General features: G+C 68.2%; 49 protein-coding genes, 1 other RNA gene and 1 pseudogene (1 of these 51 cut by a window edge). 23 read left to right on the forward strand and 28 right to left on the reverse strand.

What is annotated here, in order from left to right; translation table 11 throughout:
• Positions 1-704 precede the first annotated feature (704 nt).
• From rho to VL129_RS09085, 4 genes are all read left to right on the forward strand, one after another.
• Positions 705-1,967: a transcription termination factor Rho gene (gene rho / locus VL129_RS09070; protein WP_325412385.1), complete on the forward strand. Its 1,263-nt coding sequence runs from the start codon at positions 705-707 to the stop codon at positions 1,965-1,967.
• 123 nt (positions 1,968-2,090) lie between these two features.
• Entirely contained in the window at positions 2,091-3,557 is a 1,467-nt protein-coding gene (ubiD, locus tag VL129_RS09075; RefSeq protein WP_325412274.1) for a 4-hydroxy-3-polyprenylbenzoate decarboxylase, read from the forward strand.
• 92 nt (positions 3,558-3,649) lie between these two features.
• Entirely contained in the window at positions 3,650-4,621 is a 972-nt protein-coding gene (locus tag VL129_RS09080) for a CDP-6-deoxy-delta-3,4-glucoseen reductase (RefSeq protein ID WP_325412275.1), read from the forward strand.
• 239 nt (positions 4,622-4,860) lie between these two features.
• Positions 4,861-5,262 carry a flagellar basal body-associated FliL family protein gene (locus VL129_RS09085; RefSeq protein ID WP_325412277.1) on the forward strand — a complete coding sequence of 134 codons (402 nt, stop codon included), beginning with the start codon at positions 4,861-4,863 and terminating at the stop codon, positions 5,260-5,262.
• A gap of 115 nt (positions 5,263-5,377) precedes the next feature.
• Here VL129_RS09085 and VL129_RS09090 read toward each other — a convergent pair whose 3' ends face one another.
• Genes VL129_RS09090 through VL129_RS09110 form a run of 5 tightly spaced genes read right to left on the reverse strand, consistent with a single transcriptional unit; the run spans position 5,378 to position 12,669 of the window.
• Complete coding sequence (locus tag VL129_RS09090) at positions 5,378-6,499, reverse strand: ABC-2 transporter permease (protein ID WP_325412279.1); 1,122 nt, start codon at positions 6,497-6,499, stop codon at positions 5,378-5,380.
• Between the two features lies 1 nt (position 6,500).
• Positions 6,501-9,215 carry a ribosome-associated ATPase/putative transporter RbbA gene (rbbA, locus tag VL129_RS09095; protein WP_325412281.1) on the reverse strand — a complete coding sequence of 905 codons (2,715 nt, stop codon included), beginning with the start codon at positions 9,213-9,215 and terminating at the stop codon, positions 6,501-6,503.
• On the reverse strand, positions 9,212-10,285 hold the full coding sequence (locus tag VL129_RS09100) for an HlyD family secretion protein (protein ID WP_325412283.1): 1,074 nt from the start codon (positions 10,283-10,285) through the stop codon (positions 9,212-9,214). The genes rbbA and VL129_RS09100 overlap by 4 nt, the downstream gene beginning before the upstream one ends.
• A 42-nt stretch (positions 10,286-10,327) precedes the next feature.
• A complete protein-coding gene (locus VL129_RS09105; RefSeq protein ID WP_325412285.1) occupies positions 10,328-12,181 on the reverse strand; it encodes a sensor domain-containing diguanylate cyclase in 1,854 nt (617 codons plus the stop codon).
• Between the two features lie 38 nt (positions 12,182-12,219).
• On the reverse strand, positions 12,220-12,669 hold the full coding sequence (locus VL129_RS09110) for an EVE domain-containing protein (protein ID WP_325412287.1): 450 nt from the start codon (positions 12,667-12,669) through the stop codon (positions 12,220-12,222).
• On the opposite strand from VL129_RS09110, the gene VL129_RS09115 reads away from it, so the two are divergent.
• A complete protein-coding gene (locus VL129_RS09115; RefSeq protein ID WP_325412389.1) occupies positions 12,668-12,937 on the forward strand; it encodes a hypothetical protein in 270 nt (89 codons plus the stop codon). The genes VL129_RS09110 and VL129_RS09115 overlap by 2 nt on opposite strands.
• Here the strand turns inward: VL129_RS09115 and VL129_RS09120 are convergent.
• From VL129_RS09120 to VL129_RS09135, 4 genes are all read right to left on the reverse strand, one after another.
• Complete coding sequence (locus VL129_RS09120) at positions 12,934-13,575, reverse strand: 5-formyltetrahydrofolate cyclo-ligase (protein WP_325412289.1); 642 nt, start codon at positions 13,573-13,575, stop codon at positions 12,934-12,936. The genes VL129_RS09115 and VL129_RS09120 overlap by 4 nt on opposite strands.
• A 66-nt stretch (positions 13,576-13,641) precedes the next feature.
• A non-coding RNA gene (ssrS, locus tag VL129_RS09125) (6S RNA) lies at positions 13,642-13,819 on the reverse strand.
• 51 nt (positions 13,820-13,870) lie between these two features.
• Positions 13,871-14,167, reverse strand: a complete 297-nt coding sequence (locus VL129_RS09130) for a cell division protein ZapA (protein ID WP_325412291.1) — start codon at positions 14,165-14,167, stop codon at positions 13,871-13,873.
• A complete protein-coding gene (locus VL129_RS09135; RefSeq protein WP_325412293.1) occupies positions 14,164-14,373 on the reverse strand; it encodes a TIGR02449 family protein in 210 nt (69 codons plus the stop codon). The genes VL129_RS09130 and VL129_RS09135 overlap by 4 nt, the downstream gene beginning before the upstream one ends.
• Positions 14,374-14,518: 145 nt before the next feature.
• Between VL129_RS09135 and VL129_RS09140 the strand changes: the two genes are divergently transcribed.
• From VL129_RS09140 to VL129_RS09155, 4 genes are read left to right on the forward strand one after another with little or no spacing between them, the layout of a single operon-like run.
• Positions 14,519-15,061: a UPF0149 family protein gene (locus VL129_RS09140; protein WP_325412295.1), complete on the forward strand. Its 543-nt coding sequence runs from the start codon at positions 14,519-14,521 to the stop codon at positions 15,059-15,061.
• Between the two features lie 13 nt (positions 15,062-15,074).
• Positions 15,075-16,406, forward strand: a complete 1,332-nt coding sequence (gene pepP, locus VL129_RS09145) for a Xaa-Pro aminopeptidase (RefSeq protein WP_325412297.1) — start codon at positions 15,075-15,077, stop codon at positions 16,404-16,406.
• Entirely contained in the window at positions 16,406-17,590 is a 1,185-nt protein-coding gene (gene ubiH / locus VL129_RS09150; protein ID WP_325412299.1) for a 2-octaprenyl-6-methoxyphenyl hydroxylase, read from the forward strand. Before pepP ends, ubiH begins: the two co-directional genes overlap by 1 nt.
• Positions 17,591-17,604: 14 nt before the next feature.
• The gene (locus VL129_RS09155) at positions 17,605-18,822 is read left to right on the forward strand and encodes a 2-octaprenyl-3-methyl-6-methoxy-1,4-benzoquinol hydroxylase (RefSeq protein ID WP_325412301.1); all 1,218 of its coding nucleotides are present in this window, start codon (positions 17,605-17,607) and stop codon (positions 18,820-18,822) included.
• Positions 18,823-18,826: 4 nt separating this feature from the next.
• Here the strand turns inward: VL129_RS09155 and VL129_RS09160 are convergent, their stop codons facing one another.
• Positions 18,827-19,312: a sn-glycerol-3-phosphate transporter gene (locus VL129_RS09160; protein ID WP_325412303.1), complete on the reverse strand. Its 486-nt coding sequence runs from the start codon at positions 19,310-19,312 to the stop codon at positions 18,827-18,829.
• Between the two features lie 205 nt (positions 19,313-19,517).
• On the opposite strand from VL129_RS09160, the gene VL129_RS09165 reads away from it, so the two are divergent.
• From VL129_RS09165 to gcvH, 4 genes are all read left to right on the forward strand, one after another.
• Entirely contained in the window at positions 19,518-20,519 is a 1,002-nt protein-coding gene (locus tag VL129_RS09165; RefSeq protein ID WP_325412305.1) for an extracellular solute-binding protein, read from the forward strand.
• A gap of 104 nt (positions 20,520-20,623) precedes the next feature.
• Positions 20,624-22,234: an ABC transporter permease gene (locus tag VL129_RS09170; RefSeq protein ID WP_325412308.1), complete on the forward strand. Its 1,611-nt coding sequence runs from the start codon at positions 20,624-20,626 to the stop codon at positions 22,232-22,234.
• Positions 22,235-22,386: 152 nt separating this feature from the next.
• Positions 22,387-23,466 carry a glycine cleavage system aminomethyltransferase GcvT gene (gene gcvT / locus VL129_RS09175; RefSeq protein ID WP_325412309.1) on the forward strand — a complete coding sequence of 360 codons (1,080 nt, stop codon included), beginning with the start codon at positions 22,387-22,389 and terminating at the stop codon, positions 23,464-23,466.
• A 35-nt stretch (positions 23,467-23,501) separates the two neighbouring features.
• The gene (gcvH, locus tag VL129_RS09180; protein ID WP_325412311.1) at positions 23,502-23,885 is read left to right on the forward strand and encodes a glycine cleavage system protein GcvH; all 384 of its coding nucleotides are present in this window, start codon (positions 23,502-23,504) and stop codon (positions 23,883-23,885) included.
• A gap of 154 nt (positions 23,886-24,039) precedes the next feature.
• Here the strand turns inward: gcvH and VL129_RS09185 are convergent, their stop codons facing one another.
• Together VL129_RS09185 and VL129_RS09190 are read right to left on the reverse strand one after the other, a co-directional pair.
• Entirely contained in the window at positions 24,040-24,339 is a 300-nt protein-coding gene (locus VL129_RS09185) for a DUF2388 domain-containing protein (RefSeq protein ID WP_325412313.1), read from the reverse strand.
• A gap of 46 nt (positions 24,340-24,385) precedes the next feature.
• Positions 24,386-25,960, reverse strand: a complete 1,575-nt coding sequence (locus VL129_RS09190; protein WP_325412315.1) for a L,D-transpeptidase family protein — start codon at positions 25,958-25,960, stop codon at positions 24,386-24,388.
• Between the two features lie 179 nt (positions 25,961-26,139).
• Here VL129_RS09190 and VL129_RS09195 point away from each other — a divergent pair, with 179 nt between their 5' ends.
• Positions 26,140-26,853, forward strand: a complete 714-nt coding sequence (locus tag VL129_RS09195; RefSeq protein ID WP_325412317.1) for a murein L,D-transpeptidase catalytic domain family protein — start codon at positions 26,140-26,142, stop codon at positions 26,851-26,853.
• A 117-nt stretch (positions 26,854-26,970) separates the two neighbouring features.
• On the opposite strand, the gene tfpB is transcribed toward VL129_RS09195, so the two are convergent.
• Together tfpB and VL129_RS09205 are read right to left on the reverse strand one after the other, a co-directional pair.
• Positions 26,971-28,737: a type IV pilus assembly ATPase TfpB gene (tfpB, locus tag VL129_RS09200; protein ID WP_325412319.1), complete on the reverse strand. Its 1,767-nt coding sequence runs from the start codon at positions 28,735-28,737 to the stop codon at positions 26,971-26,973.
• A 183-nt stretch (positions 28,738-28,920) separates the two neighbouring features.
• A complete protein-coding gene (locus VL129_RS09205; protein ID WP_325412321.1) occupies positions 28,921-30,291 on the reverse strand; it encodes a CYTH domain-containing protein in 1,371 nt (456 codons plus the stop codon).
• Positions 30,292-30,441: 150 nt separating this feature from the next.
• Between VL129_RS09205 and VL129_RS09210 the strand changes: the two genes are divergently transcribed.
• The 5 genes from VL129_RS09210 to VL129_RS09230 all read left to right on the forward strand — a co-directional run bounded on the left by VL129_RS09210 (position 30,442) and on the right by VL129_RS09230 (position 36,642).
• Complete coding sequence (locus VL129_RS09210) at positions 30,442-31,119, forward strand: TIGR00153 family protein (protein WP_325412323.1); 678 nt, start codon at positions 30,442-30,444, stop codon at positions 31,117-31,119.
• A gap of 39 nt (positions 31,120-31,158) precedes the next feature.
• The gene (locus tag VL129_RS09215) at positions 31,159-32,424 is read left to right on the forward strand and encodes an inorganic phosphate transporter (RefSeq protein ID WP_325412325.1); all 1,266 of its coding nucleotides are present in this window, start codon (positions 31,159-31,161) and stop codon (positions 32,422-32,424) included.
• An 86-nt stretch (positions 32,425-32,510) separates the two neighbouring features.
• Complete coding sequence (argE, locus tag VL129_RS09220) at positions 32,511-33,662, forward strand: acetylornithine deacetylase (RefSeq protein WP_325412327.1); 1,152 nt, start codon at positions 32,511-32,513, stop codon at positions 33,660-33,662.
• A gap of 26 nt (positions 33,663-33,688) precedes the next feature.
• A complete protein-coding gene (argA, locus tag VL129_RS09225) occupies positions 33,689-34,993 on the forward strand; it encodes an amino-acid N-acetyltransferase (RefSeq protein WP_325412329.1) in 1,305 nt (434 codons plus the stop codon).
• Positions 34,994-35,097: 104 nt separating this feature from the next.
• Positions 35,098-36,642: a methyl-accepting chemotaxis protein gene (locus VL129_RS09230; RefSeq protein ID WP_325412331.1), complete on the forward strand. Its 1,545-nt coding sequence runs from the start codon at positions 35,098-35,100 to the stop codon at positions 36,640-36,642.
• Between the two features lie 18 nt (positions 36,643-36,660).
• Here VL129_RS09230 and gshA read toward each other — a convergent pair whose 3' ends face one another.
• The 3 genes and pseudogenes from gshA to VL129_RS09245 form a co-directional block, all read right to left on the reverse strand.
• Positions 36,661-38,244: a glutamate--cysteine ligase gene (gene gshA, locus VL129_RS09235; RefSeq protein WP_325412333.1), complete on the reverse strand. Its 1,584-nt coding sequence runs from the start codon at positions 38,242-38,244 to the stop codon at positions 36,661-36,663.
• A gap of 111 nt (positions 38,245-38,355) precedes the next feature.
• Entirely contained in the window at positions 38,356-38,745 is a 390-nt protein-coding gene (locus tag VL129_RS09240) for a PaaI family thioesterase (protein ID WP_325412335.1), read from the reverse strand.
• 1 nt (position 38,746) lies between these two features.
• Positions 38,747-41,070, reverse strand: a pseudogene (locus VL129_RS09245) (Tex family protein).
• A gap of 188 nt (positions 41,071-41,258) precedes the next feature.
• Here VL129_RS09245 and ompR point away from each other — a divergent pair.
• The gene (ompR, locus tag VL129_RS09250; protein WP_325412337.1) at positions 41,259-41,993 is read left to right on the forward strand and encodes an osmolarity response regulator transcription factor OmpR; all 735 of its coding nucleotides are present in this window, start codon (positions 41,259-41,261) and stop codon (positions 41,991-41,993) included.
• Positions 41,994-42,009: 16 nt separating this feature from the next.
• A complete protein-coding gene (locus VL129_RS09255; protein WP_325412339.1) occupies positions 42,010-43,326 on the forward strand; it encodes an ATP-binding protein in 1,317 nt (438 codons plus the stop codon).
• Positions 43,327-43,446: 120 nt separating this feature from the next.
• Here VL129_RS09255 and rimK read toward each other — a convergent pair whose 3' ends face one another.
• Together rimK and rimB are read right to left on the reverse strand one after the other, a co-directional pair.
• On the reverse strand, positions 43,447-44,352 hold the full coding sequence (gene rimK / locus VL129_RS09260; RefSeq protein ID WP_325412342.1) for a 30S ribosomal protein S6--L-glutamate ligase: 906 nt from the start codon (positions 44,350-44,352) through the stop codon (positions 43,447-43,449).
• Positions 44,349-44,816 carry a retropepsin-like aspartic endopeptidase RimB gene (gene rimB / locus VL129_RS09265; RefSeq protein WP_325412344.1) on the reverse strand — a complete coding sequence of 156 codons (468 nt, stop codon included), beginning with the start codon at positions 44,814-44,816 and terminating at the stop codon, positions 44,349-44,351. Before rimB ends, rimK begins: the two co-directional genes overlap by 4 nt.
• Positions 44,817-44,916: 100 nt before the next feature.
• Between rimB and VL129_RS09270 the strand changes: the two genes are divergently transcribed.
• Complete coding sequence (locus VL129_RS09270) at positions 44,917-45,306, forward strand: RNA-binding S4 domain-containing protein (RefSeq protein ID WP_325412346.1); 390 nt, start codon at positions 44,917-44,919, stop codon at positions 45,304-45,306.
• Here the strand turns inward: VL129_RS09270 and VL129_RS09275 are convergent.
• A complete protein-coding gene (locus VL129_RS09275; RefSeq protein ID WP_325412348.1) occupies positions 45,300-46,061 on the reverse strand; it encodes a ChbG/HpnK family deacetylase in 762 nt (253 codons plus the stop codon). The genes VL129_RS09270 and VL129_RS09275 overlap by 7 nt on opposite strands.
• On the reverse strand, positions 46,058-47,179 hold the full coding sequence (locus VL129_RS09280) for a GNAT family N-acetyltransferase (protein ID WP_325412350.1): 1,122 nt from the start codon (positions 47,177-47,179) through the stop codon (positions 46,058-46,060). Before VL129_RS09280 ends, VL129_RS09275 begins: the two co-directional genes overlap by 4 nt.
• Positions 47,180-47,440: 261 nt before the next feature.
• On the opposite strand from VL129_RS09280, the gene VL129_RS09285 reads away from it, so the two are divergent.
• Positions 47,441-48,616 carry a GNAT family N-acetyltransferase gene (locus VL129_RS09285; RefSeq protein WP_325412352.1) on the forward strand — a complete coding sequence of 392 codons (1,176 nt, stop codon included), beginning with the start codon at positions 47,441-47,443 and terminating at the stop codon, positions 48,614-48,616.
• Between the two features lie 13 nt (positions 48,617-48,629).
• Here the strand turns inward: VL129_RS09285 and VL129_RS09290 are convergent, their stop codons facing one another.
• The 7 genes in view from VL129_RS09290 to VL129_RS09320 are tightly spaced (at most 9 nt apart) and all read right to left on the reverse strand, a layout consistent with a single transcriptional unit that may run on beyond the window.
• Positions 48,630-49,316, reverse strand: coding sequence for a GNAT family N-acetyltransferase (locus tag VL129_RS09290; protein ID WP_325412354.1), 687 nt, complete (start codon positions 49,314-49,316; stop codon positions 48,630-48,632).
• Entirely contained in the window at positions 49,313-51,232 is a 1,920-nt protein-coding gene (locus tag VL129_RS09295) for a hypothetical protein (protein ID WP_325412356.1), read from the reverse strand. The genes VL129_RS09290 and VL129_RS09295 overlap by 4 nt, the downstream gene beginning before the upstream one ends.
• Entirely contained in the window at positions 51,211-52,533 is a 1,323-nt protein-coding gene (locus VL129_RS09300) for a lipopolysaccharide biosynthesis protein (protein WP_325412358.1), read from the reverse strand. The genes VL129_RS09295 and VL129_RS09300 overlap by 22 nt, the downstream gene beginning before the upstream one ends.
• Positions 52,530-53,534, reverse strand: coding sequence for a polysaccharide deacetylase family protein (locus tag VL129_RS09305; RefSeq protein WP_325412359.1), 1,005 nt, complete (start codon positions 53,532-53,534; stop codon positions 52,530-52,532). The genes VL129_RS09300 and VL129_RS09305 overlap by 4 nt, the downstream gene beginning before the upstream one ends.
• Before the next feature lie 9 nt (positions 53,535-53,543).
• The gene (locus tag VL129_RS09310) at positions 53,544-54,680 is read right to left on the reverse strand and encodes a glycosyltransferase family 2 protein (RefSeq protein WP_325412361.1); all 1,137 of its coding nucleotides are present in this window, start codon (positions 54,678-54,680) and stop codon (positions 53,544-53,546) included.
• Positions 54,673-55,641 (reverse strand): glycosyltransferase family 2 protein, encoded by a 969-nt coding sequence (locus VL129_RS09315; RefSeq protein WP_325412365.1) that lies wholly within the window; start codon positions 55,639-55,641, stop codon positions 54,673-54,675. The genes VL129_RS09310 and VL129_RS09315 overlap by 8 nt, the downstream gene beginning before the upstream one ends.
• Positions 55,638-56,677, reverse strand: the 3' portion of a protein-coding gene (locus VL129_RS09320; protein ID WP_325412367.1) for an O-antigen ligase family protein. It continues 343 nt past the right edge of the window; 1,040 of the gene's 1,383 nt are visible here — the last part of the coding sequence; its start codon lies beyond the right edge, outside the window; its stop codon occupies positions 55,638-55,640. Before VL129_RS09320 ends, VL129_RS09315 begins: the two co-directional genes overlap by 4 nt.

Consider the following 56,677-nt stretch of genomic DNA (forward strand, 5'->3'; position numbering starts at 1 on the left):
TGCTAGATTCATCGCGTCCGTCGGGACAGTCCTGTCCCCCAGCGCCCTCCGCGCGACGCACATCCTCCCTCCTGTAATTCAACGGCGCCCCGCGAGGATTGCCCGTGTCCGATACCGAAAACCACACCCCGAACGACGCCGTTGGCGCCGACGCCAGACCTGTTGCCGAAGGCAAGCCCGAGCCGCGCCCGCGCGCGCCGCGCCGCACGGCAGCAGCCATAGCGGCGGCAAATGCCGAAAAAGCCGCCAAGTCATCCGCGGCGGAAAAACCGGCCGCCGAGACCGCCGATCGGCCAGCCCCCGCACCAGCCCCGGCGCCGTACGCCCCCGTGCAGGGCAACCTGCCCGTCGCCGCACCGGCCGCCGCCTCATCCAGCGAGGCGCCCCTACGCGCACCGCAGGAACCACGCGAAGCAGCCCCGGCCGGCAACGCCAACCCCCAACAGAACCAGGGCCAGGCGCCGAACCCGAACCAGGGGCAGAACCCGTCGTCCAGCCAGGGCCAGAATCAGGGCCAGGGGCAGAACCAGAACAACGGCAACGGCGGCCGCGAGGGGCGCGACGGCCGCGGCCGGCGCCGCCGCAACGAGCGCAACCCGCAGCAGCAACCGCCGCGCGGACAGAACAACAACCCGCGCCACAACAATCCGAACGGCTTGCCGGTGGACGACGACAACGCCGATCCGGGCAGCAACGACCGCGTCATCAATCTCACCGAACTGAAGCGCAAGAACGCGCCGCAGCTGCTGGAATTCGCCGAATCGCTGGGCATCCACGAAGGCATCGCCCGCGCGCGCAAGCAGGACGTGATCTTCAACGTGCTCAAGGCGCACGCCCGCTCCGGTGGCGGCATCTGGGCCGAAGGCGTGCTGGAAATCCTGCAGGACGGCTTCGGCTTCATGCGTTCGGCCGACGAGTCCTACCTGGCCGGCCCCGACGACATCTACGTGTCGCCCAGCCAGATTCGCCGCTTCAACCTGCGCACCGGCGACTACATCACCGGCCGCGTGCGTCATCCGAAGGAAGGCGAGCGCTACTTCGCCATGCTGCGGGTCGAGACGATCAACGGCGATCCGCCGGAAGCATCCAAGAACAAGATGCTGTTCGAGAACCTCACCCCGCTGTTCCCGCGCAAGGCCTTCAAGCTGGAGCGCGGCAACGGGTCGAGCGAGGACATCACCGGCCGCATCCTTGATCTCATTGCACCGATCGGCAAGGGCCAGCGCGGCCTGATCGTCTCGCAGCCGAAATCCGGCAAGACGATGATGCTGCAGAACATCGCCCAGGCCATCCAGTACAACCACCCCGAAGCGCACCTGATCATGCTGTTGATCGACGAGCGCCCGGAGGAAGTCACCGAGATCGCCCGCACCGTGCGCGCCGAAGTGATCAGCTCGACCTTCGACGAGCCGGCCGTGCGCCACGTGCAGGTCGCCGAGATGGTGATCGAGCGGGCCAAGCGCCTGGTCGAGCACAAGAAGGACGTGATCATCCTGCTCGACTCGATCACCCGCCTGGCCCGCGCCTACAACACCGTGATCCCCAGCTCCGGCAAGGTGCTCACCGGTGGTGTCGACGCCCACGCCCTGGAGAAGCCCAAGCGCTTCTTCGGCGCCGCGCGCAACATCGAGGAAGGCGGCAGCCTGACCATCCTCGCCACCGCGCTGGTGGAAACCGGCTCGAAGATGGATGAAGTCATCTACGAAGAGTTCAAGGGCACCGGCAACCTGGAACTGCAACTGGAACGTCGCATCGCCGAGAAGCGCGTGTTCCCGGCCATCAACATCAACCGCTCCGGCACCCGCCGCGAAGAGTTGCTGACCGCCGAGGACGAGCTGCAGCGCATGTGGATCCTGCGCAAGCTGCTGCACCCGATGGACGAGATCGCCGCCATCGAGTTCCTGCTCGACAAGCTGAAAGACACCAAGACCAACGAAGAATTCTTCATGTCCATGAAGCGCAAGTAGCGTTCGGTTCAGGTAGGCAAAGGCCGGGGCTCGCTCCGGCCTTTTGCTTTTCCGGCGGTTTTGAAACGCCGGGAGCCAACGGTACACTTCGCTCCCCGACCCGCCCCTCAGCGAGGCCCATGCATGCAGTATCGCGATCTGCGCGACTTCATCACCGCCCTGGAACAGCGCGGCGAGCTGAAACGCATTCAGACGCCGGTGTCGCCCGTTCTGGAAATGACCGAGATCTGCGACCGCACCCTGCGCAGGCAGGGTCCGGCGCTGCTGTTCGAGAAGCCCACCGGCTTCGACATGCCGGTGCTTGGCAACCTGTTCGGCACCCCCGGGCGCGTCGCGCTGGGCATGGGCGCGGAGGATGTCTCCGAACTGCGCGAGATCGGCAAGCTGCTGGCCTACCTCAAGGAGCCCGAGCCGCCGAAGGGCTTCAAGGACGCGCTGGGCAAGTTGCCGCTGCTCAAGAAGGTCATCAGCATGGCGCCCAAGGTGCGCAAGGACGCCGCCTGCCAGGAGGTGATCCTCGAGGGTGACGACGTCGACCTGTCGCGCCTGCCCATCCAGCACTGCTGGCCGGGCGATGCTGCGCCGCTGATCACCTGGGGCCTGACCATCACCAAGGGGCCGAACAAGGAACGCCAGAACCTCGGCATCTACCGCCAGCAGGTGATCGGCCGCAACAAGGTGATCATGCGCTGGCTGAGCCACCGTGGCGGCGCGCTGGACTACCGCGAATGGTGCGAGAAGTACCCGGATCGCCCGTACCCGGTGGCGGTGGCGCTGGGCGCCGATCCGGCGACCATTCTCGGCGCGGTGACGCCGGTGCCGGACACCCTCTCCGAGTACGCCTTCGCCGGCCTGCTGCGCGGTTCGCGCACCGAGCTGGTCAAGTGCCTGGGCAGCGAGCTGCAGGTGCCGGCCGGCGCCGAGATCATCCTCGAAGGGCATATCCATCCCGGCGAGATGGCCGATGAAGGTCCCTACGGCGACCACACCGGCTACTACAACGAGGTGGACCGCTTCCCGGTGCTCACCGTCGAGCGCATCACCCACCGCAAGGATCCGATCTACCACAGCACCTATACCGGTCGTCCGCCGGATGAGCCGGCGATCCTCGGTGTGGCGCTCAATGAAGTGTTCGTGCCGATCCTGCAGAAGCAGTTCCCGGAGATCACCGACTTCTATCTGCCGCCGGAAGGCTGCTCCTACCGCATGGCGGTGGTGACCATCAAGAAGCAGTACCCGGGGCATGCCAAGCGGGTGATGCTCGGCGTGTGGAGCTTCCTGCGCCAGTTCATGTACACCAAGTTCGTCATCGTCACCGACGACGACATCAACGCCCGCGACTGGAACGACGTGATCTGGGCGATCACCACGCGCATGGACCCCAAGCGCGACACGGTGATGATCGACAACACACCGATCGATTACCTGGACTTCGCCTCGCCGATTTCCGGCCTGGGCTCGAAGATGGGCCTGGACGCCACCCACAAGTGGCCGGGCGAGACCAGCCGCGAATGGGGCCGCGTCATCACCCGCGACGAGGCCGTGGTGCGGCGCGTCGACGAACTCTGGGCGAGTCTGGGCATCGACTGAGCGGACGCAGAGCCGCCACAGCACAACCTGAACCGGTGTCGCGGTCGGCAACGTCCGCGGCCCCGGTCGTATTTTCCCCGCGAGAAACTGCCTTGAACGTAACTGTCCAACCCTCCGGCGTGGTGCTGGAGGTTCAGCCCGGCGAACGCATCCTGGATGCCGCCCGGCGTCTGGGCCTGGAATGCCCGCAGAGCTGCCGCAACGGCAACTGCCACATCTGCGCCGCCACGCTGCTGCGTGGCCGGATGCGCCAAGGCGACGCGGTACTGACCAGCGGCGAGGTGCTGCCCTGCGTCGCGGTGCCGCTGGAGGACTGCGAACTGCTCTGGCCGCTGCTGCTGGCGCCCGGCCATCTGCCGGTGCGCGAGCTGACCTGCCAGCTGCTCGGCTGCGAACCGCTGGGTGGCGACGTGTACCGCCTGCGTCTGCGCACGCCGGCCGGCAAGCCACCGCGCTACCACGCCGGCCAGTATCTGCTGCTGCAACGCGAGGATGGCGAATGGTCGGCCTATTCGCTGGCGTCGGCGCCGCACCAGGGTCGCGAGCTGGAACTGCACATCCTGGCCCGCGACGAGCAGCCCCGCGCGCTGCTGGCGTTCATCGAGCGCAACGGCATGGTCCGGGCGCAACTGCCGTTTGGCGAGGCCTGCCTTGACCGCCTGCCGGACGGGCCGCTGCTGCTGATCGCCGCCGGCACCGGCATGGCGCAGATGTGCGGGCTGATCGAGCACTGCCGCGCGTCGGGCTTCAGCCATCCGATGCACCTGTATTGGGGGGCGCGCACCCCAGAGGACTTCTACGAATTGCCGCAGTGGGCGGAGTGGGAGCGCATGCCCAACCTGACCCTGCACCGGGTGGTCAGCGATCTGTGCGGCTGGGAAGGGCGTTGTGGGCTGCTGCACGAGGCCGTGCGGGCGGACTTCGCCAGCCTGGCCGGACTGCACGTCTATGCCAGCGGCTCGCCGGCGATGGTCTATGCCACCCTGGATGCGCTGGTGGCGGCCGGCATGGCGGCGGAGCAGATGCGCGCCGACGTGTTCGCCTATGCGCCGCGCCCGGCCTGAGGGCTGTAGGGTGGACAACGGTTTTCTTGTCCACCACCGCGCCGGTACGGCGTGCCTGGCGGCCCGCGTGGTGGGTCGATAACGCGCGATCCACCCTACGGAGTCCCGGGTGCCGTCCGAAAATTGACGCGTGCGGCCGCCGTTGCCGGTTCTGTCCGGCGAAACCTCGCGGAATCCCGCGCCCTGTGAGCTGGCACGCTAATAGCTAGGCTAGCCGTCAACGCCAGAGGAGTTTGCTTGTGAAATCGCTTATCGCCGCGCTGTTGTTGCTGGGTCTGTACATCGGCCCGGCCCAGGCCGCCAAGGAATACGACCCCAGCAAGGTGCTGTATCTCGAGCTGCGGCCCTCGCTGGTCGGCAACTACGGGGACGGCCCGCGTCCGCGCTTCTACAAGGCCGACGTGGCCTTGCGGGTCACCGGCACCTTCGCGATGGCCCGGCTGGAGCACCACCAGCCGCTGATCCGCAACGAGCTGATCATGCTCTTCGCCGCCGTGCCCACCGGCGGCATGGACAGCCTGGAAGCCAAGGAACAGCTGCGCCAGAAGGCGCTCGAGCGCATCCGCGCCGCCATCGAGTACGAGGAAGGCTACCCGCTGGTCGAGGACCTGCTGTTCACCAACCTGATCGCTCAGCCGTAAGGCTGGGGTCTGCACGAACCCTGTAGGAGCGACTTCAGTCGCGAGCTTCTGGCGGCGGCCCGCACCAAAGCATCGCGGCTGAAGCCGCTCCTACAAAAGATGGGTGCAGCAGCCCTCAGGCCATCTGCGCCAGGGTCTTGCGAAAGCGCGCCAGCGCGCCGAGGAAGAACAGCGCGCCAATGCCGAGGATGGCCAGCAACTGCGGCCAGACGATCGCCAGCCCGGCGCCGCGATAGAGGATGGCCTGGGCCAGGCTGACGAAGTGGGTGGTCGGCGCCGCCAGCATGATGAACTGCACCGCCTCGGGCATGCTCTCGCGCGGGGTGGTCCCTCCGGAGAGAATCTGCAGCGGCATCAGCACCAGGATGATCAGCAGTCCGAGCTGCGGCATCGAGCGCGCCACCGTGCCGAAGAAGATGCCCATCGAGGTGGTGGCGAACAGGTGCAGCGCGGCGCCGAGCAGGAACAGCCCCAGCGAACCCCCGATCGGCACCTGCAGCCAGCCCTGCACGACCACCACCAGCGACAGCGCGGTCGCGCCCAGCACCACCAGGCCCATCGCCCAGACCTTGCCGAGCATGATTTCCAGCGGCGTCACCGGCATCACCAGCAGGTGCTCGATGGTGCCATGCTCGCGTTCGCGGATCAGCGCCGCCCCGGTGAGGATGATCGACAGCATGGTGATCTGGTTGATCACCTCCATCACCGAGCCGAACCACGAGCGGGTCAGGTTGGGATTGAAGGCCACGCGCATTTCCAGTTCCACGGTCTGGCTGCTGCCGCCCCGGTGGCGCTGCAGGAATTCGGCAACCTCGCTGGCGGCGATGTTCTGGATGTAGCCGGCGCCGGTGAAGGCCTGACTGATCTGGGTAGCGTCCACGTTGAGCTGCGCCGCCGGCTGGCGCCCGGCCAGCAGGTCACGCTGGAAGTTCGGTGGAATGTTCAGGGTGAAGGTGTAGTGGCCGGCGTCCATGCCCCGGTCCATCTGGTTGAGGTCGATCAGCTGGGGCGTCAGGAAGAACGGCGGCTGGAAGGCGTTGATGATGCGCATCGACAGCGGCGAGCGGTCCTCGTCGACCACCGCCAGGGTGGCCCGGTGCAGGCTTTCCGGCATGCTGCTGGCCGCCGTGTAGATGCCGAAGGTGAAGGCCCAGACGATCAGCAGCAGCAGCGCCGCGTCGCGGTACAGGCTGCGCAGCTCCTTGATGCCCAGGTTGAGTACGTTGCTGCCGCGCATCTCAGGTCTCCTGTTTCTTCAGCAGGGCCGTGCACAGCGCCAGCAGCACTGGCACCGTGATGGCCAGCGGCAGCAGATAGCCGCCCAGGTCGCCAAAGCCCAGCGCCTTGGAAAACACCCCGCGGCTGATGACCAGAAAGTGCGAGGTGGGATACAGCTGACCGATCACGGCACCGAAACCTTCCAGCGAGGACACCGGATAGATCAACCCGGCGAATTGTACGGCGGGCAGCAGGGTGACGATGGCGGTACCGAACACCGCGGCGATCTGGCTGCGCGTGAAGGTGGACATCAGCAGCCCCAGGGCGGTGGCGCAGCCCAGGTACAGCAGGGCGCCGAGCAGCAGGGTCAGCGGGCTGCCCTTGAGCGGCACGTCGAACAGCAGCACCGCCGCGACCAGCAGCAGGGCGAAGTTCAGCAGGCCCAGCGCCAGGTAGGGCAGCTGCTTGCCGAGCAGGAATTCCAGGCGGGTCACCGGGGTGACGTACAGGTTGATGATCGAGCCCAGCTCCTTCTCGCGCACCACGCCCAGGGCGGTGAGCATGGCCGGGATGAGCATCAGCAACAGCGGAATCACCGCCGGCACCATGGCCTTGAGGCTCTCCACGTCCGGGTTGTAGCGAAAGCGCACTTCCAGCGAGGCGGGCAGGCCGACGGCTTGCCCGGCCGCGCGGGCCAGATTCTGCAGGTAGTTGTTGTGGATGCCCTGCACATAGCCCTTGATGGTGTCGGCGCGGGTCGGCATGGCGCCATCCACCCAGGCGGCGATCGCCGGGCTGGCGCCGCGCTTCAGGTCGCGGCCGAAACCGGCGGGAATCTCCACGGCCAGGCTGATTTCGCCGCTGCGCAGGCGCCGGTCGAGGTCGGCGTGGTCGCGCAGCGGCGCCTTCTCGAGGAAATAGCGTGAGCCGGACAGGTTCAGGACGTAGGCCTGGCTGGTGGTGGTCTGGTCATGGTCGAGCACCGCGAAGGACAGGTCCTCGACATCCATGCTGATGCCGTAGCCGATGATGAACAGCAGGATCAGGCTGCCGAGCAGCGCCATGCTGCCGCGAATCGGGTCGCGGCGCAGCTCCAGGGATTCGCGTCGCGCATAGCTGAACAGGCGCAGCAGGCTGAAGCGCTGGCGCGGCACGCGCGCGGCGGGCTCCACGGCGGGCGACGCCGGTGCGGCGGCAGGTGATTGCATGGCGCCAGCGGCCTCTTCGAGGTAGGCGATGAAGGTGGCTTCCAGGGTCGGCAACCCGCGCCGCGCCATCAGCTCCTGCGGAGTGCCGCTGTCCAGCACCTTGCCGGCGTGCATCAGCGAGATGCGGTCGCAGCGCTGCGCCTCGTTCATGAAGTGGGTGGAGATGAAGATGGTCACCCCGTCGCGGCGCGACAGGTCGATCATCAGTTGCCAGAAGCCGTCGCGGGCCACCGGGTCGACCCCGGAGGTGGGCTCGTCGAGGATCAGCAGCTCCGGCTCGTGAATCACCGCCACGGCCAGCGACAGGCGCTGGCGCAGGCCGAGCGGCAGGCGGTCCGGCAACTGGTCCATGACCGGTTGCAGGTCGAAGCGCTCGGCCAGCTCGGCGATGCGTGGCGCGATGCGTTCTTCCGGCATCTGGAACAGCCGGGCATGCAGGTCGAGGTTCTGCTCGACGGTGAGCTCCCGGTACAGCGAGAAGGCCTGCGACATGTAGCCGACCCGCCGGCGGGTCTGCAGGTCGTGGGGATCGACCGGCTGGCCGAACAGGAAGGCCTCGCCCTCGCTGGCCGGCAGCAGCCCGGTGAGCATCTTCATGGTGGTGGACTTGCCGCAGCCGTTGGAACCGAGGAAGCCGAAGATCTCGCCGCGCGGGATGCGCAGGTTGACGTCGCGGACCGCCACGAAGTCGCCGAAGCGCATGGTCAGGCCGTGGGCCTCGATGGCGATTTCGGTTTCACCGGCGACGCGCGGCGGAATCACCAGTTGCCGGTGTTCCCGGCGCTTCTCTTCCGGGAGCAGGGCGACGAAGGCTTCCTCCAGGCTGGCGCTCGCGCTGCGCTGGCGCAGTTCGGCGGGGCTGCCGGTGGCCAGGATCCGCCCGGCGTCCATGGCCACCAGCCAGTCGAAACGCTCGGCTTCCTCCATGTAGGCGGTGGCCACCAGCACGCTCATCTGCGGGCGTTCGGCGCGGATGCGCGCGATCAGTTCCCAGAACTGGTTGCGGGACAGGGGATCGACGCCGGTGGTCGGCTCGTCGAGGATCAGCAGGTCCGGGTCGTGGATCAGCGCGCAGCACAGGCCGAGCTTCTGCTTCATGCCGCCGGACAGCTTGCCGGCCGGGCGCTCGCGGAACGCCGACAGGCCGGTGCTGCGCAGCAGCTCGTCGATGCGCCGTTCGCGCTCGGCCTGGCGCTGGCCGAACAGGCGGGCGAAGAAGTCGAGGTTCTCGACCACCGAAAGGGTCGGATAGAGGTTCTTGCCCAGTCCCTGCGGCATGTAGGCGATGTGTGGGCAGACCCGCCGGCGGTGACGCGGGTCGGCCATGTCGCCGCCCAGCGCTTCGATGTGGCCGTCCTGGAGCTTGCGCGCGCCGGCGATCAGCGCGAGCAGGCTGGACTTGCCGACGCCGTCCGGACCGATCAGGCCGACCATGCGCCGCGCCGGCAGCTCCAGCTCGATGTCGGCCAGCGCCCGGGTCTTGCCGTAGCGCAGGCCGACCCCGCTGAGCCGGGCGACCGGGCTCATTGCGGAACCTTGATCGCCAGGTGCGCGGGCCATTCGGCCGTCGGGTCAAGACGCAGATAAGCCATGCCCGGCACGCCGGTCTTCACATGGGCCAGATACTTGCGCAGCAGTTCGGGGTCGATGCGTGCCTTGACGCGGAACATCAACTTTTCCCGCTCGCTGGCGGTTTCCACGGTCTTGGGCGTGAACTGGGCGACGCTGGCCACGTAGGTGATGCGTGCCGGAATCACGTACTCGGGGGCGGCGTCGATCACCAGGCGCGCCTCGGCACCCAGCGCCACGCGACCGGCCTGGCGCTCGGGCAGGAAGAAGGTCATGTAGACGTCGGAGAGGTCGACCAGGTTGAGCAGCTTGCCGCCGGCGCCGAGCACCTCGCCCGGCTGGCTGATGCGATATTGCACGCGACCGGCGCGCGGCGCCTTGAGCTGGCTGTCGTCGATATCCACCTGCAGGCGGGTGACGCTGGCCTGGGCGGCCTCCACGGCCGATTGCGCCTCGATGACCTGGGACTGGGCGGCGGCGATCCCGGCCTCGGCGGAACTCACCTGCGAACGCGACGCGGCGAGCGCCGCCTGGGCGCTCTGCAGGGCGGCCAGGTCGTCATCCAGTTGCTGGCGCGGCACCGCGTTGCTCTTCACCAGGGTCTGGGTGCGCGTGTGGCGCTTCTGCGCGGCGGACAGCTCGGCCTGGCGCTGGCGCACCACGGCCTCGGCGGTGGTCTTCTCGCTTTCGCGCAGCGCCACCTGGGCGCGCGCGGTGTGGATGGCATTCTCGGCCTGGCGCAACTGCGCCCGGGCCTGGGCGAGCTGGGCCTCAAGCACCTGGGTGTCCATGCGCGCCAGCGCCTGGCCGGCTTCGACGAAGTCACCCTCCTCCACATCGATGGCGGCCACGCGGCCGCCGAGCTTGGTGGCCACATCCACCTCGGTGGCCTCGATGCGTCCATTGCCCCAGGCGAAGCCCTCACCCAGGCCGCTGGGGCGCAGTTCGTACCAGGCCAGGGCGGCGAGGGCGGCGATCACGGCCAGGGGCAGGCCCACACGGGTGATCCAGCGTGTGCGTTGGCTCATCTTCACTCCTTACCGTCCGGGACGCGCTGCAAAAGGCGGATTCTATTCTGTTGACTGCGTCGACGGGGAGTGTTGATGGCCGTCAGGCGGACACCAGACGCAACTGCGATTGCGTCCGCTGTGTTTGGCGCGATACAGGGCCTGGTCGCAATGGGCGATCAGGCGCTGCGGGCTGTCCTGGCATTCCAGGTTGGAGGTGGCGATGCCGATGCTCAGGGTCAGGCTGCCGAGCGGGCTGCCCGGATGCGGCAGGGCCAGTTCGGCGAGGCGCCGGTGGATGCGCGCGGCCAGGTGCTGGGCGCCCTCCAGGCGGGTGTTGGCAAGAATGATGGCGAACTCCTCGCCGCCGTAGCGGCAGGCCACGTCGCCCTCGCGCTGCAGGCATTCATGCAGCAGGCGGCCCACCTGGCGCAGGGCGTCGTCACCAGCCAGGTGGCCGAGGGTGTCGTTGTAATCCTTGAAGTGGTCGATATCCACCAGCAGCAGCGACAGCGGCGTGCCGAGTCGGCGCAGGCGCCGCCATTCGGCCTGTAGCTGCTGGTCGAAAAAGCGGCGGTTGTGCAGGCCGGTCAAGCCGTCCTGCTGGGAAAGGCGCTGCAGGCGCGCTTCCATGCGCAGCCGCTCGGTGTTGTCGCGTGACACGCCAATGAGAAATTCGCGGCCCTCGCGTTCGACCAGTTGGGTGCTGATCTCCGCCGGTTGCAGCGTGCCGTCCTGGCAGCGCAGTTCCCGCTGCAGCAGGCGTGGCGAGCCCTCGCGATGCAGTTGGTGCACTTCGTCCAGCCATTGCGCAAAGCCGGGCATCAGCAGCTCGGGGTCGCGGTTGAACAGTGTGCTGAAGGTTTCCCGGTCGTAGCCCAGGCTCACGTAGATCGCCCGATTCATGTAGAGAAACGCCCGCGCCTGTACGTCAAGGATGAACAGTCCGTCGCGGCTGAAGTCGGTGAGTTCGAGGATCAGTCGTTGCTGCGCGCGGCTCTCGCGCAGCCGGGTGGCGGTGCGCCTGCGCCGTTCCGCCTCGGCGCGCAGGCGCCGGTTGACAGCCAGCAGGGCGGCCGCGCGCCGGTGGTTTTCCAGAGCCAGGTACAGGGCGGCGATCAGTAGCACGCTGATGGACAGGCTGGCTACCAGGACCACATCCGGCCAGGGGGTGTTCAGGCGTTGCACGGCATTCGGAGTGGGCCGGATCAGCAGGCTGAAGGCGGGCTCGCCAGGGAGCTCGAGGGCGATACGCTGGCGCAGGCCGGTGGCGGGCGCCGCCAGCCCCTGGTCATGCAGGACCTGGTCGCCCTCCAGCAGCGTCACACTGGAACGCCACTCCCCTTGGCGCGCCAGCCAGCTGTCCAGCAAATCGGGCAGCCGGAAGGTGCCGCGCAGGTAGCCATCGAACCCGGGGCCGGGGGTGTTGCGGTCATACAGCGGCACATACAGGGCCAGGCCCGGGCTGCCGTCGGCCAGCGGGAAACTGGCGCTGAAGCGCGGCTCGCCCTGATCGCGGGCGTCCAGCGCGCTGTCCGGGCTGGGCAGTTGCAGCGGTTCGCTGCGGCTGGCCGGCACTTGCCAGCGCAGGCGTCGCGCGGCGTCCAGCCATTCGATGGCGTGGTAGCCGTCGCGGCCGGCCAGCAGCAGGCGCGCCTCGCGCTGCCAGTCCGTGCGGCGCAGCCGGCCTTCATTGTTCCAGCGCTCGGCCAGCCGCTGCAGGTTGGCGGCCTGGTCGGTCAGGTAGGTTTCGAACTGGCGGGCCAGATGCTGGGCCTGCAGGTTCAACTGCTCCTGGGCGCGGGCCTGGCGGTCTTGCTCCAGGCGCTGCCAGAGCAGCAGGCTGCCTGCGCACAGGGCGCAGAAAAGCAAGCCGAGCAACAGGTAGACGGCAGGAGGGAGGGCGGCGCGGTTCATGGGGCAATCCTTTGCTGTGCTGTGGGTTTAGCACAGCCTCAACGCAGCGCCAGAATCGCCTCCCATTGTGCGGGTGTCACCGGCATCACCGACAGGCGACTGCCGCGTTGCACCAGGGGCAGCCCGGCAAGGGCTGGAGCGGCCTTCAGGCGGGGCAGTTCGATGACTCGCTCGAAGGTTTCCACATGGCCGACGTCCACGGCGCTCCAGGGATTTCCGTGTGTCAATGCCTTACTGTCAAAATAGTGGCTATCTGCCTGCAGTGCCGTGGGGTCCGGATAGCTGGCGCGCAGGATCTTGCCGATGCTGGCCACCCCGGGTCGGGGGCAGCTGGAGTGGTAAAAGAGGAACAAATCACCCGGTTGCATGGCGCGCAGGAAGTTTCGTGCCTGGTAATTGCGAACTCCGTCCCAGCGTGCGTCGCCAAGGCGTGCTAGGGCGCTGATTGACAGTTCGTCGGGTTCGGATTTCATCAGCCAGTACGGCATGAACTTTGCCTTCCTCTTGTGGTCCGAGTCGCGGGCATTGGAGCCGGCAGGCAGCGACGCTCAGGTCAGCGAGCGTCCCACTAAAAAAACAGCCGCCGGGCATTTCTTGAAGTTGTCTGTAGGGGAAGACAAGGCAATGAGACGGCAAAAACCCGATCTGTTGTGGGTACTGGTTATTGTGTTCAGCCTGGGCATGGTCACCACCGGCTATACCCAGGGTCTCTGGGATCGCCAGAGCGAGGCGCCCGCCGCCGCTGCGCAGCGCTAAGCGCCCCGCGCGGCCTGCGGGCCGGCTCCGCCGGTCCCTGCGCAATACCAGCCCCTGTCGGTCACCGTGGCCTGCAGGGGCACATCCCAGCTGGCCAGCGCCAGACGATCCACCTGCTGACACTGATGGGCCATGCCCAGCAGGGTCGGCTTGTGCCAATTTTTGCGCAGGTTGCGGTAGGCCAGGCTGCGGTCATAGAAACCGCCGCCCATGCCCAGGCGCCCGCCGCGCGCATCGAAGCCCACCAGCGGCAGGCAGATCAGTCCCAGGGTCCACAGCTTGCGCTGCCGCGCGCGGCAGAACGCCGGCTCCGGGATGCCGAAGCGGTTGCGGCGCAGCGTCTCTCCCGGGCGCAGGCGCTGGAACACCATGCGCGTGCGCGGCCAAGGGTTGAGTACCGGCAGATAGGTGGCCTTGCCGCGTCGCTGGGCTTCGCGCAGCAGTAGCGCGGGGTCGATCTCGCCGTCGTTGGCCAGATACAGCGCAAGGTGCCGGGTGCGGCGAAACAGGGGGTGGTGGCTCAGCTGGCGGTAGAGGTCGCGCGCGGCGCGCCGCTGCTCGAGCGGGGTCAGCTGGCTGCGCCGCTGGCGCAGCAAGCGGCGCAGTTCGGCGCGCGAAAGGTCGTCACGCTGGATCATGGCGAGGGGCGGCCCTGAAATGAAAACCGCCGGCGCGGATGCTCCGGGCCAGCGGTGTCTGGAATTCGACTCCCCGGCATGCCGCTGTCGGCGTGACCCTTGAACCCGAGAGTTCAAGGTGGCGACCGCCGGCAACCTTAAGGCTCTCCGTCGAGCGGATATGCACACGGGCTGCACGTACGGCCTCCAGATGTTTTGCTTATCGGGAGAGGGACGTGCCAACTGGCGCACACACCAGGGAGTTGCCGGCGAGTATACGCCGATTTTCGTCCGTGTGACCCCCTTGTGACCGTGCTCAGTCACTTCCCAGGGCGGTATCGACCCGGTCGAGCAGCTCGCGCACCTGCTCGCGGGCCAGGCTGTCCTGCTGCTGGTGTTGCTGTTGCAGGCGCTGCAGGTCGTGGGCGATGTTCAGCGCGGCCATGACCGCGACGCGCTCGGAGCCGATGACCTTGCCGCTCAGGCGGATCTCGCGCATCTTGCCGTCCAGAAAGCGCGCGGCGTTTTCCAGGCTGGCGCGAGCATCGCTCGGGCAGGCGATGCAGTATTCCTTGTCGAGGATGGTGACGGTGACGGTGGTGGATGGGGTCATGAGTCCTGCTCCAGGGCCTTGAGGCGGGAAATCATCGCTTCGACCTTCTGGCGGGCCAGTTCGTTCTTTTCGATCAGTTGGGCGCGCTCTTCGCGCCAGGCTTTCTCGTTGGCCAGCAGCAGGCGGTTCTGGGCCTTGAGGCGCTCATGATGTTCGAGCAGCTCGTCGAGTTTCGCTGCCAGGCGCTGCAGTTCGGTGGTGTCCATGAGGGCTCGGGGTGGCAACGGGGCTCCGACTATAGGGAGGAGAACGCACGGGGGTCAAACACCCCGCGCGGCGCCCGCCAGGGCTGCCTTGCCTGCCCGGGGCTGCTAGGATACGGAGCCTCCTTATCCCCGTCCCAGAGTTGTCATGTCGCCCTACGCCGCCTTCGCCGCCCTGCTCGCTTCCTCCGGTCACTCCGTTTCCCCCGCCGAACTGCACGGCCTGCTGGTTGGTCGCAGTTGCGCGGGCCTGGGATTCGATGCCGATGGCTGGCTGGAAGATGCCCGCGACCTGCTGGGCAGCGAGCCGCAGGACAACGTGCGCCAGGCCCTGTTGGGGCTGCAGGAAATGGTCAAGGGCGAGCTGGCTGGCGGCGAGTTCGCCGTGCTGCTGCTGTTGCCCAACGATGACGCGCCGCTGGCCGAACGCGCCGATGCGCTGGGCCAGTGGTGCCAGGGCTTCCTTTCCGGTTTCGGCCTGGCGCCGCGCGAGCAGGCGCTGTCCGCCGAAGCCATGGAAGTGCTGCAGGACCTGGCCGCCATCGCCCAGGTGCAGAGCGCACTGGACGAGTCCGAGGACGGCGAGAGCGACTATATGGAAGTCATGGAATACCTGCGCGTGGCGCCGCTGCTGCTGTTCGCCGAATGCGCCAAGCCGGCCGCCGCCGACGCCAAACCCGCCCTGCACTGACCGGAAGCTGCCGATGATCCGCATCCCGCAAGTCGAATATGCCCGCCGCCGCGCCGAGCTGATGGCGCGCATGGAGCCCGGCAGCATCGCCATCCTGCCGGCGGCGCCGCTGCAGCTGCGCAACAGCGACGTCGAGCATACCTATCGCCAGGACAGCGACTTCCAATACCTGAGCGGCTTCCCGGAACCGGAAGCGGTGCTGGTGCTGGTGCCCGGCCGCGAGGAGGGGCAGTACATCCTGTTCTGTCGCGACCGTGATCCGGAGCGTGAACTGTGGGATGGGCGACGCGCCGGCCAGGACGGTGCGGTGCGCGACTACGGCGCCGACGATGCCTTTTCCATCCAGGCCATCGACGCGCTGCTGCCGTCGCTGATGGAAAACCGCCGGCGGGTCTATTACGCCGTCGGCCAGGACGACGGATTCGACCTGCGGGTGCTGGGCTGGGCCAACCAGGTGCGCGCCAAGGCCCGCCAGGGCGTGACGGCGCCGCGCGAGTTCGTCGCTATCGACCAGCTGCTGCATCCGCTGCGCCTGCGCAAGTCCGCGGCGGAGCTGGAGGTCATGCGCTACGCCGCGCAGGTGTCCGCCCGTGCCCACGTGCGCGCCATGCGCGCCAGCCGCGCCGGGCTGTACGAGTACCAGCTGGAAGCCGAGCTGGAATACGAATTCCGCAAGGGCGGTGCGCGTCTGCCGGCTTACGGCTCGATCGTCGCCGGGGGCCGCAACGCCTGCATTCTGCACTACCGGGAGAATGACGCCGCGCTCAACGCCGGCGATCTGGTGCTGATCGACGCCGGCTGCGAGATCGACTGCTACGCCAGCGACATCACCCGCACCTTCCCGGTCGGCGGGCGTTTCTCGCCGGAACAGAAGGCCATCTACGAGCTGGTGCTCGAGGCCAACCTGGAAGCCTGCAAGCACATCGCCCCCGGCAAGCGCTGGAACGAGGCGCACGACGCCACCGTGCGGGTGATCACCGGCGGCCTGGTGAAGCTCGGCCTGCTGCAGGGCGAGGTGGACGCGCTGATCGAAAGCGAGGCCTACAAGCCGTTCTACATGCACCGCGCCGGCCACTGGCTGGGCATGGATGTACACGATGTGGGCGACTACAAGGTCAATGGCGAGTGGCGCGAGCTGGAGCCGGGCATGTGCATGACCGTCGAGCCGGGCATCTATGTCGCCGTGGATAGCCCGGCTGTCGAGCCGCGCTGGCGCGGCATCGGTGTGCGCATCGAGGACGATGTGGTGGTCACCGTCGACGGGTGCGAGATTCTCACCGGCGAGGTGCCCAAGTCGGTCGCCGCCATCGAGGCGCTGATGGCTGCTACCCGGGAGCACGACTGATGGAACGGGTCGAGCTGGCGATCATCGGTGGTGGACTGGTCGGCGCCAGCCTGGCCCTGGCCCTGCAGGACGGCGCTCGGGCGCGCGGCTGGCGCATCGTGCTGATCGAGCCCTTCGCGCCGGGCGACAGTTACCAGCCCAGCTATGACGCACGCTCCTCCGCGCTGGCCTATGGCAGCCGGCTGATTTTCGAGCGCCTGGGCCTGTGGTCGCAGCTGGCTGCGCGCGCCGAGCCGCTGCTGCATATCCATGTCTCCGAACAGGGGCGCTTCGGTGCCACGCGCATGCACGCCGCTGACGAGGGCGTGCCGGCGCTCGGTTATGTGGCGGAGAACGCCTGGCTCGGCCAGTGCCTGTGGCAGGCGCTGGATCCCGAGGTGGTCAGCTGGCGCTGCCCGGCCGAGGTGGCCGACCTGCAGGCGCTGGCGGACGGTTACCGGCTGCGGCTCAAGGACGGCGCCACGCTCGATTGCGACCTGGCGGTGCTGGCCGACGGCGGCCGCTCCGGACTGCGCGAGCGGCTGGGCATTGCCGTCGAGCGCCGGCCTTACGGGCAGAGCGCGCTGATCGCCAACGTCACGCCGAGCCTGCCGCATGGTGGCGAAGCCTTCGAGCGCTTCACCGCCCAGGGGCCGATGGCGCTGCTGCCGTTCCTCGACAACCGCTGCGTGCTGGTCTGGACCCGCGCGCCACAGGATGCCGAACGCCTGCAGGTGCTGCCCGAGCCGGCATTCCTCGCCGAGCTGCAGCAGGCCTTCGGCTACCGCCTGGGGCGTTTCCAGCATGTGGGCTCCCGGCATCTCTACCCGCTGGCGCTGGTGGAAGCCCGCGAGCAGGTGCGCCCGCACCTGGTGGTGCTGGGCAATGCGGTGCACAGCCTGCATCCGATTGCCGGCCAGGGCTTCAACCTGTGCCTGCGCGATGCCCTGGCCCTGGCCGAAACCCTGCTGGAAAGCGTCGAGCCGCTGGGCAGCCTGGCCACGCTGGCTCGCTATGAGGCCCGCCAGCGCCTCGATCAGGACCTGACCATCGGCTTCTCCGACCGCCTGACCCGGCTGTTCGGCGCCAACCTGCCGCTGCTCAACCAGACGCGTCACCTGGGGCTGCTCGGCCTGGATCTGCTGCCAGCGGCCAAGCACGGCTTCGCCCGCCAGGCCATGGGCCTGGGCGCCCGCATCATTTAGGACGAGGGACTGACATGCACGCGGACATCATCATCGTGGGCGCCGGGATGGTCGGCAGCGCCCTGGCGCTGGCCCTCAAGGACAGCGGCCTGGACATCCTGCTGGTGGACGGCGCCGCGCTTGAGCCGCGGCCGTTCGAGCCGGCGGCGCCGTTCGAGCCGCGCGTCAGCGCCCTGTCGGCGGCCAGTCGCAATCTGCTGCAAGGCCTGGGCGCCTGGCCGGGCATTCAGGCCCGGCGCTGCAGTCCCTATGCGCACATGCAGGTCTGGGACGGCTCGGGCACCGCACAGATCCGTTTCTCCGCCGCCAGCGTGCATGCCGAGGTGCTCGGGCACATCGTCGAGAACCGCGTGGTGCAGGACGCTCTGCTCGACTGTCTGCGCGACGGCCCGGTGCGGCTGCTCGGCCAGGCGCGCGTCGAGCGCCTGCAGCAGGGCGAGGCCGGCTGGCGGGTGAGCCTGGCCGATGGCCGCGAGCTGCAGGCACCGCTGCTGGTGGCCGCTGATGGCGCCAATTCGGCGGTGCGGCGCATGACCGGTTGTGAGACCCGCGAGTGGGATTATTTCCACCACGCCATCGTCACCAGCGTGCGCTGCGCCGAGGAGCACGGGCTGACCGCCTGGCAACGCTTCACCGATGACGGTCCGCTGGCCTTCCTGCCGCTGGATCGCGACGGCGACCGTCACTGGTGCTCGATCGTCTGGTCGTGCACGCCGGCCGAGGCCGAGCGGCTGATCGCGCTGGACGAGCCGGCCTTCCGGGCCGAGTTGGGCAAGGCCTTCGAATACCGCCTGGGTGAGGTGCTGGAGGTCGATCCGCGCGTGTGCATCCCGCTGCGCCAGCGCCACGCCAAACGTTACATCGCACCCGGACTGGCGCTGATCGGCGACGCCGCGCATGTCATCCACCCGCTGGCCGGGCAGGGCGTCAATCTGGGCTTCCTGGACGCCGGCGTGCTGGCCGAGGAGCTGCTCAAGGCCCGGGCGCGTGGCGAGCCGCTGAGCAGCGAGCGCGTGCTGGCGCGCTTCGAGCGCCGGCGCATGCCCTACAACCTGGCGATGATGGCGTCCATGGAAGGCTTCGAGCGCCTGTTCCAGGCCGACCTGCCGGCGCTGCGCTGGCTGCGCAACGCCGGTCTGCGCCTGGCCGACCGCCATCACCTGCTCAAGTCGCTGTTCGTGCGTCAGGCCCTGGGCCTGGACGGCGACCTGCCGGAGCTGGCGCGGGGCTGAGCCCTTACCAGCTGAACAGATCGCTGCCGACGGTGATCATGTAGCCGGCGGTGCCCAGGATCGCGAACTGGGCACTGACGCGCCGGTACTGATAGCCGAGCGCCGGAATCACCCCCAGGCCGACGCCGTCGCGGTTGACCGGAATCTTGCCTTCGTATTCGCCCTTGTAGCCCAGCAGCGGGCCGGCGGTCAGCTTGACGTAGAGGCCGGGAACCCGCTCGGATGACCAGCGGTGCCCCAGGTAGAAGTACTGGCTCGGCTGATGGTAGGAGTTGTGGAACCACATGGCGCCGGCCAGCCAGCCATCGCGGCGTTCGACTTCCAGGCCGAACAGGTCGGGGGTGTCGTTGTGGCGGGGATCCGGCTCCCAGTGATGTACATAGGGACCGTAATGCAGGCTCAGCACGTGGGAATCCCGGTCCTGGGCCTCGGCCCCCAGGCTAGCCAGTGCGATGAGCGCACAGGTGGCGCGAAAGATGGAACGTTTCAAGATACAGCCTTACTGCAGGGAACAAGGGGCGTCGGCGGAGCCGGCACGGCGTGTACTGGCGGGCCTCTGACGCGGGCGGGGCCGATTGCAAGAAGCGCACCAGCGTGCGGGCCGCATGCCTGCGGCGAAAACACGCGTTGTGGTGTTAACTGATAGTCACTATCATCTGTGGCAATTTCTCTTACCGGAAACGAGAGGCATTGCCATGCGGGTCAGTAACGCGCTGTTTGCCACCCTGGCGCTGGGTGTCTGTATCGGTCAGGTCCAGGCCGCCGATGATGTGGTGGTCTATTCCTCGCGCATCGACGAGTTGATCAAGCCGGTGTTCGACGCCTACACCAAGGAAACCGGGGTGAAGGTCAGGTTCATCACCGACAAGGAAGCTCCGCTGATGGCGCGCATCAAGGCCGAGGGCGCCAACACCCCCGCCGACCTGCTGCTCACCGTGGATGCCGGCAACCTCTGGCAGGCCGAGCAGATGGGCATCCTGCAGCCGCTCAAGTCCGACGTGGTGGCGGCCAACATCCCGCCGCAGTACCGCGCCGCCAGCGGCGCCTGGACCGGCCTGTCGCTGCGCGCGCGGACCATCGTCTACTCCACTGAGCGAGTCAAACCGGGCGAGCTGAGCACCTACGAGGCGCTGGCCGACGAGAACTGGGAAGGCCGCCTGTGCCTGCGCACCAGCAAGAAGGTCTACAACCAGTCGCTGACCGCCACCCTGCTGGAAACCCACGGTGAGAAGAAGACCGAGCAGATCCTGCGGGGCTGGGTCGGCAACCTGGCCACCGACGTTTTCTCCGACGACAACTCGGTGGTCAACGCCATCAATGCCGGCCAGTGCGACGTCGGCATCGTCAACACCTACTACTTCGGCCGCCTGCACGCCCAGAACCCGGACCTGAAGGTGCGTCTGTTCTGGCCGAACCAGAACGACCGTGGCGTGCACGTGAACCTTTCCGGCATCGGCCTGACCGCCCATGCGCCGAACCCGGAAGGCGCCCGCAAGCTGGTGGAGTGGATGACCGGTGAGCAGGCCCAGGCGATCTTCGCCGGCGCCAACATGGAATTCCCGGCCAATCCCAAGGGCAAGGTTTCCAAGGAAGTCGCCAGCTGGGGCAGCTTCAAGGCCGACAGCATTCCGGTGGAAGTGGCTGGCAAGCGCCAGGCCGAAGCCATCCGCCTGATGGACCGGGTGGGCTGGCGCTGATCGCCCGGCGGCGGAGCGGTTGCAACCGCCCCGCCGCCGCTGGTTAACTTGCACGCCCCGCCCGTTCGGGGCGTCGTCGTTTCCGAGCCGCCAGGAGTTTGCGCGTGCCTCATCCGATCCAGCGCCGCTGGTACCCCGTCGCCTTCAGCGTGGCCGCGCTGGTCCTGCTGCCGCTGAGTATCCTGCTGTTCAGCTGGCACGAGGTGGATGGCGAGATCTGGAGCCACCTGTGGGAAACCCAGATGGCCCGGCTGATCGGCAACACCGGGATCCTGGTGCTGGGCGTGGGTGTCGGCGTGACCGTGCTGGGGGTCAGCCTGGCCTGGCTCACCGCGCTGTGCGAGTTCCCCGGGCGCAAGTGGCTGGACTGGGCGCTGATGCTGCCCTTCGCCATTCCCGCCTATGTGCTGGCCTTCGTGTTCATCGGCCTGTTCGACTTCTCCGGCCCGCTGCAATCCCTGGCCCGCGACTGGTTCGGCAGCGGCCTGCGCTTCCCGCGCGTGCGCTCCACCGGCGGGGTGATCCTGGTGCTGGTGCTGGTGTTCTACCCCTACGTCTACCTGCTGGCCCGCTCGGCCTTCCTGGCCCAGGGCAAGGGGCTGATGGAAGCCGCCCGGGTGCTCGGGCAGACGCCCTGGCAGGCGTTCTGGCGCGTTGCGCTGCCGATGGCCTGGCCAGCGATCGGCGCCGGTCTGGCGCTGGCGATCATGGAAACCCTGGCCGACTTCGGCGCTGTCTCGGTGTTCAACTTCGACACCTTCACCACCGCCATCTACAAGACCTGGTATGGCTTCTACAGCCTGACCGGCGCCACTCAGCTGGCCAGCCTGCTGCTGTTGGCGGTGATGCTGGTGCTGTACGGCGAGCGCCGCGCGCGTGGCGCCAGCCGGCCGGTCAGTGAACGGCCGCGCGGCAAGGCCCTGTACCGGCTGAGCGGCTGGAAGGCGGCGCTGGCCAGCGGCTGGTGCGCGCTGGTGTTCCTCTGTGCCTTCGTCATCCCGCTGCTGCAGCTGCTGGTGTGGTTGTGGCAGCGCGGGCGCTTCGATCTGGACGAGCGCTACGCGGCGCTGATCCTGCACACCCTCTACCTGGGCGGCATGGCGGCGCTGATCACGGTGAGCGTGGCGCTGCTGCTGGCCTTCGCCCGCCGCCAGGCGCCCACGCGGGTCATCCGCACGGCGGTCGGGATCGGCAACCTCGGCTACGCGCTGCCCGGCGCGGTGCTGGCGGTGTCGATCATGCTCGCCTTCAGCTACCTGGACACCCATCTGGTGGTGCCGCTGTCCGCCTGGCTGGGCGGCGCCGGCAAGCCGCTGCTGCTCGGCAGCCTCGGCGCGCTGCTGGTGGCCTATCTGATCCGCTTCCTCACCGTCGGCTACGGTCCGCTGGAAAACAGCCTGGCGCGCATCCGTCCGTCACTGCCGGAAGCCTCGCGCAGCCTGGGCGTCGGCGGTCCGGCGCTGTTCTTCAAGGTCTACCTGCCACTGCTGCTGCCCGGCGTGCTCAGCGCGGCGCTGCTGGTGTTCGTCGACGTGCTCAAGGAAATGCCCGCCACCCTGCTGATGCGCCCGTTCGGCTGGGACACCCTGGCGGTGCGCATCTTCGAGATGACCAGCGAGGGCGAATGGGCGCGCGCCGCGCTGCCGGCGCTGACCCTGGTGGCGGTCGGCCTGCTGCCGGTGATCCTGCTGATCCGCCGCTCGGCGCGGCGCTGAGCCTGCGGAACTTTCCGCAACGGGCCGGGGTCTTGTCTGGCCGTCACGCCGGTCGGGCCCCTTGTCGTGCTTTCGCCACATCGGCCGGCTACAATGCGCGCCATTCGACGCAGCCGCGCCCGTCGCGGAATCACGTCAGCAAGGAGAGACCCATGGGTGAACGTACGCCTCTGTACGACCTGCATCTTGCCCTCGGGGCCAAGATGATCGACTTCAGCGGTTGGGAGATGCCGCTGCACTACGGCTCCCAGGTGGAGGAGCACCATCAGGTGCGTCGCGAATGCGGCGTGTTCGATGTGTCCCACCTGCGCGTGGTGGACGTGAGCGGTGCCCAGGCGCAGGCCTTCCTGCAGCGCCTGCTGGCCAACGACGTGGCGCGCCTGGACTGTCCCGGCAAGGCGCTGTACAGCGTGGCGCTGAACGAACAGGGCGGCGTGGTCGACGACCTGCTGGTCTACCTGACCCTCGACGGCTACCGCCTGGTCAGCAACGCGGCCACCCGCCAGCGCCTGGCCGGCTGGCTGCGCCAGCAGGCCACCGGTTTCGCGGTGCAGCTGCGCGAGCGCAACGACCTGGCGATCCTCGCCGTGCAGGGTCCGGACGCACGCGCCCGGCTCAGCGCCCAGGTGACCATCGCCCGCGCCGCGCTGATCAAGGAGCTCAAGCCCTTCCAGGGGCTGGAGGAAGGCGGCTGGTTCATCGCGCGTACCGGCTACACCGGCGAAGACGGCCTGGAAGTGATGCTGCCGGCCAGCGAAGCGGTGGATTTCTTCAACGAACTGGTCGGCGCCGGCATCGCGCCGATCGGTCTGGGCGCCCGCGACACCCTGCGCCTGGAGGCCGGCCTGGGCCTGTACGGCCAGGACCTCGACGAAAACGTCTCGCCGCTGGTCAGCAACCTGGCCTGGAGCGTGGCCTGGACGCCAGGCCGCGACTTCATCGGCCGCGCCGCGCTGGAAGCAGAGCGCGAGGCCGGCGTGACGCGCAAGCTGGTTGGCCTGGTGCTGGAAGAACGCGGCGTGCTGCGCGCCCATCAGGCGGTGCGCGTGGAAGGCATCGGTGACGGCGAAATCACCAGTGGCAGTTTCGCGCCGACCCTCAACAAGTCGATCGCCCTGGCCCGCCTGCCGATGGCCACCGGCGAGCGCGCCGAGGTGGAAATCCGCGGCAAGTGGCATCCGGTGCGGGTGATCCAGCCGCCCTTCGTGCGCCACGGCCGCATCCTGATCTGATTGCTACTGCGACATCCCACTAGAGAGGAACCGACATGAGCCATATCCCCGCCGATCTGCGATATGCCGCCACTCACGAGTGGGCACGCCTGGAGAATGACGGCATCGTCACCGTGGGCATCACCGACCATGCCCAGGAAGCGCTGGGCGACGTGGTGTATGTGGAATTGCCGGAAATCGGTCGTACCCTGCGCGCCGGCGAGCAGGCCGGGGTAGTGGAGTCGGTGAAGGCCGCTTCGGATATCTATGCCCCGGTAGGCGGTGAGGTGGTGGCGGTGAACGGCGCCCTGGTGGACAGCCCGGAACTGATCAACAGCGAACCCTACGGCAGCTGGTTCTATCAACTGCGCCCGACCGACAGTGCCGAGCTGGACCAGCTGCTGGACGCCGCCGGTTACGAACAGGTCGCCGGGGCCTGAGATCACCTGTTCCTTCCGTCTGTAGGGCCGGCTAACGCCGGCCTGCAGCACACGCTCAATCCCCCCCGCCCGCAGCTTGCACCTTTCCCTGTGGGGCCGGCTTTACGCCGGCCGGCGGAGTGAAGTCATGTGCCCTGGGGCGGGCTTCTGTCCCCTACTCCTGTGCCAGCAATGCAGCAGCCAGCTGCAGGTCGCTGTGCGACGCCAGGTCCGGCCGGGCTTCGCGCAGCTGGCGCAGCGCGGCTTCCAGATAGGCGCCGCGCATGGCTCCGGCGCTGGCGACGAAGGCACCGGCATCCTCCCGGGCGGCGACCATCAGCTTGTCGTCCTTGAAGGTGGAATAGAGCGAGGCGGAAATCCCCGCCGAGGTGGCGTAATCGCTGGCATCCCGCGCCAGGGCCAGGCCTGGCAGGGCCAGCAGCGACGCACAGCACAGTGCGGTAACGGAACGCATGACAGCGGCTCCCGGACAAAGGGGGCAGACACTCCCCCGATGCAGCTCAGAAGCCGCTGCCGGCCGTGAAGTTCCGCTGCTCCGGCGGAGGGTCGCGGGCCAGCGCCTGCTGCAGCGCGGCGTCCAGACGGTACAGGTCGGGACGAAAACGCAGCCGGTTGTCGCTGTCCACCTCGACGGTCCAGTAGGCCATCAGGATCGGCATGGGCCGCACCAGGCGGTACTCGTGGGTGCGCCCGCTGTCCAGCAGGCGGCCGACCCGGGCGTGTTCGCCGTCCACCAGCAGCAGATCGATCAGCCCCAGCGCATGCTCCACCCGCACACAGCCGGAGCTGAAGGTGCGCTGCGCCTCGGCGAACAGGCGCTGGCTGGGCGTGTCGTGCAGGTACACGGAAAAGGGGTTGTCGAAGCGCAGCGCCACCTTGCCGAGCGGGTTGCTGGGCCCGGCGGCCTGGCGCAGCAGGATGCCGCGCGGACGGGACCAGTCCACGGCATGGGGATCCAGGCGGCGCCCCTGGTGGTCGAGGACGCTCATCTGATGACGGGCGAGAAAGCCGAGGTCGCGGCGGATCTGCGGCAGTTTGTCCTCGCGCAGGATGGTGGGTGGCACGGTCCAGGTCGGGTTAAGGGTCAGCCGCGCGATACGCGACTTGAGCTGCGGCGTCGGACGATCGGCGCGGCCCACCTGGGTGCGCGTCTCCCAGACCGGCTCGCCGTCGCGATAGAGCAACAGGCGCCCGCCGGCGATATCCACCACCAGCAGGTTGGCCTCCATGTCGCCGGCCAGCCAGCGCCAGCGCTCCAGATTGACGCGCAGCTGGGCGCGGCGCTGGGCCGGGCCGATGTTCAGCTCGGCCAGGGTCGCCGGACCGAGGACGCCGTCGTCCTTCAGGCCGTGCCGCTGTTGGAAACGCTCCAGCGCGGCGACCAGCTTGGGATCGTGGCGCAGCGGGTCGGCGCCGGGCGGGGTGAGCTCGTCGGGCAGATAGCCGGCATGGAACAGGCTGCGGCGCAGTAGCGGCGTGCGGGCATCCTTCTGGCCGGGACGCAGCAGCGGACCGCTCGGCAGGGCTTCGAACGGTGGCAGGGGTTGGCTGCGCTGCCGAGCATAGTGCGCGCGCAACGCCTGGTACTGGGGCAGGGACGGTCGGGCCTGGGCAAAGGCGCCGGGCAGGTCGTCGAGACCGCCCAGTGCCAGGATCAGCAGGCTGACCCGTTCGTCGCCAAGGGGTTCGAGGCGCCAGAGGGGGTCCAGCCCGGTGCGCGGCAGGTAACCCAGGCTCAGGTGCTGCAGTGCTTGCAGATAGCCATGACTGGCGCGCAGCTCGGCACAGGCCTGTTGCAGCGGGTCGGTTAGCGTGGCCGGCGAGCGAACCGGCAGGTAGTCGGCGGGGTCAAGACCATCATCGGCCAGCTGTTCCAGCTGCCGGGCCAGGCCGTCGAGGCGGCCGGCGGCCTGCCACTGCGGTCGATGGTCGAGGAGTTCGTAGAAGACCCGCAGTCGCTGGCGAGCCTGTTGCTCGACGGGGATCGGGCACAGCGATTGCTCCAGCGCCTGGCGAAGCGGCGGCCCGGCACTGATGACGTCTTGAGCACCCCACGCGACAAGCGGAGCCGTCAACAGCCAGGTGCTCAGATACAATGCTGCGCGTTTTTTATACAAACCAACGCTCCGGATACCTTCAAGCGCGCCGCCAGCCTACGCGGTGGCGCCAACAACGAGAGTCCCCGAAAAGTATAGGCAGGCTAACGCCGCTACGAGACAGGATGTCTGGAGTCGTAACCACGAGGCCTTTGCCAATGACGTCCCTTCTGCGACGAGCGCTGCTGCTCGCCGCCGGGCTCTGTTTGCCCGGTATGCCGCTGCTGGCGGCCGTCCCCTCCACGCCGCTGGCCGATGAGCTGGCCCGCAGCGCCCCGAAGCTGAACAAGCAGGTGCTGGTGCATGCCCTCTCGGCCATGCAGTGCGCGGTCAACTACGGTGCCGAGGCCGCCGACCGCCTGGCGGTGATCGACTTCTCGCTGCCCTCCAGCAAGCGCCGGCTGTGGATCTTCGATCTGCGCAGCAAACGTCTGCTGCTCAAGGACTATGTGGCGCATGGCAACAAGTCGGGCAACAACCTGGCGACGGCCTTTTCCAACCGGGAAGGCAGCCATCAGTCCAGCCTGGGGCTGTTCCGCACGGCGGAAAGCTACCGGGGCAAGCACGGCTACTCGCTGCGCATGGATGGCCTGGAGCCGGGGATCAACGATCGGGCCCGCGAGCGCGCCATCGTCATTCATCCCGCCGACTACGTGAACCCGCAGTGGATCGCCAGCCAGGGCCGTATCGGCCGCAGCCAGGGCTGCCCTGCGGTGCGCCCGGAAGTCGGGCGCATGGTGGTCGATAGCCTCAAGGGCGGCCAGTACCTGTTCGCCTGGTACCCGGATCAGCAGTGGCTGCAGAGCTCCGCCTACCTGAACTGCGAGCCGGAGCGGGTGGCCGGCATTCTCGGGCAGCGCTCGGACGGTTGAGGCAGGGCGGTGCGCTCGCGTCGATCACCTCTGACACTGTAGGAACGGCTTCAGCCGCGACGGGGTCGCGTACCGTCTATCGCGGCTGAAGCCGCTCCTACCTATTCAGCTCAGGCCTTACGGCGTTACCCGCAATACCTCTTCCACGGTGGTCAGCCCGGCGGCGATCTTGTGCGCGCCGGACAGCCGCAGGCTGCGCATGCCGTCCTTGAAGGCGGCGTGGCGCAGGGCGTTGAGGTCCATGTCCGGGTGGATCAGCGGCTTGAGCGCATCGCTCAGCTGCAGGATTTCATACACGCCGGCGCGGCCCCGGTAGCCGGTGTCGCGGCATTCCGCGCAGCCCACGGCGCGCTGGGCGCCAGCGGGCGGCGCCGCGCTCCAGGGTCGGGTCAGCGCCTGCCAGTCCGCCGGTGCAATCTGCGCCGGTGCCTTGCAGTGCGGGCACAAGGTGCGCACCAGGCGCTGCGCCATGATGCCGAGCAGCGTGGCCTTGAGCAGATAGTGCGGCACGCCCAGCTCCAGCAGGCGGGTGATGGCGCTGGGCGCGTCGTTGGTGTGCAGGCTGGACAGCACCAGGTGGCCGGTGAGCGCGGCCTGGATGGCCATCTCGGCGGTTTCCAGGTCGCGGATCTCGCCGATCATGATGATGTCCGGGTCCTGGCGCATCAGCGCGCGCACGCCGCTGGCGAAGCCCAGGTCGATCTGAGGTTGTACCTGCATCTGGTTGAAGGTCGGCTCGATCATCTCGATCGGGTCTTCCAGGGTGCAGACGTTCACCTGCGGCGTGGCAAGCTGCTTGAGGGTGGTGTACAGCGTGGTGGTCTTGCCCGAGCCGGTGGGGCCGGTGACCAGGATGATGCCGTGGGGCTGGCGGGTCATGGCCTGCCAGCGCTGCAGGTCTTCCGGGGAAAAGCCCAACTGATCGAAACTCTTGAGCAGCACCTCGGGGTCGAAGATGCGCATCACCATCTTCTCGCCGAAAGCGGTCGGCAGCGTGGACAGGCGCAGTTCCACCTCGCCGCCCTCCGGGGTGCGGGTCTTGATGCGACCGTCCTGCGGCTTGCGCTTTTCCGCCACGTTCAGGCGGCCGAGGCTCTTCAGGCGGCTGATCACCGCCAGGGTCACCTGCGGCGGCAGCTGGTAGACGGTGTGCAGCACCCCGTCGATGCGAAAGCGCACCGTGCCCTGCTCGCGGCGCGGTTCGATGTGGATGTCGCTGGCGCGCTGCTGGTAGGCGTACTGGAACAGCCAGTCGACGATGTTGACGATGTGCGCGTCGTTGGCGTCCGGCTCCTGGTCGCTGGCGCCGAGGCTGAGCAACTGCTCGAAGTTGCCGATGCCGCTGATCTTCTGATCCAGGCCGGCCGCGCCGCTCACCGAGCGGGCCAGGCGGTAGAACTCCTGGGTGTAGCGCTGGATGTCCGCCGGGTTGGCCACCACCCGGCGCAGCGGGCGCTTGAGCACATGCCGCAGGTCCGCTTCCCAGCCCTGTACGTAAGGCTCGGCGCTGGCGATGGTCACCGCTTCATTGTCCAGCGCGACGGCAAGAATGCGGTGACGCTGGGCGAAGGCATGGGACATCAGCGGAATCACGGCGGCGACGTCGATCTTCAGCGGGTCGATGCGCAGGTAGGACTGGCCGCTCTGCTCGGCCAGCCACAGGGTGAGGGTTTCCAGGTCCAGCGTGCGGCCGGGCTGGGCGAGGTCGTCCAGCTGCTGGGCGGCGATGATTTCCAGCGGGTGCGGGCGCCCCGTGGCGGCGCCCCGGCGCGCCAGGCACTGCTCGGCGCCGTCCTGGCTCAGGCGACCGCTGGCGACCAGCTCGCGCAGCAGGCCGCCGAGTTCCAGCCAGCGGTCGGCGATGGGCGGGGTGGAAGCGGACATGGGCGGCTCCTGCTGAGAACGATGGTTCGGCAGGTTAGCGATTCGCCGTTAATGGAGCGGTGCGCCCTTGCACAGTCCGCGCGCGGGAGTGGCTCTTGTGGGAACGGCTGTAGGAGCGGCTTCAGCCGCGATGCGCCCCGAAAGCTCGCGGCTGAAGCCCCTCCTACAGGGGTTGTGCAGGCCTTACTTCAACGCCTTCCAGGCCTTGAGCATCCACACGCGCTTGGCCTGCTCGGCGCGGGCCGGCAGGGTGGTCTCGTCGTCAACGCCCACAGGTTGCACCGCCAGTTCATGCAGCTTGTGCAGCTCGCCGTACAGGCGGTCGGTCTCGGCCACCTCCAAGACGCCACGCGCCAGGCGCAGCCAGACCAGCATGCGTTCCAGGCGCGGCAGCTGCTCGGGCAGCTCGCTCGGCTGGCGCTGGTAATTCTCCAGCGGCAGGACGCCGATTTCCTCGTGCAGGAACTGGCTCAGCCAGCGGCCGATGGCCGCCGCGCCGGCGCGGGTGCCGCGCGGGTTGCGTTGTTGGGTCCAGCTGCGCGCGAGCAGCCAGTGCGCCAGTTGCAGCGAGAACAGGCCCCAGCGGGTGTCGTCCAGCTCGGCGGCGAACTGCTGCGGCGCGGCCTGGCGGGCCGCTTCGTCGAGCTGTCCGGCCGTCAGGCGCGGGCGCCAGTCGGCCAGCAGCGCATCCAGCGCCTCGCGCAGCGCGTGGCTGCTGACCCGCGGTGCGGCCTGGCCGAGGCTGCCGAGCAGGGCGCGCAGGTCGATCAGTTGCTGCAGCCACTGCTCCAGCAGTTTCCAATGGCCGGTGAAGCGGTACTGCTCGGCCAGCCGCTGGCTGCTGCCCAGCAGGTGCCAGGCCAGCGCCGCGAACACCTCGTCCAGCGGCTGTTCGGCGTGCAGCGCCGGCGCCGGCAGGCTCAGGCTGTAGCTGCCGGCGTCGAACAGCCGGTAGCCGCGCTCGGCCTTGCTGATGTCGCAGGGCACCAGCGGCAGGTCGGCCGCCAGGCCGATGGCCAGCTCCAGCAGCGCCTCGGGGCGGCCCTTGCGCAGCTCCAGCTCCAGCTCGCAGATCTCTTCCTCGCGACCGTCGGCCAGCACCTTGCCCAGGTCCAGGGCGGCCTCGATCAGCACCTCATCCTCCCCCTCGCCCCAGCCGATGTCGGCCTTTTCGCGCACGAAGTCGGTGGTGAACAGCGGCTGCAGGCTGGCCTTGTCCAGCTCGGCCAGGCTGGCCGGCCAGCAGTCGTCGCCAAGCAGCGCAGGGTCCAGCTCGGGGCGTTGCAGGTACCAGTCCCACTCGTTGCGCTCGGACAGCCCGGCCACGCTCTGGCCGCGGCTCTTCAGGGTCTGGATGAACTGCTCGCCGTCGCGGCGCAGGCGCAGCGCGACGCGCGCGTGAGCCAAGTCCCGGTTGGCGGTGTCGTAATACTGGTTGTACAGCTCGACGCGCTGCCAGCCGCTGCGGTTGCGCCCGGCCAGCAGCGGGTGGTCGCGCAGCGTCGCCAGGGTGGCGCGGCTGGCGCGCAGTTTGATCTCGGTTTCTTTGTTCATGGAGGAGTCTCGCGAAAATGGCGTGCATTGTACGGGCAGCACGGGCGGCGGGCGTCACATGCGTAAAATTGTTTCAGATCAGTGACGCGAACTGGCCGGCAACGCGAGGCGGCTCTTATAATCCGGCATCTTTCAAACAGGGTCCCCCCTATGCCAACCAACCCCTTCGTCAGCCTGTTCGGGCGTTCGCCCATCGGCCCCATGCAGCAGCATATGGCCAAGGCGCACGAATGCGCGGCTCAACTGGTCCCCTTCTTCCAGGCGGTGATCGCCGAGGACTGGGAGCGCGTCGAGCAGCTCCAGAAGGACATGGCCCGGATGGAGAACGAGGCCGACAAGCTCAAGAAGGACGTTCGCCAGCACCTGCCCAAGAGCCTGTTCCTGCCGGTGCCGCGTTCGGACCTGCTCGATCTGCTCAGCGTGCAGGACAAGATTCCCAACCGCGCCAAGGACATCGCCGGGCTGATGCTCGGGCGCACCATGGTCATCCCCCAGCCGCTGCAGGCGCCGATGCTGAACTATGTCAGCCGCTGCGTCGAAGCCAGTGCCCAGGCGCTCAAGGCGCTCAAGGAGCTGGATGGGCTGCTGGAGACCGGTTTCAGCGGTCGCGAGGTGGCGCTGGTCGAAAAGATGGTCGAGGAACTCGAGGAAATCGAGCGCGACACCGATCGCATGCAGATCACCATTCGGCGCGCGCTGTATGCGCTGGAAAAGGACCTTCCGCCCGTCGATGTGATGTTCATGTACAAGATCATCGAGTGGGTCGGCGACGTGGCCGACCGCGCCGAGCGTGTCGGCAATCGTCTGGAACAACTGCTGGCGCGCTAAGCGCCAGCGTCCTTTTTAGGTATTCACAGGTAATTCGTTATGTCTCTTGTCGCGGACTACGGCTTCGTGCTGCTGGTGCTCGCCTGCGCGTTCGGTTTCTTCATGGCCTGGGGGGTTGGCGCCAACGACGTGGCCAACGCCATGGGCACTTCGGTCGGTTCCAAGGCACTGACCATCAAGCAGGCGATCCTCATCGCCATGGTCTTCGAGTTCTGCGGGGCCTACTTCGCCGGCGGTGAAGTGACCGAAACCATCAAGAACGGCATCCTCGACGCCAGCGAGATTCCTCCGGACCTGTTCATCCTCGGCATGATGTCCTCGGTGCTGGCTGCCGGCGCCTGGCTGCTGATCGCCTCGGTGAAAGGCTGGCCGGTCTCCACCACCCACTCCATCGTCGGCGCGGTGATCGGCTTCGGCGCGGTCGGCGTGTCGGTCGACGCGGTGCACTGGGAAGCCATCGGCCCGATCGTCGCCAGCTGGGTGGTGACGCCGTTCATGTCCGGGGTGATCGCCTTCGGCCTGTTCATGAGCGTGCAGGCGCTGATCATGAACACCGATAACCCCTTCCAGAAGGCCAAGCGCTACGTGCCGGTGTACATGTTCCTGACCGGCTTCATGGTCTCGATCATGACCTTCAGCAAGGGCCTCAAGCACGTCGGCATCAACCTGAGCGGCGCCGAGAGCCTGCTGTTCTCGCTGGGCATCGGCGCCCTGGTGGCGCTGCTGGGCATCGCCCTGCTCAGCCGCATCCAGGTGGACGAGGAAGCCGACAAGACCTTCCACTACGCCAGCGTCGAGAAGGTCTTTGCGGTGCTGATGATCTTCACCGCCTGCTCGATGGCCTTCGCCCACGGCGCCAACGACGTGGCCAACGCGGTCGGCCCGCTGGCCGCCGTGGTCGGCGCCATCGAGGCCGGCGGCAACATGATGGTCGGCGCCAAGTCCGCCGTGCCGGGCTGGGTGCTGCTGCTGGGCGCCATCGGCATCGTGGTCGGCCTGGCCACCTATGGCTGGCGGGTGATTGCCACCATCGGCAAGGGCATCACCGAGCTGACCCCCAGCCGTGGCTTCGCCGCCGAGCTGGCCACGGCCACCACCGTGGTCGGCGCTTCCGCCCTCGGCCTGCCGATCTCCACCACCCACACCCTGGTGGGCGCGGTACTGGGCATCGGCATTGCGCGCGGTATCGGCGCCTTGAACCTGGGCGTGATCGGCAAGATCTTCACCTCCTGGCTGGTGACCCTGCCGGTGGGCGCGGCCTTCTCGATCCTGTTCTTCCTGATCTTCCGCGCGATCTTCATCTGATCGCCCGCGCAGACGCCATGCCTCGCCGGCATGGCGTCTTTCGTGCTTCACTCCGCGCTGGTTGACCGCACGCACGGAGATGGTCGATGTCCCTTCCCTCGCTTGAGCAGCAATTCGCCGCGCTGATCGCCGCGTCCTCGGTGAGCTGCACCCAGCCGTCCCTCGATCAGTCCAACCGCGAGGTCATCGCCCTGCTTGAGGGCTGGCTCAGCGCCCTGGGCTTTCAGTGCGACGTCCAGCAGGTGCAGCCCGGCAAGTTCAACCTGCTGGCCAGCCGCGGCAGCGGTCCCGGCGGGCTGGTGCTGGCCGGGCACAGCGACACCGTGCCCTGCGATCCGGCGCTATGGCGCAGCGATCCCTGGCGGCTGAGTGAACGCGACGGCCGCTGGTACGGACTGGGCGCCTGCGACATGAAGGGTTTCTTCGCGTTGGTGATCGAGGCCGTGCGCGGCCTGCTCGATCAGCCGTTCCGCCAGCCGCTGATCATTCTCGCCACCTGCGACGAGGAAAGCTCCATGAGTGGCGCCCGCGCGCTGGCCGACGCGGGCCGGCCGCTGGGTCGCGCGGCGCTGATCGGCGAGCCGACCGGGCTCAAACCCATCCGCCTGCACAAGGGCGTGATGATGGAGCGTCTGGAGATCATCGGGCAGAGCGGCCACAGCTCCGACCCAAGCCTCGGCCACAGCGCGCTGGAAGCCATGCACGCGGCCATCGGCGAGCTGCTGGCGCTGCGTACCGAATGGCAGCGCGAGCACCACAACGGCCTGTTCCGGGTGGCGGTGCCGACCCTCAACCTCGGCTGCATCCACGGCGGCGACAACCCCAACCGCATCTGCGGGCGCTGTGCGCTGGACTTCGACCTGCGCCCCTTGCCCGGCATGCACGCCGAGAGCCTGCGCGCGGCGATCCGCGAGCGGCTGCGGCCAGTGGCCGAGCGGCATCAGGTGCGCATGGACTTCGCCCCGCTGTTCCCCGAGCTGCCGCCCTTCGAGGAACCCGCCGACAGCGAGCTGGTGCGCCTGGCCGAGCGCCTCACCGGGCACGCCGCCGAAGCGGTGGCGTTCGGCACCGAGGCGCCGTATCTTCAGCGCCTCGGTTGCCAGACCCTGGTGCTCGGCCCCGGCGACATCGACTGCGCCCACCAGCCGGACGAATACCTGGCCCTGGAGCGCATCGAGCCGACCGTGCAACTGCTGCGCCGGCTGATCGAGCACTACTGCCTGCAACCCATCGTCTGACGCCTCATCCGACAGGTCACTTTTCCATGCACGACTACGTCAGCTGGCTCCGCAATTCCTCGCCCTACATCAATGCGCACCGCGAGCGCACCTTCGTGGTGATGCTGCCGGGCGATGCCGTCGAGCACGCCAACTTCGGCAACATCGTCCACGACCTGGTGCTGCTGCACAGCCTGGGCGTGCGCCTGGTGCTGGTGCATGGCTCGCGCCCGCAGATCGAGGCGCGCCTGGCGCAGCGCGGGCTGACGCCGCGCTTCCACCAGGGCCTGCGCATCACCGACCAGCCGACGCTGGAGTGCGTGATCGATGCGGTCGGCCAGCTGCGCATCGCCATCGAGGCGCGGCTGTCCATGGACATGGCCGCCTCGCCGATGCAGGGCGCGCGGCTGCGCGTCACCGGCGGCAACTTCGTCACCGCGCGGCCGATCGGCGTGCTGGATGGCGTCGACTACCAGCACACCGGCGAGGTGCGGCGCGTCGACCGCAAGGGTATTGGCCGCCAGCTGGACGAGCGCAGCATCGTGCTGCTCTCCTCGCTCGGCTATTCGCCCACCGGGGAGATCTTCAACCTGGCCTGCGAGGACGTCGCCACCCGCGCCGCCATCGAGCTGGGTGCCGACAAGCTGCTGCTGTTCGGCGCCGAACAGGGCCTGCTGGACGCGGACGGACGGCTGATTCGCGAGCTGCGCCCGCAGCAGGTGCCGCAGCACCTGGAACGGCTTGGCGTCAGCTACCAGGCCAGCCTGCTCAAGGCCGCCGCCAGCGCCTGCCGGGGCGGGGTCAATCGCTGCCACATGGTCAGCTACGCCCAGGATGGCGCGCTGCTCAACGAACTGTTCACCCGCGACGGCAGCGGCACGCTGATCGACCAGGAACAGTTCGAATCGCTGCGCGAGGCGACCATCGCCGACGTCGGCGGGCTGCTGGAGCTGATCCGCCCGCTGGAGGAGCAGGGCATCCTGGTGCGCCGTTCCCGGGAAGTGCTGGAGCGCGAGATCGGCCAGTTCAGCGTGGTGGAGCGCGACGGCCTGATCATCGCCTGCGCCGCGCTGTATCCGGTGCCGGATTCCGACTGGGGCGAGCTGGCCTGCCTGGCGGTGCATCCCGACTACCGGCATGGCCATCGCGGCGATGCGCTGCTCGAGCGCATCCAGGAGCGCGCTCGCGCGCTGGGTCTGAAGACCCTGTTCGTGCTCACCACGCGCACCGCCCACTGGTTCCAGGAGCGCGGCTTCCAGGCCAGCGGCGTGGAACGCCTGCCGGCCGCGCGCGCCTCGCTGTACAACTATCAGCGCCAGTCGAAGGTGTTCGAAAAGCGCCTGGACCCGTAGCGCGACACGTCGGGCTTGTCGCACAATAATGGCGCTATGACATCGGACATGGCGGGCATCTTGCCGCCCGCCACCCTTCAACGGAACGAAGAGAAGCCCCCTCAATGCGTCAGCATCTTACTGTCACGCGCAAACTCGGCCTGGGTTTCGGCCTGCTGCTGGTTCTTTCCCTGATGCTGGCGTCAGTGGGCTTTTCCGGTCTGCACAGCAGCGGGGAGTCCTTTGCGCGCATCGGCCAGGTCAGCCTGCTGTTCGATGAAAGCGTCTACGCCCGCGAAGCCAACTTCAATTTCGCCCTCACCCGCGCCCCCGAGCATGTTGCGCAGCACGACGAGCACCTGGCGGAATTGCGCAAGGTGCTCGGCGGCATTCTCGCCGGCATCGCCAGCGGCGACTGGCCAGCCGAGGACCAGGCGGCCGCGCAGGCCCTGCAGGCCGGGCTGGAGGGCTATGCCCAGCGGCGCCGTCAGGCGCAGGACACTGCCGCCGTGCAGGCCGCCAACGAACAGCTGCTCAGCCTGCAGGATGGCATCAATACCCTGTATTACGCCGAGGAAGCGCGCGGCGCCGAGCGGGTGCGGCAGACCGGCACCCTGCTGGCGGTGATCACCCTGGTGGCGCTGCTGATCGGCGCGCTGACCGCGCTGGGTATCGGCCGCCACCTGATCCTGCCCCTGCAGCAGGCCGTGCAGGCCGCCAAGCGCATCGCCGAGGGCGACCTCACCGTCGAACTGCACAGCGCGCGGGGCGATGAACTGGGGGTGTTGCTGCGCGCGCTGAACGACATGAGCCACAGCCTGCGCACGGTGATCGGCAAGATCGGCAGCGGCTCCGAACGCCTGGCCACCTCGGTCACCCAGATGGCCGCCGTCAGCCAGGAGACCCTGGCCGGCATTTCCCTGCAGCGCAGTGAAACCGACCGGGTCAACCGCGCCATGCACGAGCTGTCGCGCACCGTGGGAGACGTGGAACGCAACGCCGAAGGCGCCGCCGAAGCGGCCCGCGACGCGGACCGGCAGGCGCAGGGCGCCGCCGGGCTGTCGCGCCAGGCGCTCGGGCAGATCGAGGCGCTGGCCCGGGAAGTCGACCAGGCGGCCGGCTCGATGACCCGCCTGCAGCAGGAAAGCGAACGCATCGGCGGAGTGCTGGGCGTGATCAAGGCCGTTGCCGACCAGACCAACCTGCTGGCGCTCAATGCGGCCATCGAGGCGGCGCGCGCCGGCGAGGCCGGTCGCGGCTTCGCGGTGGTGGCCGACGAGGTGCGCAGCCTGGCGCAGCGTACCCAGCAGTCCTCGGCGGAAATCGATCAGTTGATCGCCGCGCTGCAGGAGATTGCCATGCACAGCGCGCAGAGCATGCGCGCCAGCGTCGAGCAGACCCGCCTGAGTGTCGATGGCGTGCGCAACATGGGCGCCTCGCTGGACACCATCACCCGGCAGGTGGCTGACATCCAGCAGGTGAGCTCGCGGATCCAGAGCGCCGCCGGCGAACAGAACGGCATGGCCGACGAGGTCAATCGCAGCGTGTCGAGCGTGCGCGAGGCCGCCGAGCGCTCGGCACGCGCCTCGGAGGAGATGACGGCCGCCAGTGGCGAGCTGGAACGCCTGGGCAACGACCTGAAGGTGCTGGTCGGGCACTTCCGCACCTGATCCGGTGCGGCGCCCGGATCAGCTCGCGACGTTCAGCAGGCTGGCCTGGTAGGCGGCCACGAAGCTGTCGAAATCACCCTCGTCCGTCGCCTCGATACGCTGCTGGGCGAGCAGCGACTCGCGTGCCAGCGCCTCGAAGCGCGCCTGCTCGTCCGCCGCCAGCGGCGTGGCGAGAAACGCCCGGGCGTGTTCGCGGCTCTGCCGCTGGGCGAAGGCGGTAAAGCTTTCGCCGCGCGCGCGCAGGCTGGCCAGCACCCGCGCCGACGGCGTCAGCTCGGCATCCTCCACCTTGGCCCGCTGGGCCTGCAGCGCCTGGACATGGCCGTGGCCGCCGCGCGCGCGGTCGAGCAGCTCGGCCACCGGACGCATGGCCTCCAGCAGCTCGTCGGCCCACTGGCGCAGTTCCACCGGTTGCTTGCCCTTCAGCAGGTGCAGGCCCGGACGGCGGCCCTCGGTGGCGGTCTTCAGGAAGTTGGCGGTGCAGCGGCCGCACTCGCCATCCACCAGCAGCGGGCTGTCCTGCAGCGCGCAGTAGAGCAGGAAGGTATCGAGGAACAGCGCCTCCGGCAGATCGATGCCCAGCGGCAGGAACGGATCGATGTCCAGGCAGCGCACCTCGACATACTGCACGCCGCGCGCCAGCAGCGCCTGCAGCGGGCGCTCGCCCGGGGCGGTGACGCGCTTGGGACGGATGCTCGAGTAGTACTCGTTCTCGATCTGCAGCAGGTTGGTGTTCAGTTGCAGCCATTCGCCGTCCTTCTTCGTGCCCAGCGCCACGTAGGGCGGATAGGGCGTGGAAACGGCGTTCAGCAGGCTCTCGGTGTAGCTGTCCAGGTCGTTGTAGCAGGGCGTCATGCCGGCCTGGGCGTTGTTCTGGTAGCCCAGGTCGCTCATGCGCAGGCTGGTGGCCCACGGCAGGTACAGGGTGTCGGCGTCCAGCTGCTGCAACTGGTGGCTGCGCCCGCGCAGGAAGTTGGCGTCCAGCGCCGGCGAGGCGCCGAACAGGTACATCAGCAGCCAGCTGTAGCGGCGGAAGTTGCGGATCAGGCCGATGTAGCGCGCCGACTGATAGTCACGCGCGTCGCGGCTGTCGTGCTCGGCCGTCCTGAGCAGCGCCCACAGCGCCTCGGGCAGCGAGTAGTTGTAGTGGATGCCGGCGATGCACTGCATGGTCTTGCCGTAGCGCAGCGCCAGGCCCTTGCGGTAGACGTACTTCAGCCGGCCGGTGTGGGAGCTGCCATAGCGGGCGATGGGAATGTCCGCCTCGTCCGGCAGCGGGCCGGGCATGGAGGCGCTCCACAGGTATTCGCCGTCGAGCTTGCCGCTGGTGAAACGGTGGATGCGTTCCAGCTCGTCGAGGGTCTGCGCCGGATCGGCGCTGGTGCCGGTGATGAACTCCAGCAGCGCCTCGGAATAATCGGTGGTGATCTGCTCGTGGGTCAGCGCCGAGCCCAGGGCGGACGGGTGCGCGGTGAGGGCCAGCCGGCCCTGTTCATCGACCCGCAGGGTCTCGCGTTCGATGCCGTGCAGCGCCTGGCCCAGCAGGGGCAGATGAGCCGGCTCGCCCAGCAGGGCCAGGCGACGGGTGAGTTGCTCGCTCAATTATGAATTCCTACACGCAGGGATCGACCCAATATGAGGTTGGACCCGCGCGACTACAAGGGCGCGGCGGCCGTTCGCCGCATCGCGCGACCGGCCGCCGGACGGGAAGGGTTACAGGCAGGCGAAAGTGGCCTGGGCCTTGGCCACCAGCTTGTCGCCCTGGTGCACCTCCGCCTCGATGACCTGGGTGCGCCGGCCACCGTGCACGACCCAGGCACGGCAGACCAGCTCGCCGTCGCTCACGCTGCGGATGTAGTTCACCTTGCATTCCAGGGTGACCGTGTTCGGCGTGCCGTCGCCCAGGCTGTGGCTGGCCTGGCCCATGCTGGAGTCGATCAGCGAGAACAGCGCGCCGCCGTGCAGCTTGCCGTGCAGGTTGCGCAGGCCGTCGTGCATGGCCAGGCGCAGCAGCGCTTCGCCCTTCTCGACCCTGATGATATCCAGGCCGAGCAGGCGCCCGAAGGCGCTGCTCTTGCCGATGGCTTCGTCCTGCACGCTCACGTTACTTCCTCAACTGCTTGGCGTTGGCGAACAGCGACGCCATGGCGGCATTGGTCGGCGCCGGCTTTTCCTGCGCGGAATGGCGCTCGCTGCGCGGCTGGCCGCCGCGGTTGTTGCCGCCCCGGGATTGCCCGCCCCGCTGTCCATCGACCTTCTCGCCGGGGGTGTCGGACAGGCGCATGGACAGGCCGACGCGCTGGCGCGGGATGTCCACCTCCATGACCTTGACCTTGACGATGTCGCCGGCCTTGACCACCTCGTAGGGGTCCTTGACGAACTTCTCCGACAGCGCCGAGACGTGCACCAGGCCGTCCTGATGCACGCCGATGTCGACGAAGGCGCCGAAGTTGGTCACGTTGGTCACCACGCCTTCGAGCACCATGCCGGGCACCAGGTCCTTGAGCGTTTCCACGCCGTCCTGGAACTCGGCGGTCTTGAACTCGGGGCGCGGGTCGCGGCCGGGCTTGTCCAGCTCCTTGAGGATGTCGGTCACGGTCGGCAGGCCGAAGCGCTCGTCGGTGAACTTGGCCGGATCGAGGCGCTTGAGGAACGCCGAATCGCCGATCAGCGAGCGGATGTCGCGCTCGGTGCCGGCGGCGATGCGCTGCACCAGCGGGTAGGTTTCCGGGTGCACGGCGGAGGCGTCCAGCGGGTTGTCGCCGTTCATCACGCGCAGGAAGCCGGCGGCCTGTTCGAAGGTCTTGTCGCCCAGGCGCGGCACCTTCTTCAGGTCGTTGCGCGACGTGAACGCGCCGTTGGCGTCGCGGAACTGCACGATGTTCTGCGCCAGGGTGGCGTTCAGGCCGGAAATGCGCGCCAGCAGCGCGGCGGAGGCGGTGTTGACGTCCACGCCGACGGCGTTCACGCAGTCCTCGACCACCGCGTCCAGCGAGCGCGCCAGCTTCAGCTGCGACACGTCGTGCTGGTACTGGCCGACACCGATGGCCTTGGGCTCGATCTTCACCAGCTCGGCCAGCGGGTCCTGAGGCGGCGCGCGATGGACACCGCGCCGCGCAGCGACACGTCCAGATCGGGGAATTCGCGGGCGGCCAGTTCGGAGGCCGAATACACCGAGGCGCCGGCTTCGCTGACCATGATCTTGGTGAGCTTCAGGCCCGGCACCTTCTTGATCAGCTCACCGGCCAGCTTGTCGCTTTCGCGGCTGGCGGTGCCGTTGCCGATGGCGATCAGGTCCACGCCGTGCTTGGCGCACAGCTTGGCCAGCACGGCCAGGGTGCCGTCCCAGTCGTTGCGCGGCGCGTGCGGGTAGACGGTGGCGGTGTCCAGCAGCTTGCCGGTGGCATCCACCACCGCCACCTTGCAGCCGGTGCGCAGGCCCGGGTCCAGCGCCAGCACGGCACGCGGGCCGGCCGGGGCGGCGAGCAGCAGGTCGTGCAGGTTGCGGGCGAACACGGAAATGGCCTCGTCCTCGGCCTGCTCGCGCAGCTCGCCGAACAGGTCGGTTTCCAGGTGGGTGTAGAGCTTGACCTTCCAGGTCCAGCGCACCACCTCGGCCAGCCACTTGTCGGCGGCGCGGCCCCGGCTGGCGATGCCGAAATGCTCGCCGATCATCACTTCGCCCGGATGCATGGTGCCCGGCGCCTCGTCGCCGACCTTGAGGGCGATGCTCAGCACGCCCTCGTTGCGGCCACGGAAGATCGCCAGCGCGCGGTGCGACGGCACGCCCTTGAAGCGTTCGTCGTGCTCGAAGTAGTCGCTGAACTTGGCGCCTTCGGTTTCCTTGCCGGGCACCAGGCGGGCGCTGAGGGTGGCTTCGTTCTTCAGGAAGGTGCGCAGCCGGTCGAGCAGCGTGGCGTCTTCGGCGAAGCGCTCCATGAGGATGTACTTGGCGCCTTCCAGCACGGCCTTCACATCGGCGAAGCCCTTCTCGGCGTCGATGAAGCGCTCGGCCTCGCCCTCCGGGTTCAGTTCCGGATTGCCGAACAGTGCGTCGGCCAGTTCGCCGAGGCCGGCTTCCAGGGCGATCTGCCCCTTGGTGCGGCGCTTCTGCTTGTAGGGCAGGTAGAGGTCTTCCAGGCGGGTCTTGGTGTCGGCCAGCTGGATTTCGCGCTTCAGCTCGGCGGTCAGCTTGCCCTGCTCCTCGATGCTGGCCAGGATCGCGCCACGGCGTTCCTCCAGTTCGCGCAGGTAGCGCAGGCGTTCTTCCAGATGGCGCAGCTGGGTGTCGTCCAGGCTGCCGGTGACTTCCTTGCGGTAGCGGGCAATGAAGGGCACGGTCGAACCTTCGTCGAGCAGGGCCACGGCGGCGGCCACCTGCTGCGGGCGTACGGCCAGTTCTTCGGCGATGCGGGCGTTGATATCCATATGATTTCCTGGGTGGATCAAGGCAAGCAGGCCGGGCCTGCGCGAAAGGGCGGGAGTATAACCAGCCGCGCGCCCGGCGCGGCAAACGCGGCGGCCGGGCCAGCAGAGGAAAAATCTGTTAACAATGGCCGGACTTGGCGCCGATGGGGCTGCGCCATAATGCGCCGCACATTATCTCGGGAGTTCCGATGAGCAGCACGGCAACCGCCAGCGATGGCGAAAAGATCCTGGTAGTCGACGACGACGCGCGCCTGCGCCGTCTGCTGGAACGCTTCCTCGACGAACAGGGCTACCGGGTCCGCACCGTGGAGAACGTCGAGCAGATGGACCGCCTGCTGGCCCGCGAACTGTTCAATCTGGTGGTGCTCGACCTGATGCTGCCCGGCGAGGACGGCCTGTCGGCCTGTCGCCGGCTGCGCGAGAAGAACAACCAGGTGCCGATCATCATGCTCACCGCCAAGGGCGACGAGGCCAGCCGCATCCAGGGGCTGGAAGGCGGCGCCGACGATTACCTGGCCAAGCCGTTCAACCCGCGCGAGCTGCTGGCGCGCATCAAGGCGGTGCTGCGCCGCCAGGCGCCGCTGGTGCCCGGCGCGCCGGCCAGCGAGGACGAGGTGGTCAGCTTCGGCGACTACCAGCTGTCCCTGGCCACCCGCGAGCTGAAGAAGGGCGACCAGGTGCAGATGCTCACCACCGGCGAATTCGCCGTGCTCAAGACCCTGGTGCAGCACGCCCGCGAACCGCTGACCCGCGACAAGCTGATGAACCTGGCGCGCGGCCGCGAATGGGACGCCCTGGAGCGCTCCATCGACGTGCAGATCTCGCGCCTGCGCCGACTGATCGAGCCGGATCCGTCCAAGCCGCGCTACATCCAGACGGTGTGGGGCGTGGGCTACGTGTTCGTCCCGGATGGCAGCAAGTGAGCCGAGCGCGCCGCGCATGAGCACCCCGTTCTGGTTCCCGCAGAGCTTCTTCGCGCGCACCCTGTGGATGGTGCTGATCGTCGTGCTGTTCTCCAAGGTACTCACGCTGGTGTACCTGATGATGAACGAGGACGTGCTGTTCGACCGCCAGTACAGCCACGGCGCGGCGCTGACCGTGCGCGCCTACTGGGCGGCGCCGGAGGCGGAGCGGGCGAGGATCGCCGCGGCCGCCGGTCTGCGCATCGCGCCACGCGCCCAGGTGCCGGACGGCGAGCAGCACTGGCCGTACAGCGACATCTTCGCCCGGCAGATGCAGGATGAACTCGGCCCGGAGACCCAGGTGCGCCTGCGCGCCCTCGGTTCGCCGGCGCTCTGGGTGCTTGCGCCGAGTCTGGGGCCGGACTGGCTGCGAGTGCCCATGTACCCTTCCCCGTTGCGCGGCCAGCGCATCTGGAATGTGCTCGGCTGGTTCCTGGGCATCGGCCTGCTGTCCACCGCGGCGGCCTGGATCTTCGTGCGCATGCTCAATGCGCCGCTCAAGCGACTGGTCTACGCCGCCCGCCAGGTGGGCCGTGGGCGCAGCGTGCGCTTGCCGATCAGCGACACGCCGAACGAACTCACCGAGGTGTATCGGGCGTTCAACCAGATGGCGGCGGACGTGGAAAAGGCCGCCGGCGAGCGCGAGCTGATGCTGGCCGGCGTGTCCCATGACCTGCGCACGCCGCTGACCCGCCTGCGCCTGTCGCTGGAACTGCTGGGTACCGACTCGGAACTGACCGAGGACATGGTGCGCGACATCGAGGACATGGATGCCATCCTCGACCAGTTCCTGGCCTTCATCCGCGACGGGCGCGACGAGCCGGTGGAGGATCTGGACCTGGCCGAGCTGGTGCGCGAAACCGTGGCGCCCTACAACCAGCAGCAGGAACAGGTGCAACTGGCCGTGCAGGCGGGTATTCCGCCCGTGCCGCTGCGGCGCATTTCCATCAAGCGCCTGCTCACCAACCTGATCGAGAACGCCCTGCGCTACGGCGGTCAGGACGTGCGGGTCGAGGCGCGGCTGGCCGGCGATCCGGGCGCGCCCTTCGTGCTGCTCAGCGTGCAGGATCGGGGCCCGGGCCTGGCCGAGCACGAGCTGAACGACATCTTCAATCCCTTCATCCGTGGCGACCGCGCCCGGGGCGGCACCGGCACCGGGCTGGGCCTGGCGATCGTCAAGCGCATCGCCGCGCTGCACGGCGGCCACGTGGAGTTGCGCAACCGCCAAGGCGGCGGCCTGGAGGCGCGGGTCTGCCTGCCGCTGGGTCTGCTGCTGCCGCGCGAGGCGGGCTGAGCGAAAGCGGCACGGCGCTGCTTTTGTTTTTTATTTTTGTAGGAGCGGCTTCAGCCGCGAATGGCCTTGGGGGCGGACCCGAAAAGCATCGCGGCTGAAGCCGCTCCTACAGGTTCCGGATCAGCCCTTGCCGCGCGTGCGCGTCGACCCGGGGCAGGCGTTCTTTTCCAGGTATTCGATGACCAGCCCGGCGATGTCCTTGCCGGTGGTCGACTCGATGCCTTCCAGGCCGGGCGAGGAATTCACCTCCATCACCAGCGGGCCGTGGTTGGAACGCAGGATGTCCACCCCGGCGACGTTCAGGCCCATCACCCGCGCCGCGCGGATGGCGGTGGAGCGCTCCTCGGGGGTGATCTTGATCAGGCTGGCGCTGCCGCCGCGATGCAGGTTGGAGCGGAACTCGCCGGGTTTGGCCTGGCGCTTCATGGAGGCGATCACTCGGTCGCCCACCACGAAGCAGCGGATGTCGGCGCCGCCGGCCTCCTGGATGTACTCCTGCACCATGATGTCCTGCTTGAGGCCCATGAACGCCTCGATCACCGACTCGGCGGCCTTGGCCGTTTCGCAGAGCACCACGCCGATGCCCTGGGTGCCTTCCAGCACCTTGATGACCAGCGGTGCGCCGTTAACCATCGCGATCAGGTCGGGAATGTCGTCCGGCGAGTGGGCGAAGCCGGTCACCGGCAGGCCGATGCCCTTGCGCGACAGCAGCTGCAGCGAGCGCAGCTTGTCCCGCGAGCGGCTGATCGCCACCGACTCGTTGAGCGGGAACACGCCCATCATTTCGAACTGGCGCAGCACCGCGCAGCCGTAGAAGGTCACCGAGGCGCCGATGCGCGGGATCACCGCGTCGAAGCCCTCCAGCGGCTTGCCCCGGTAATGGATCTGCGGCTTGTGGCTGGCGATGTTCATGTAGGCGCGCAGGGTGTCGATCACCTGCACCTCGTGGCCGCGCTGCACGCCGGCCTCCACCAGACGGCGCGTCGAATACAGGTTGGGATTGCGGGACAGGATGGCGATCTTCATGGCGCACCGGTGAGGTTGGGGAGCAGGGGCTTGTCCTGCACGTAGGCTTGGGAGGGATTGACCACCAGTTGGCCGTCGATCAGCGCCTTGGCGCCGAGCAGCACCCGGTAGCGCATGTTGCGGCGACAGGTCAGGGTGAAGTGGACTGGCCAGGTTCGGTCGCCAAGGGTCAGGCGGGTGCGGATCATGTAGCGCAGCTGGGTCTGGCCGTTGGAGCTTTTGATCTTCTTCACCGCCACCAGCGGCGCCTCGCAGCGATGCCGGCGCTGCACCAGCGTGCCGATATGCGCGGTGAAGCGCACCCAGTCCTCGCCTTCGTGGCTGAACGGCTGGATGTCGCTGGCATGCAGCGCCGAGGTGCCGGCGCCGGTGTCGATCTTGGCGCGCAGGCCGACCAGGCCCAGGTCCGGCAGGCAGATCCATTCGCGCAATCCGATGACGCTGAGGTGGTCGAACGTCTTCATGGCGGCCTCCCCGGGAAATTTCCGGCATTCTAGGGCCTGTCCCCGTTTCGCGCACGGCCGCGTCGGAGCCGTTTTCTGCGCGAACGCGTCTGGAGAAAACATGAACGAACGTGACGACAAGGTTCGCCTGGACAAATGGCTGTGGGCGGCCCGCTTCTTCAAGACCCGCGCCCTGGCCAAGGCGGCCATCGAGGGCGGCAAGGTGCAGCACCGGGGCGAGCGCTGCAAGCCGGGCAAGGAGCCGAAGGTCGGCGAGGAATACCTGATCCGCACCGGCTTCGACGAACGCACCGTGCGCGTGCTGGCGCTCTCCGACGTGCGCCGGGGTGCGCCGGAGGCGCAGCTGCTGTACCAGGAAACCGAGGAGAGCGTCGCGCGGCGCGAGGAGGCCGCGCGGCAGCGCCAGGCCGGCGCCCTGGGCATCGAGACCGACGGACGGCCGACCAAGAAACAGCGCCGGCAGATTCACCGTTTCCTCGACGACTACTGAGCCAGCGCGCTGTAGGCGATGCGCGGCACGCCATCCAGGCGGCGAGCCAGCACTTCACCCAGCGACTGGTCCTGTTCCAGGTAGGCATCGCCGAAGCCCTGGCGCAGCGGGTACGGATGGGCGATCACTTCCAGCACTCCGCCACCGGGCAGCAGGCCGTGGTGCAGGTCGAGCGGCGTGCACACATGGTCGGCGCTGGCATGTCCCAGGCGGCGCAGCCGCCAATTGAGCAGCGCCTTGAACAGGCGCTTGGGCGGCGTGAGGTTGCGTCCCAGGTTGCGGGCCAGACGCACCGGCACGCCCTGGCGGGCGGCGAACCGGGCCACCACTTCGCCCACCGGCAGGATGTTGTGCACGTGCTGGTGCGAGTCGATATGGCTGGGACGGATGCCGTGCTCCAGGCAGCGCTGCCATTGCGCCTGCAGTTCCGCCGCGATGGCCTGGCGGGTCGCTCCCGGCAGCCACAGGCGATGGCGCGGCAGGTTCAGGTCGAATTCCCCGGCGGCGTTGCACAGGAGCGGCTGGGTGCGAATGGCCGCGCTCAGCGGTCGCCCGTAGGTCAGGTTGAAATGCAGGCCGATGCGCCCCAGCAAGCCCTGCTCACGGGCCAGCGCGCAGGCCTCGACGAACGCCGGCATGTTGGCCATCAGCGTCGCCGAGCTGATCAGCCCCTGCTGGAAGGCGTCGATGATGGTGCGGTTCTCGTCCTGGCTGAGGCCAAAGTCGTCGGCGTTGATGATGACGCGCTGGATCATTGGCCCGCCCCCGGCAAGGGCTCGCCGCTCACGGCTTCGCCGCTGCGCCGCTGCTTGCGCCACTCCCAGACGCGATGCGCCAGGCCCATGAGAATTCCGGACGGCCGCCAGGAGTAGAAGCTCCAGCGCAGGTGTTCGACCTGGCCGTTCATGCGTTCGTGCAACTGATGCGTCGAGCCGCTGCGGCTGATCCGCGAGGCGTCGATCCAGCGCCAGCCCTCCTCGAAGCCCCACTGGATCCATTCGTCCAGCAGCAGGCGGCCGCCGCTGAGGTCGGCATATTCCGGCAGGAAAGCCAGGTTGTAGTCGTACAGCCGCCCGTGGTGCAGCAGGCCGAGGCGATAGCTGATGCAGCGCCCCTCGTGTTCGAGCATGACCACGCGCACCAGGCCGCTCGCGGCCAGCGCGGTGAAGGCCTCACGCATCCAGCGTCCGCGGGGCTCGCAGAAAATGCCCACCTCCTCCTGGCCCTTCCAGCTGCGTTCCTCGACGGCGGCGAGGCTTTCCAGCAGCCCGCCGATGGATGCGGCATCCGGGGTGACGCGGCGGATCACCGCGCCGATTTCCTCGCTGCGCTTGCGCGCCTTGCGCAGCTTGTAGCGCACGTTGCGGTGGGGTTCCTGGTTCTGCGCGGAAATGAAATGGTACGGAGCGCGGCAGCTCAGGTGGCAATGATGACTGGAGCTCATGTGGGCCCAGTGCCGCATGCAGCGCTGGGTATTGGTGTCGTTAGTGAATTCGGCGAGCTGCAGCACGGTATGCGGCAGCCGCTCACGGATCGCCTCCAGCGCCTGGCTCAGGCCCGGTTCATCGAGCAGGCAGAGCAGGGCCAGCCGGTCGGTCATCGGGTAGCCCAGATGCCGCAGGGTGGTCCAGCTCAGCCCGAAGCGCGATTCGCGGAAGGTGACCAGCGGCAGGCACAGGTGCAACTGATCGCCGTTCCAGGCCAGCAGGACGTGCAGGCGCTGCTCCGGCAGCAGGCTGTGCTCGGCGGCGAGCAGCCAGGCCAGGTGGTTGAACGGCGTGTGATGGGGCAGGCGCTCGCACAGTTGTGCATAAGCCTGGGCGGGAAACTCGGGTGCGGACAACGAGGCACACCATTGGAAGCGGTAATCCATGACCGATCGCTCTGGCTGTGTGAAAAGTGAGCTGTGGTAACCAGCCGGCGCGACTTCCCTGCTGCACGGGCAGCACCTTTTATAGCAGGCTTTTTCCGTCACGGCGGGGCCAGGGACGGCCGGAACAGTGACCGCCTGACGAAAAACCGACACTGGTCGGCATCCCCTCCCGGGCCGCCACGGCTTGACTAGAGTTCGCCCGAGCCCCGGCGTGGCCTGGCTTTCGGGGCGATGCCACCTATTTCTGCAAGGACGCAAGAAATGACCGACCTCTCCGCAACCGCCGATCTCCCGACGTCGACACACCGCGCACACCGGATTGTCGAGGTCGCCGACCCCGCCGAGCTGGCCCGCCATGTGCCGGCCTGGGAGCGGCTGGTCGAGCACGCCGCCGACCCCAACGTGTTCTACGCGCCCTGGGCGCTGCTTCCGGCGGTACGTCATTTGCGCGGGGGGCAGGCGCTGCGGGTGCTGCTGTTCCTGCGCAACGGCGAGGGAGAGGTGCTCGACGGCGTGCTGCCGCTGTTCGAAAGAACCTGCGGCGGCCTGGTGACTTCCCTGCACAGCTACCAGCACCGCTACTGCTTTTCCGCCGAGCCGTTGCTGTGTCGCGGCCGGGAAGGCGAGGTGGCTCGGAGTTTCGCGGCCTGGCTGCAGCAGCGGCGGTTCCGCCATCCGCTGCTGAGTCTGCGCGGCCTGGACAGCGAGGGCGTGTGGCTGCGCGAGCTCGGCCCCGCCCTGCGCGGGCGCGGACTGCGTTACCAGCAGAGCGCGCCGGTGCAGCGTGCCTTGCTGCGTCTGAACGTGGGGCTGGAGGCGTTCCTGCAACGCACGCCGGCCAAGAAGCACCGTGAATACCGGCGCCTGCAGGAGCGCCTGGCCGAGCTGGGCGAACTGAGGGTGCAGGTATTGGGGCCCGACGCCGAGGACCTGCAGACCTGGCTGGACGCGTTCATCGCCCTGGAACTCAAGGGCTGGAAAGGCCGGGAGGGCACCGCGCTGGGCAGCCGGGCCGAATGTCGGCGCTTCTTCGAGGAAACCGCGCGCAGCGCCCATGCGCGCGGATTGCTGGTGATGATGCGCATGAGCCTGGATGGGCGCCCCGTGGCCATGCTCTGCGATTTTCTCGCGCCGCCGGGACGCTATGCCTTCAAGACCGCCTATGACGAGGACTATGCGCGCTACGCGCCGGGGGTATTGCTGGAGCTCGAAAATGCCCGGCAGACCTTTGCCGACCCGCGCGGGGTGGAATGGCTGGATTCCTGTGCGGCGCCCGACAATGCGCTGCTGAACCGCCTCTATCCGGACCGGCGCACCCTCAGCGATCTGACGGCCTGCACACAGGGCCTGGCCTGGGTGGGGCTGTGGATGTCCGCCAGGCTCAAGCGCCTGCGTCAGCGACGCAAGCGCCTGGCCCAGGCGCAGTCGAGCGACTGAGCGACCGCGCGCCCTACCAGCCGCCCCCGGGCTTGCCGCCGGGCAGCAGGCGCGGTCGCTCGACCGGGATGGCCGGCTGGGGCCGGGCGGGTTGCACGGTGAAGCGCATGCCACCGAACAGGGTATGCGCATGCACCTTGCGCCCGTCCTCGTGGAAGCCCAGGCGCTCCATCAGCCGCAGCATGATGCGGTTGCGGCAGTCCACCACCGCCACCGCGCGCTTGTAGCCACGACTGCCCAGTAGTTGCCAGAGATAATCCTGGCCGCCCAGGAACAGCGCGCTGCCCCGGTGAGTGGGGGCGATCTCCAGGGCGAACAGGTAGGCATCGCCGGGCGCCACCGGAAACCAGCTGCGAAAATAGTGACCATCGTAGTAGTCGCGCGGGCTGATCCACATGAAGGCACAGACGTCGCCGAACGAATCCAGGGCGGCGTAGCCGTGCAGGTCGGGTTGGGCCAGCAGATCGGCCATCACCCCGACCTGGTTGGGAAAGTGGCGCCGGAAGGCGGGCAGCATGCGCGGGCTGATGTCCAGAAAGCGCCACGCATGGCGCCGCGGCAGCTGCAGCGGCGCCTGGTTTAGCTCGCGGGCGAACCAGTGCAGTTCGTTGTGGGCATAGATGAAGCGTTCGCGAAACAGGCGCAACGCGCCTCGCCATCCCTTGCGCCGCAGCTTGTGGTTGAGTTCGTGAATCTTCATGGCTGCTCCCAGGTCAGTGCGAACAGGGTTTCGCCCGGGATTTCGAAACGCCATGCGGCGTCCTCACAGCGGGGCGACGGAATTCGGGACTCGTCGCCGAACAGCGTGAGGCGCGGCGGATCGTGTCCCGAGCAGGGAATGCCGGCGAACTCGAGGCGTACCTGCTGGATGCGCGCGACCTTGTTCACGCCCAGCAGGTTCATGCTTGACCCGCTGCGCGTGGCCAGCGCGTCGAGCTCGAAGGCATCGTTGTCGAGCGCGAGCACCTGTTCACCCCAGTGCCCGAGCATGAAGACCATGGCCTGGCCAACCGGCCGCAGGCTGTAGCGATCGCCGTCCTCCAGACGCAGCAGCCCCTTGAAGTGCTGCTCGTCGTCGGCCAGCAGGAACCAGTTGAGCATGTCCAGCAGGCCGTCCTGCGAGGCCTGGATGGCCACCGAAGCCCACCAGAGCGCGGCGAACCGGGTGTCCTGCTCGTAGGGGCTGACGGTGTTGCCGCTGGACAGGTTGGTCTGGTCGATCAGCAGCGCCTTGCGGGGCCTGCCGTCCGGGGCGTAGCCGACCAGATCGGCGGCCTGGCGCACGCTGTGGCGGTACCACTCGGTGGCGCGCAGGTCGCGCACCATCCATTCGTGCCAGGCCAGGGCGTCGATCAGCGGTTCGTGCTCCTCCAGCAACTTCCTGGCCCAGTCGATGCCGCGCCGCTCGCTGGCGTTGTCCATGGTCGGACCATTGACCAGCCGTGAGGAGGCCGGGATGGCGATGCGGATGCCGGCGTCGTGGGCGCGGGGGTGGGCGCGCACCTGTCTGGCCATTTCCCGGAAATAGGTCGAGAAGCGCGCATAACTGGAATAGTTGAGATTGGGCTCGTCCGCCATGGACAGGTAATGGCGGCCGCCGCTACCCAGGCTCGCGGTGCTGTCCAGCCAGGCCTGCAGGCCTGCGCGACTCGTCGCGTCGAGGTCCAGATCGGCTACCCGCCCGGTTTTTGCCAGCAAGGTTATGTCATGGGCGATGCCGTACCGGTGCCGGAAGAGCGGGCGAAAGCGCTGCTCATGGCGCGGGTTGCGGGCCATGACATTGACGAAGCTGTAATGGCCGCCGGCTTGCGGGCGCAGGGTGCCCAGCAGGGTGGCATCCTCGGGCAGGCTGTACGGCAATGCCACGCCGAGTTTCGGCGTAGGGCCGAGCACCCGGTCGTGCAGCGCCAGGCGCACCCGGCCGGCTGTCCGGCCGGGCTGGTACAGGTGCTCGGGGCGCTGGGCGAACAGGTTGTCGGTGCCGTCCAGCCAGAACGCCGCCTTGCCCTTGCCATGCAGGCGCAGGCGCCAGACCTGGTCCTGGGCCGAGACCGGCAGGCTGACCAGATCGCTGCGCGGATACAGCGCATGGCGTTGCAACTTCAGGTGCACCTGGACGCCGTCGCTCAGCCGTTCGGCGCTCAGGGCGTGGACACCGCCGTGATACTTGCCGCCCAGTTGAGCGGCAACGCCGGCCGGAATGCGAAAGAACAGCGTCTGGTCGCGGCCGGCCTCAATGCTGAAGTGCAGCTTCACCGGCTCGAACAGCGAGGCGGTCTGCTCACCATGCCTGACCTGGTAACGCCGGAAGCTGTAGCCGGGGATTTCCAGACGGTAGCCGCTGCCCGCGGCGCGCAACGGCCATTCACGCGTTCCGCGTTGCTCGCCGGCGGCAATCTCGAAGCGCTGCAGCAGCCGGCCATCGCCGTCCTGCAGGTACAGGCGCTCCTGGTTGGCATCGGCCTGCCAGGCCGGCTCCCAGCCGATCCGCAACGGCTCGTCGACGGCGGGTTGCAGGTACAGCGCGCCGTCACGAATGCCCGACCACTCCAGGCCATGGGCAACTGGCTGCAGGCTGGCGAGCAGTATTCCGATCAGAGTCCATCGGCTTCGCATACCGGTCTCCGTCGCAGGTGGTTGAACAGGAAGCGCAAGTCGCTGGGCAGGATCAGCAGGGTGTTGGCCAGCGCCACGCCGCTGAGTCGGCAGTACAGCCACAACATGCCCAGGGTCAGCAGGCTGTAGGCCAGCGAGGAGGCATAGGCCGCGCCGACGATGCCCCAGTGCGGAATCAGCAGGTAGGTCAGCAGCAGGTTGAGCGCGGCGGCGATGCCCGCCATCAGCGACAGGGTGCCGGGCTTCTGCTTGCCGAGCAGGTCGAGGTGCAGAATGCTCGCGTAACACAGGCTGAAGATGCCGGGCAGCAGGGCCAGCAGTGCCGGATAGGCCGGCTGATAGGCGCTGCCGAACAACAGCACGATCAGCCATTCGCCGATCAGCGCCATGCCCAGACAGGCGGCGAGCATGGCCGTGCCGGTCAGGCGCAGGGCCAGCGGCGTCAGCTCATCGATGCCCTCGCCCTGTTGCAGCAGGCGCTTCATCAGCGGTGTGGTCACCGCCTCCGGGACGATGATCAGCAGCTCGGCGGCGGCGCTGGCCATGGCGTAGTAGCCCAGCGCTTCACTGTCGAGCAGCAGGCCGATCAGCAGGTAATCCGAGCGCATGAGAATCTGCTGGAAAAGAATGTCCGGGTGGCTTTTGCTGCCGAACTGCCACATCTCACTGCGGGTGTCGTGGCTCCAGCGCAGCCGGATGCGGTGATAACGGCCCAGCAGGCACAGGCCGACGATCGCCACCAGCGCCAGGCCGCCGATCCAGCTGATGACCGCCGCTTCCAGGGCGAAGCGTTGCCACATCAGGAACAGACCCAGGAACAGCACCAGGGGAACCAGCGACTCGATCAGGCGCAGGCTGTTGAAGGCCCCGACCTTGCCGTCGGCGTTGTGCAGGTTGAGCAGGGCGCTTTTCATCACGAACAGCGGGACCACCAGCAGCAACAGCCAGGCGAGCGCGCCGAGTTCCCGGGTGATTTCCAGATCCTGGCCGAACTGCTGCAACAGCACGACGCCAAGCCCGGTGGCCAGCGCCGAGAAGAGGCAGCCGTAGACCAGTACCTGGGCAAGCAGCGCGCCCATGGGGCGTTGCCGGGCCGCCTGGTAACTCAGTGCGGTATTCAGGCCGCCGCTGGTGGCGGCGCTGATCATCTCCGGCATGGCGCTGAGCAGCGCGAACAGGCCGCGGTCCGCGGGGCCGAGAATGCGCGCCAGCAGAATGTTGCGCAGCAGGCGCAGGACCAGCATGGCCAGGCTGGTGCCCACGCTCTGCAGCATGTGGCGGATGAAGCGCGAACGACTCATGGGCGGCCACTCGACAGCATGCGCCAGGCCAGCAGTTCCGGGCGGCGGGCGGTGTGCTGGCTGACGCCGATGCGCGGCAGGGCCAGGTTGTCGCCACGGCCGCTGAACAGGCCCGGTCGGGTGCTCAGGGCATGGCGGTAGTCATGGTGACGGACCAGTTGCCGACGAATCTGTTCGTTGTGATCGCCGTTGGGGTAGCAGTACACCGGTAATGGCCGTCGGCAGCGTTGGCGCAGCAGGCTGCTGCTGTCGTGCAGTTCCCGCTCCAGCTGGGCAGGATCCAGCCCGGTCAGGATGGCGTGGCTGGCGCCGTGCGGACCGAAGCGAACGAGGCCGGAATCTTCCAGCTGGCGCACCTGTTGCCAGTCGAGCGCCTGGGGTTCTGGGCTGTCGGGGCACTGATCGGCCAGGGCCTGCAGCAGCCCGGCCGGCAGTTGCTTGAGACGTTGCAGGTAATGCGCCAGCGTCAGGCTGCGCGGGTAATCGACGCTCCCGTCGCACAGCGCCGCAGGCACCTCGACCCCGGAGTCCCGTAACCGCGCGCACAGCGCATCGCGGGCGGAGGAGCCGTAGGTGCCCCACAGGGTTTCGCCGATGCTCTCCCACCAGAAGGGTCGCGGACTGCCGATGAAGTCGGTGGACAGGAAGATGCTGGCCGGCATCTGGTAGCGCTGCAGCAGCGGGAAGGCCTGGGTGGCGTTGTCCCGCCAGCCGTCATCGAAGGTCAGGGCCACGCGCAGGCGATTGGCCGGCGCGGCATGCGGGTCGAGCAGCTCCATCAGCGGCACGCAGTCGAAATGGCGGCGCAGCCAGCACAACAACCGTTCGAAGGTTGCGCTGCCCAGGCACAGTTCGTTGCGGTGCGGCAGGGCCGCGGCGCGGTCGTCGGCGATAACCCGGTGCAGCATGAGGATCACCCCCTCGGCCTGCACGCGCTGGGGCACGGGGGTATGCAGATAAAGCCAGCCGGCACCGGCCTTGAAGGCCTGTCTGAGGTTCATTTCAAGCCCTTAGCGATTCTGTTGGGGATTCCACAGGCTGTAGCGTTGCCCGCGCAAAAATTGCCAGAGCCCGAGGCTCATGCCGGCCAGCGTCACCAGCAGGAAGGCGGCGAGGCGGAACGGCTTGGGCAGGCGGCGCTGGCGGTCGAACAGACCCGCCAGGGCCAGCAGGTAGGCGCCGAGCTGGGCGACCAGGGTGGCCTGGAAGAAGGTGCCTTGCGGCCACAGCCAGACGTTGCTGAGCAGCAGCGGAATCAGCAGCAGCGGGGCCAGACGGCGGATCAGCTTGTGACTGATCAGGGCCAGTGCGTAGCTGCCGTAGCGCAAGGGATTGAGCAGCTCGCGCCGCTGGGCCAGGCTCTGCAGGCCGCCCACCGTGACGCGCAGCCGGCGGCGGAACTGCTTGTCGGCATCATCCACCCCCTGGTCGAGCACCTGGGCGGACTCCACGAAGACGATGCGCTGGCCGGCCACGGCGGCACTGGTGCTGATGTAGAAGTCATCGGTGACGTCCGCCGGAATCGTCTGAAACAGCTCGCGGCGCAGCGCCAGCAGGGCGCCATCCACCGACACCAGGCAGCCGGCACGGCTTTCTGCACGGCGCAGCCAGGATTCGTAACGACGGTACAGCTGATCGCCGAGCCCGAGGTGGGCGCCGCTGTGTGGAATCTCGATGTGCCCGCCGGCCGCGCCAACCCGAGGATCGCTGAAGGCGCGCATCAGTTCGCTCAGGCAATCCCTGGCCCAGCGGTTGTCGGCGTCGGTGAACACCAGGATGTCGCCACGGGCCGCCGCCACGCCGGCGTTCAGGGCGTGGGCCTTGCCCTGGCGGGGCAGGTCGAGAACCTCGATGCGCGGGTCGGCGATGGCGTGTGCCTCGGCAACCGTGGCGTCTGAGGAGCCGTCACTGGCGACGATGATCCGCAGTTGCTCGGGCGGGTAATCCTGCTGCAGCAGCGTCTGAAGCTTTGCGCCGATGTGCTCGGCCTCGTTATGGGCGGCGATGATGATGCTGACGCTCGGTGAGCATTCAGCCGGGCGCACCGGCGCCGGCCTGAAGCGGGCGATCAGGCCGATCAGCAGCGGATAGCCCAGGTAGGCATAGACGGGCAGCAACAGGCACAGCCAGAAAACGAATTCAGCCACGAGCGGGCCTCCGTGGGGTGAGATTGAGCAGGCCGAACAGCAGGCCGGCACCGGTGACATGCAGGCGCAACCAGTGCAGCAACCAGAGCTGTGTGGTCAGCCGGGGAGCAAGGCGGCTGTAGGTTTCGCGCAGGGCCAGGCCCAGGGCGGGGGCCAGGCCTAGGGCGAACAGGGCGAGGGCCGCCGGCCACTGCTGCTGAACCAGCGCGATCAGGGCCAGCAGGTCGAGCAGCCAGATTCCGCAGGCCAGCAAGGGGAAGCGCAGCAAACGCAGACTCGGGCCGTTCTTGCGCAGCAACTGAACATGACTGCACTGGCGCCACAGTTCCTTGCCCAGCCATTCGCTCCAGGTGCTTTCGAAACCCCAGTTCAGCACGGCGGGATCGGGCAGGCTGAGCAGGCGCGCGCCGGCCTGGCCGAGGCGCAGGCTGAGGTCCTTGTCCTCGCCGGTGCGCAGTGTCTCGTCGAAGCCGCCGACCCGCTCGAACCAGCTGCGCGGCAGGCACAGGTTGGCGGTAGGCAGCCAGTCGCGCAGCCCGGCCTGCTCGCGGGCGCTGCCCACGCGCTGCAGCCAGGCGCGGGCATACCACGGCGCCTGGGCTGGCGGGCGGTGGACCAGGCCGAGCACTTCGGCGCGGTTCTGCGCCTGCACCCGGCTCCAGGTCACCAGCCAGTTCTCCGGGACCTGCATGTCGGCATCCAGAAAGGCCAGCCATTCGCCCTTTGCCAGGGCGGCGCCGCGGTTGCGCAGGGCGCCGATGCTGATGCCCGGACAGGCCAGTACCCGGGCACCCCATTCGCGGGCGATGCGGGGGCCGGCATCGCTGGAGCCGTTGTCGACGACGATGACTTCCCACGCGCAGGCGGCGCGCTCGGCGGCCTTGCGGACCGCTTCGAGGGTGCGGGCGATGTGCCGCGCCTCGTTGAACATGGGAATGATGACGCTGAGGGTATGGCTCATGCGGGGCGGACCTCCGCCCGGCCGGGTGCTGGCGTTTCGGTCGTTTCCAGGCGCATGCCGCTGGAGATCGCCAGCAGGATCCACAGCAGCTTGCTGTTGGGGCTGCTGAGGAACAGCAGGAACATGCTCAGCGCCAGGAAGGTCAGGCCCATGAAGGCCGCCAGTTGGGCCTTCTGGTCGTCGCCAGCCCGGAGCCAGTGCGCGCGGGCATGCTGGAAGTTCTTCAGGCCGAGCGCGATCAGGGCGATGAACAGCAGGCCGCCGGGCAAGCCGACCTCGGCGAGCATGCCCAGGTAGGTGTTGTGGGCGACGCGGTGCAGGTTCGGATCGTTGGGGCTGAGCGAGAAGGCCACCGCGAAGCCCGACTGGGCGTATTCCAGCGGGAAGGTGCCGGGTCCGGAGCCGAGCAGCGGGTGCGCGGCGATCACCTGGCCGCCCACCACCAGATAGGAGGTGCGCCGGCCCAGCGAGGGGTCGTCGTAGGAACGCACGCCCTGCTTGATGAAGGCCAGGGTCTTGACCCGCTCGACATACTCGTCCGGCAGCGCCTGGAAGGCCAGCGGCGTGCCGATCAGTAGCGCCAGCAGGATGAAGCCGAAGTGGCGTGGCTGGATGTGCCGGCGGTAGGTGCGAAAGTGCCAGAGCGTGCCGAACAGGCAGACCAGGAAGATCAGGAAGCCCGAGCGGGAGCCGGTCTTGGTCAGGCCGAAGACCAGGAAGACCAGCAGGCCGAGCCAGAACAGCCGCAGCAGCAGATGGCGCGCGCGCAGCGTCAGCAGCAGCGCGGGCGGGATGGCGCAGGTCAGCAGCAGGGCGAAGTAGTTGGGGTCGGCCAGCAGCCCCAGGGAGCGACCGGTACGTTCGTCGATGTTGTCCAGCGCGATCACGCCGCTGACGCTGACGCCCAGCACCATCAGCCGGGCCAGCCAGAGCAGGTCGAGCTCCTTGTAGAGCAGCAGGGTCAGGCCGAACAGCGACAGGCCGACCGACAGCTGGCGCAGGGTTTCCAGCGACAGCGGGACGTGCCGGCTGTAGA

The sequence above is a fragment of the Pseudomonas sp. genome (assembly GCF_035497915.1).
GTDB lineage: Bacteria > Pseudomonadota > Gammaproteobacteria > Pseudomonadales > Pseudomonadaceae > Serpens.

Coding starts and splice junctions, on each gene's coding strand:
- ubiD (WP_325412274.1), top strand. CDS start 2,091: ATGCAGTATCGCGATCTGCGCGACTTCATCACCGCCCTGGAACAGCGC.
- VL129_RS09090 (WP_325412279.1), bottom strand. CDS start 6,499: ATGCGCGGCAGCAACGTACTCAACCTGGGCATCAAGGAGCTGCGCAGC.
- rbbA (WP_325412281.1), bottom strand. CDS start 9,215: ATGAGCCCGGTCGCCCGGCTCAGCGGGGTCGGCCTGCGCTACGGCAAG.
- VL129_RS09100 (WP_325412283.1), bottom strand. CDS start 10,285: ATGAGCCAACGCACACGCTGGATCACCCGTGTGGGCCTGCCCCTGGCC.
- VL129_RS09105 (WP_325412285.1), bottom strand. CDS start 12,181: ATGAACCGCGCCGCCCTCCCTCCTGCCGTCTACCTGTTGCTCGGCTTG.
- VL129_RS09115 (WP_325412389.1), top strand. CDS start 12,668: ATGAACTTTGCCTTCCTCTTGTGGTCCGAGTCGCGGGCATTGGAGCCG.
- VL129_RS09110 (WP_325412287.1), bottom strand. CDS start 12,669: ATGCCGTACTGGCTGATGAAATCCGAACCCGACGAACTGTCAATCAGC.
- VL129_RS09120 (WP_325412289.1), bottom strand. CDS start 13,575: ATGATCCAGCGTGACGACCTTTCGCGCGCCGAACTGCGCCGCTTGCTG.
- VL129_RS09130 (WP_325412291.1), bottom strand. CDS start 14,167: ATGACCCCATCCACCACCGTCACCGTCACCATCCTCGACAAGGAATAC.
- VL129_RS09135 (WP_325412293.1), bottom strand. CDS start 14,373: ATGGACACCACCGAACTGCAGCGCCTGGCAGCGAAACTCGACGAGCTG.
- VL129_RS09140 (WP_325412295.1), top strand. CDS start 14,519: ATGTCGCCCTACGCCGCCTTCGCCGCCCTGCTCGCTTCCTCCGGTCAC.
- pepP (WP_325412297.1), top strand. CDS start 15,075: ATGATCCGCATCCCGCAAGTCGAATATGCCCGCCGCCGCGCCGAGCTG.
- ubiH (WP_325412299.1), top strand. CDS start 16,406: ATGGAACGGGTCGAGCTGGCGATCATCGGTGGTGGACTGGTCGGCGCC.
- VL129_RS09155 (WP_325412301.1), top strand. CDS start 17,605: ATGCACGCGGACATCATCATCGTGGGCGCCGGGATGGTCGGCAGCGCC.
- VL129_RS09165 (WP_325412305.1), top strand. CDS start 19,518: ATGCGGGTCAGTAACGCGCTGTTTGCCACCCTGGCGCTGGGTGTCTGT.
- gcvT (WP_325412309.1), top strand. CDS start 22,387: ATGGGTGAACGTACGCCTCTGTACGACCTGCATCTTGCCCTCGGGGCC.
- gcvH (WP_325412311.1), top strand. CDS start 23,502: ATGAGCCATATCCCCGCCGATCTGCGATATGCCGCCACTCACGAGTGG.
- VL129_RS09185 (WP_325412313.1), bottom strand. CDS start 24,339: ATGCGTTCCGTTACCGCACTGTGCTGTGCGTCGCTGCTGGCCCTGCCA.
- VL129_RS09195 (WP_325412317.1), top strand. CDS start 26,140: ATGACGTCCCTTCTGCGACGAGCGCTGCTGCTCGCCGCCGGGCTCTGT.
- tfpB (WP_325412319.1), bottom strand. CDS start 28,737: ATGTCCGCTTCCACCCCGCCCATCGCCGACCGCTGGCTGGAACTCGGC.
- VL129_RS09205 (WP_325412321.1), bottom strand. CDS start 30,291: ATGAACAAAGAAACCGAGATCAAACTGCGCGCCAGCCGCGCCACCCTG.
- VL129_RS09210 (WP_325412323.1), top strand. CDS start 30,442: ATGCCAACCAACCCCTTCGTCAGCCTGTTCGGGCGTTCGCCCATCGGC.
- VL129_RS09215 (WP_325412325.1), top strand. CDS start 31,159: ATGTCTCTTGTCGCGGACTACGGCTTCGTGCTGCTGGTGCTCGCCTGC.
- argE (WP_325412327.1), top strand. CDS start 32,511: ATGTCCCTTCCCTCGCTTGAGCAGCAATTCGCCGCGCTGATCGCCGCG.
- argA (WP_325412329.1), top strand. CDS start 33,689: ATGCACGACTACGTCAGCTGGCTCCGCAATTCCTCGCCCTACATCAAT.
- VL129_RS09230 (WP_325412331.1), top strand. CDS start 35,098: ATGCGTCAGCATCTTACTGTCACGCGCAAACTCGGCCTGGGTTTCGGC.
- ompR (WP_325412337.1), top strand. CDS start 41,259: ATGAGCAGCACGGCAACCGCCAGCGATGGCGAAAAGATCCTGGTAGTC.
- VL129_RS09255 (WP_325412339.1), top strand. CDS start 42,010: ATGAGCACCCCGTTCTGGTTCCCGCAGAGCTTCTTCGCGCGCACCCTG.
- rimK (WP_325412342.1), bottom strand. CDS start 44,352: ATGAAGATCGCCATCCTGTCCCGCAATCCCAACCTGTATTCGACGCGC.
- rimB (WP_325412344.1), bottom strand. CDS start 44,816: ATGAAGACGTTCGACCACCTCAGCGTCATCGGATTGCGCGAATGGATC.
- VL129_RS09270 (WP_325412346.1), top strand. CDS start 44,917: ATGAACGAACGTGACGACAAGGTTCGCCTGGACAAATGGCTGTGGGCG.
- VL129_RS09275 (WP_325412348.1), bottom strand. CDS start 46,061: ATGATCCAGCGCGTCATCATCAACGCCGACGACTTTGGCCTCAGCCAG.
- VL129_RS09280 (WP_325412350.1), bottom strand. CDS start 47,179: ATGGATTACCGCTTCCAATGGTGTGCCTCGTTGTCCGCACCCGAGTTT.
- VL129_RS09285 (WP_325412352.1), top strand. CDS start 47,441: ATGACCGACCTCTCCGCAACCGCCGATCTCCCGACGTCGACACACCGC.
- VL129_RS09290 (WP_325412354.1), bottom strand. CDS start 49,316: ATGAAGATTCACGAACTCAACCACAAGCTGCGGCGCAAGGGATGGCGA.
- VL129_RS09295 (WP_325412356.1), bottom strand. CDS start 51,232: ATGCGAAGCCGATGGACTCTGATCGGAATACTGCTCGCCAGCCTGCAG.
- VL129_RS09300 (WP_325412358.1), bottom strand. CDS start 52,533: ATGAGTCGTTCGCGCTTCATCCGCCACATGCTGCAGAGCGTGGGCACC.
- VL129_RS09305 (WP_325412359.1), bottom strand. CDS start 53,534: ATGAACCTCAGACAGGCCTTCAAGGCCGGTGCCGGCTGGCTTTATCTG.
- VL129_RS09315 (WP_325412365.1), bottom strand. CDS start 55,641: ATGAGCCATACCCTCAGCGTCATCATTCCCATGTTCAACGAGGCGCGG.